At 46.9% G+C, this 57,671-nt stretch carries 54 protein-coding genes (1 of these 54 only partly in view); 34 read left to right on the plus strand and 20 right to left on the minus strand.

Features of this window, described 5'->3' with window-relative positions; genetic code table 11:
- The first annotated feature begins 361 nt into the window (after nucleotides 1-361).
- On the plus strand, nucleotides 362-835 hold the full coding sequence (locus QUB39_RS02165; protein WP_333207746.1) for a TspO/MBR family protein: 474 nt from the start codon (nucleotides 362-364) through the stop codon (nucleotides 833-835).
- 415 nt (nucleotides 836-1,250) lie between these two features.
- Here QUB39_RS02165 and QUB39_RS02170 read toward each other — a convergent pair whose 3' ends face one another.
- Together QUB39_RS02170 and hslO are read right to left on the minus strand one after the other, a co-directional pair.
- The gene (locus QUB39_RS02170) at nucleotides 1,251-3,329 is read right to left on the minus strand and encodes a hypothetical protein (protein ID WP_333207747.1); all 2,079 of its coding nucleotides are present in this window, start codon (nucleotides 3,327-3,329) and stop codon (nucleotides 1,251-1,253) included.
- Between the two features lie 246 nt (nucleotides 3,330-3,575).
- On the minus strand, nucleotides 3,576-4,475 hold the full coding sequence (gene hslO / locus QUB39_RS02175; protein ID WP_333052024.1) for an Hsp33 family molecular chaperone HslO: 900 nt from the start codon (nucleotides 4,473-4,475) through the stop codon (nucleotides 3,576-3,578).
- A gap of 705 nt (nucleotides 4,476-5,180) precedes the next feature.
- Here hslO and QUB39_RS02180 point away from each other — a divergent pair.
- Nucleotides 5,181-5,834 (plus strand): Crp/Fnr family transcriptional regulator, encoded by a 654-nt coding sequence (locus QUB39_RS02180; RefSeq protein WP_333460179.1) that lies wholly within the window; start codon nucleotides 5,181-5,183, stop codon nucleotides 5,832-5,834.
- A gap of 463 nt (nucleotides 5,835-6,297) precedes the next feature.
- Here QUB39_RS02180 and QUB39_RS02185 read toward each other — a convergent pair whose 3' ends face one another.
- Entirely contained in the window at nucleotides 6,298-7,518 is a 1,221-nt protein-coding gene (locus QUB39_RS02185) for an FtsW/RodA/SpoVE family cell cycle protein (protein ID WP_333484989.1), read from the minus strand.
- A gap of 36 nt (nucleotides 7,519-7,554) precedes the next feature.
- On the opposite strand from QUB39_RS02185, the gene QUB39_RS02190 reads away from it, so the two are divergent.
- Complete coding sequence (locus QUB39_RS02190; RefSeq protein WP_333052031.1) at nucleotides 7,555-7,977, plus strand: EamA family transporter; 423 nt, start codon at nucleotides 7,555-7,557, stop codon at nucleotides 7,975-7,977.
- Nucleotides 7,978-8,213: 236 nt separating this feature from the next.
- Here QUB39_RS02190 and QUB39_RS02195 read toward each other — a convergent pair whose 3' ends face one another.
- The 3 genes from QUB39_RS02195 to apcA form a co-directional block, all read right to left on the minus strand.
- The gene (locus QUB39_RS02195; RefSeq protein ID WP_006634929.1) at nucleotides 8,214-8,417 is read right to left on the minus strand and encodes a phycobilisome linker polypeptide; all 204 of its coding nucleotides are present in this window, start codon (nucleotides 8,415-8,417) and stop codon (nucleotides 8,214-8,216) included.
- Between the two features lie 340 nt (nucleotides 8,418-8,757).
- Nucleotides 8,758-9,243 (minus strand): allophycocyanin subunit beta, encoded by a 486-nt coding sequence (gene apcB, locus QUB39_RS02200; protein ID WP_006634930.1) that lies wholly within the window; start codon nucleotides 9,241-9,243, stop codon nucleotides 8,758-8,760.
- 176 nt (nucleotides 9,244-9,419) lie between these two features.
- Nucleotides 9,420-9,905: an allophycocyanin subunit alpha gene (gene apcA, locus QUB39_RS02205; protein WP_333036136.1), complete on the minus strand. Its 486-nt coding sequence runs from the start codon at nucleotides 9,903-9,905 to the stop codon at nucleotides 9,420-9,422.
- A 1,057-nt stretch (nucleotides 9,906-10,962) separates the two neighbouring features.
- Here apcA and QUB39_RS02210 point away from each other — a divergent pair.
- Entirely contained in the window at nucleotides 10,963-12,165 is a 1,203-nt protein-coding gene (locus tag QUB39_RS02210; RefSeq protein ID WP_333484990.1) for an FHA domain-containing protein, read from the plus strand.
- Here the strand turns inward: QUB39_RS02210 and QUB39_RS02215 are convergent, their stop codons facing one another.
- Together QUB39_RS02215 and QUB39_RS02220 are read right to left on the minus strand one after the other, a co-directional pair.
- Nucleotides 12,166-12,402 carry a hypothetical protein gene (locus tag QUB39_RS02215; RefSeq protein ID WP_333207750.1) on the minus strand — a complete coding sequence of 79 codons (237 nt, stop codon included), beginning with the start codon at nucleotides 12,400-12,402 and terminating at the stop codon, nucleotides 12,166-12,168.
- Nucleotides 12,403-12,424: 22 nt separating this feature from the next.
- Entirely contained in the window at nucleotides 12,425-13,009 is a 585-nt protein-coding gene (locus tag QUB39_RS02220; RefSeq protein WP_333052036.1) for an endonuclease dU, read from the minus strand.
- A 98-nt stretch (nucleotides 13,010-13,107) separates the two neighbouring features.
- Between QUB39_RS02220 and glpK the strand changes: the two genes are divergently transcribed.
- The 6 genes from glpK to rpmA all read left to right on the plus strand — a co-directional run bounded on the left by glpK (nucleotide 13,108) and on the right by rpmA (nucleotide 17,482).
- Entirely contained in the window at nucleotides 13,108-14,595 is a 1,488-nt protein-coding gene (gene glpK / locus QUB39_RS02225; protein WP_333484991.1) for a glycerol kinase GlpK, read from the plus strand.
- A gap of 78 nt (nucleotides 14,596-14,673) precedes the next feature.
- Nucleotides 14,674-15,045, plus strand: coding sequence for a c-type cytochrome (locus QUB39_RS02230; protein ID WP_333460178.1), 372 nt, complete (start codon nucleotides 14,674-14,676; stop codon nucleotides 15,043-15,045).
- Nucleotides 15,046-15,301: 256 nt separating this feature from the next.
- Nucleotides 15,302-15,799 (plus strand): DUF3122 domain-containing protein, encoded by a 498-nt coding sequence (locus QUB39_RS02235; RefSeq protein ID WP_333052043.1) that lies wholly within the window; start codon nucleotides 15,302-15,304, stop codon nucleotides 15,797-15,799.
- 324 nt (nucleotides 15,800-16,123) lie between these two features.
- On the plus strand, nucleotides 16,124-16,339 hold the full coding sequence (locus QUB39_RS02240) for a hypothetical protein (RefSeq protein WP_015176895.1): 216 nt from the start codon (nucleotides 16,124-16,126) through the stop codon (nucleotides 16,337-16,339).
- A 423-nt stretch (nucleotides 16,340-16,762) separates the two neighbouring features.
- A complete protein-coding gene (rplU, locus tag QUB39_RS02245) occupies nucleotides 16,763-17,155 on the plus strand; it encodes a 50S ribosomal protein L21 (RefSeq protein ID WP_333036112.1) in 393 nt (130 codons plus the stop codon).
- 27 nt (nucleotides 17,156-17,182) lie between these two features.
- Nucleotides 17,183-17,482 carry a 50S ribosomal protein L27 gene (gene rpmA, locus QUB39_RS02250; RefSeq protein WP_333052045.1) on the plus strand — a complete coding sequence of 100 codons (300 nt, stop codon included), beginning with the start codon at nucleotides 17,183-17,185 and terminating at the stop codon, nucleotides 17,480-17,482.
- A gap of 202 nt (nucleotides 17,483-17,684) precedes the next feature.
- On the opposite strand, the gene thiS is transcribed toward rpmA, so the two are convergent.
- Both thiS and QUB39_RS02260 read right to left on the minus strand, forming a co-directional pair.
- Nucleotides 17,685-17,897, minus strand: a complete 213-nt coding sequence (gene thiS / locus QUB39_RS02255; protein ID WP_333207754.1) for a sulfur carrier protein ThiS — start codon at nucleotides 17,895-17,897, stop codon at nucleotides 17,685-17,687.
- 100 nt (nucleotides 17,898-17,997) lie between these two features.
- Nucleotides 17,998-19,080: a thiamine phosphate synthase gene (locus QUB39_RS02260; RefSeq protein ID WP_333207755.1), complete on the minus strand. Its 1,083-nt coding sequence runs from the start codon at nucleotides 19,078-19,080 to the stop codon at nucleotides 17,998-18,000.
- 365 nt (nucleotides 19,081-19,445) lie between these two features.
- On the opposite strand from QUB39_RS02260, the gene QUB39_RS02265 reads away from it, so the two are divergent.
- Complete coding sequence (locus QUB39_RS02265) at nucleotides 19,446-21,320, plus strand: DUF1565 domain-containing protein (protein ID WP_333207756.1); 1,875 nt, start codon at nucleotides 19,446-19,448, stop codon at nucleotides 21,318-21,320.
- Nucleotides 21,321-22,096: 776 nt separating this feature from the next.
- On the opposite strand, the gene QUB39_RS02270 is transcribed toward QUB39_RS02265, so the two are convergent.
- Nucleotides 22,097-22,774 (minus strand): peptidoglycan-binding protein, encoded by a 678-nt coding sequence (locus QUB39_RS02270; protein ID WP_333052055.1) that lies wholly within the window; start codon nucleotides 22,772-22,774, stop codon nucleotides 22,097-22,099.
- Nucleotides 22,775-23,319: 545 nt separating this feature from the next.
- Between QUB39_RS02270 and QUB39_RS02275 the strand changes: the two genes are divergently transcribed.
- The 4 genes from QUB39_RS02275 (at nucleotide 23,320) to QUB39_RS02290 (ending at nucleotide 30,769) form a co-directional block, all read left to right on the plus strand.
- The gene (locus tag QUB39_RS02275) at nucleotides 23,320-24,531 is read left to right on the plus strand and encodes a transposase (protein WP_333052058.1); all 1,212 of its coding nucleotides are present in this window, start codon (nucleotides 23,320-23,322) and stop codon (nucleotides 24,529-24,531) included.
- 33 nt (nucleotides 24,532-24,564) lie between these two features.
- Nucleotides 24,565-26,553 carry an SdrD B-like domain-containing protein gene (locus tag QUB39_RS02280; protein WP_333207757.1) on the plus strand — a complete coding sequence of 663 codons (1,989 nt, stop codon included), beginning with the start codon at nucleotides 24,565-24,567 and terminating at the stop codon, nucleotides 26,551-26,553.
- A 545-nt stretch (nucleotides 26,554-27,098) separates the two neighbouring features.
- Nucleotides 27,099-29,510 carry an SdrD B-like domain-containing protein gene (locus QUB39_RS02285; protein ID WP_333207758.1) on the plus strand — a complete coding sequence of 804 codons (2,412 nt, stop codon included), beginning with the start codon at nucleotides 27,099-27,101 and terminating at the stop codon, nucleotides 29,508-29,510.
- Between the two features lie 398 nt (nucleotides 29,511-29,908).
- Nucleotides 29,909-30,769, plus strand: a complete 861-nt coding sequence (locus QUB39_RS02290) for an SDR family oxidoreductase (protein WP_333052065.1) — start codon at nucleotides 29,909-29,911, stop codon at nucleotides 30,767-30,769.
- Between the two features lie 456 nt (nucleotides 30,770-31,225).
- Here the strand turns inward: QUB39_RS02290 and QUB39_RS02295 are convergent, their stop codons facing one another.
- Nucleotides 31,226-32,254 carry a hemerythrin domain-containing protein gene (locus QUB39_RS02295; RefSeq protein ID WP_333207759.1) on the minus strand — a complete coding sequence of 343 codons (1,029 nt, stop codon included), beginning with the start codon at nucleotides 32,252-32,254 and terminating at the stop codon, nucleotides 31,226-31,228.
- 346 nt (nucleotides 32,255-32,600) lie between these two features.
- Here QUB39_RS02295 and QUB39_RS02300 point away from each other — a divergent pair, with 346 nt between their 5' ends.
- From QUB39_RS02300 to QUB39_RS02355, 12 genes are all read left to right on the plus strand, one after another.
- Entirely contained in the window at nucleotides 32,601-33,866 is a 1,266-nt protein-coding gene (locus QUB39_RS02300; RefSeq protein ID WP_333207760.1) for a pitrilysin family protein, read from the plus strand.
- Nucleotides 33,867-34,201: 335 nt separating this feature from the next.
- Complete coding sequence (locus QUB39_RS02305) at nucleotides 34,202-35,470, plus strand: pitrilysin family protein (protein ID WP_333052073.1); 1,269 nt, start codon at nucleotides 34,202-34,204, stop codon at nucleotides 35,468-35,470.
- Between the two features lie 287 nt (nucleotides 35,471-35,757).
- Nucleotides 35,758-36,384 carry a Uma2 family endonuclease gene (locus QUB39_RS02310; protein WP_333153649.1) on the plus strand — a complete coding sequence of 209 codons (627 nt, stop codon included), beginning with the start codon at nucleotides 35,758-35,760 and terminating at the stop codon, nucleotides 36,382-36,384.
- A 479-nt stretch (nucleotides 36,385-36,863) separates the two neighbouring features.
- Complete coding sequence (locus tag QUB39_RS02315) at nucleotides 36,864-38,684, plus strand: efflux RND transporter periplasmic adaptor subunit (RefSeq protein WP_333240415.1); 1,821 nt, start codon at nucleotides 36,864-36,866, stop codon at nucleotides 38,682-38,684.
- Between the two features lie 426 nt (nucleotides 38,685-39,110).
- Entirely contained in the window at nucleotides 39,111-40,376 is a 1,266-nt protein-coding gene (locus tag QUB39_RS02320; protein ID WP_333207763.1) for an ABC transporter permease, read from the plus strand.
- A 500-nt stretch (nucleotides 40,377-40,876) separates the two neighbouring features.
- Nucleotides 40,877-41,215, plus strand: coding sequence for an NADH-quinone oxidoreductase subunit K (locus QUB39_RS02325; protein WP_333052085.1), 339 nt, complete (start codon nucleotides 40,877-40,879; stop codon nucleotides 41,213-41,215).
- Nucleotides 41,212-42,642, plus strand: coding sequence for a cation:proton antiporter (locus tag QUB39_RS02330; RefSeq protein WP_333052089.1), 1,431 nt, complete (start codon nucleotides 41,212-41,214; stop codon nucleotides 42,640-42,642). Before QUB39_RS02325 ends, QUB39_RS02330 begins: the two co-directional genes overlap by 4 nt.
- Nucleotides 42,639-43,022, plus strand: a complete 384-nt coding sequence (locus QUB39_RS02335; RefSeq protein WP_333052092.1) for a Na+/H+ antiporter subunit E — start codon at nucleotides 42,639-42,641, stop codon at nucleotides 43,020-43,022. Before QUB39_RS02330 ends, QUB39_RS02335 begins: the two co-directional genes overlap by 4 nt.
- 458 nt (nucleotides 43,023-43,480) lie before the next feature.
- Complete coding sequence (locus tag QUB39_RS02340) at nucleotides 43,481-43,711, plus strand: hypothetical protein (RefSeq protein WP_333052300.1); 231 nt, start codon at nucleotides 43,481-43,483, stop codon at nucleotides 43,709-43,711.
- Entirely contained in the window at nucleotides 43,708-43,995 is a 288-nt protein-coding gene (locus QUB39_RS02345) for a monovalent cation/H(+) antiporter subunit G (protein WP_333052095.1), read from the plus strand. Before QUB39_RS02340 ends, QUB39_RS02345 begins: the two co-directional genes overlap by 4 nt.
- Complete coding sequence (locus tag QUB39_RS02350; protein ID WP_333052097.1) at nucleotides 43,985-44,572, plus strand: DUF4040 domain-containing protein; 588 nt, start codon at nucleotides 43,985-43,987, stop codon at nucleotides 44,570-44,572. The genes QUB39_RS02345 and QUB39_RS02350 overlap by 11 nt, the downstream gene beginning before the upstream one ends.
- Nucleotides 44,572-45,237, plus strand: a complete 666-nt coding sequence (locus tag QUB39_RS02355; RefSeq protein WP_333052098.1) for a Na(+)/H(+) antiporter subunit B — start codon at nucleotides 44,572-44,574, stop codon at nucleotides 45,235-45,237. The genes QUB39_RS02350 and QUB39_RS02355 overlap by 1 nt, the downstream gene beginning before the upstream one ends.
- Before the next feature lie 420 nt (nucleotides 45,238-45,657).
- On the opposite strand, the gene QUB39_RS02360 is transcribed toward QUB39_RS02355, so the two are convergent.
- From QUB39_RS02360 to ndhC, 6 genes are all read right to left on the minus strand, one after another.
- A complete protein-coding gene (locus QUB39_RS02360) occupies nucleotides 45,658-46,278 on the minus strand; it encodes a Uma2 family endonuclease (RefSeq protein ID WP_333052100.1) in 621 nt (206 codons plus the stop codon).
- A 50-nt stretch (nucleotides 46,279-46,328) separates the two neighbouring features.
- Nucleotides 46,329-47,792 carry a class I SAM-dependent methyltransferase gene (locus QUB39_RS02365; RefSeq protein WP_333207764.1) on the minus strand — a complete coding sequence of 488 codons (1,464 nt, stop codon included), beginning with the start codon at nucleotides 47,790-47,792 and terminating at the stop codon, nucleotides 46,329-46,331.
- A gap of 23 nt (nucleotides 47,793-47,815) precedes the next feature.
- Nucleotides 47,816-49,252: a hypothetical protein gene (locus QUB39_RS02370; RefSeq protein WP_333207765.1), complete on the minus strand. Its 1,437-nt coding sequence runs from the start codon at nucleotides 49,250-49,252 to the stop codon at nucleotides 47,816-47,818.
- A gap of 152 nt (nucleotides 49,253-49,404) precedes the next feature.
- Nucleotides 49,405-49,908 (minus strand): NAD(P)H-quinone oxidoreductase subunit J, encoded by a 504-nt coding sequence (locus tag QUB39_RS02375; protein ID WP_333207766.1) that lies wholly within the window; start codon nucleotides 49,906-49,908, stop codon nucleotides 49,405-49,407.
- A complete protein-coding gene (gene ndhK, locus QUB39_RS02380; protein ID WP_333207767.1) occupies nucleotides 49,901-50,626 on the minus strand; it encodes a photosynthetic/respiratory NAD(P)H-quinone oxidoreductase subunit K in 726 nt (241 codons plus the stop codon). Before ndhK ends, QUB39_RS02375 begins: the two co-directional genes overlap by 8 nt.
- Nucleotides 50,617-50,979, minus strand: coding sequence for a photosynthetic/respiratory NAD(P)H-quinone oxidoreductase subunit C (gene ndhC, locus QUB39_RS02385; RefSeq protein ID WP_006635500.1), 363 nt, complete (start codon nucleotides 50,977-50,979; stop codon nucleotides 50,617-50,619). Before ndhC ends, ndhK begins: the two co-directional genes overlap by 10 nt.
- A gap of 366 nt (nucleotides 50,980-51,345) precedes the next feature.
- Between ndhC and QUB39_RS02390 the strand changes: the two genes are divergently transcribed.
- The 7 genes from QUB39_RS02390 to QUB39_RS02420 all read left to right on the plus strand — a co-directional run bounded on the left by QUB39_RS02390 (nucleotide 51,346) and on the right by QUB39_RS02420 (nucleotide 56,216).
- Entirely contained in the window at nucleotides 51,346-51,681 is a 336-nt protein-coding gene (locus tag QUB39_RS02390) for a rubredoxin (protein ID WP_333052113.1), read from the plus strand.
- The gene (locus QUB39_RS02395) at nucleotides 51,668-52,681 is read left to right on the plus strand and encodes a photosynthesis system II assembly factor Ycf48 (protein WP_333052116.1); all 1,014 of its coding nucleotides are present in this window, start codon (nucleotides 51,668-51,670) and stop codon (nucleotides 52,679-52,681) included. Before QUB39_RS02390 ends, QUB39_RS02395 begins: the two co-directional genes overlap by 14 nt.
- Before the next feature lie 56 nt (nucleotides 52,682-52,737).
- Nucleotides 52,738-52,986: a cytochrome b559 subunit alpha gene (psbE, locus tag QUB39_RS02400; protein WP_006635503.1), complete on the plus strand. Its 249-nt coding sequence runs from the start codon at nucleotides 52,738-52,740 to the stop codon at nucleotides 52,984-52,986.
- 20 nt (nucleotides 52,987-53,006) lie between these two features.
- The gene (psbF, locus tag QUB39_RS02405) at nucleotides 53,007-53,144 is read left to right on the plus strand and encodes a cytochrome b559 subunit beta (RefSeq protein ID WP_006635504.1); all 138 of its coding nucleotides are present in this window, start codon (nucleotides 53,007-53,009) and stop codon (nucleotides 53,142-53,144) included.
- Between the two features lie 9 nt (nucleotides 53,145-53,153).
- Nucleotides 53,154-53,276 (plus strand): photosystem II reaction center protein L, encoded by a 123-nt coding sequence (locus tag QUB39_RS02410; RefSeq protein WP_015176850.1) that lies wholly within the window; start codon nucleotides 53,154-53,156, stop codon nucleotides 53,274-53,276.
- 69 nt (nucleotides 53,277-53,345) lie between these two features.
- On the plus strand, nucleotides 53,346-53,468 hold the full coding sequence (locus QUB39_RS02415; RefSeq protein ID WP_006635506.1) for a photosystem II reaction center protein J: 123 nt from the start codon (nucleotides 53,346-53,348) through the stop codon (nucleotides 53,466-53,468).
- A 495-nt stretch (nucleotides 53,469-53,963) separates the two neighbouring features.
- Nucleotides 53,964-56,216, plus strand: a complete 2,253-nt coding sequence (locus QUB39_RS02420; protein ID WP_333207768.1) for a transglycosylase domain-containing protein — start codon at nucleotides 53,964-53,966, stop codon at nucleotides 56,214-56,216.
- A gap of 283 nt (nucleotides 56,217-56,499) precedes the next feature.
- Here the strand turns inward: QUB39_RS02420 and cobA are convergent, their stop codons facing one another.
- A complete protein-coding gene (cobA, locus tag QUB39_RS02425) occupies nucleotides 56,500-57,309 on the minus strand; it encodes a uroporphyrinogen-III C-methyltransferase (protein WP_333484992.1) in 810 nt (269 codons plus the stop codon).
- Nucleotides 57,306-57,671, minus strand: partial view of a sirohydrochlorin chelatase gene (locus QUB39_RS02430; protein WP_333207770.1) — the 3' portion only. 369 nt of this gene lie beyond the right edge of the window; only the last 366 of its 735 coding nucleotides appear in the window; the start codon falls outside the window, past its right edge — the gene reads right to left on this strand; it ends in the stop codon at nucleotides 57,306-57,308. Before QUB39_RS02430 ends, cobA begins: the two co-directional genes overlap by 4 nt.

The following is a 57,671-nucleotide window of genomic DNA, read 5'->3' on the forward strand; positions in this document are numbered from 1 at the left end:
AGATTTTAGATTTTAGATTTTAGATTTTAGATTTTAGATTTTAGAATTGAGGCATTGACCCCACGGATAAATTCGGCGGCTCCTTTATCGGATACAGGTTTTTTGTTTCTGGGTCCTGAGTCTGCTTTCGGAATGAATCCGGGGGGTTTTATCCTGGATGCTTTCGGTCACATTTTTTATATTATTAAGGGGAATTGAAGAGAATAAATAGAGGTTTTCCTGAAGCCTAAATAACTTTTGAACTGATGTTGGTTTCGCGAATCAGCCCAACCTAATATAACTGAGGACAGATGGCGCGATCGCCAAAATTAGAGATAATATTTCCAGAATTGAACCTGTCAAACTTGCCCAAGGTAAAAAAATGATTAAATCCTGGATGGTAATTGGAGGCGTCGCCTTTGTAGTAGCACTAGCAGCTAACTTCATCCCGCCCAGCGACATCCAATGGTTCAACCGCTTGCAGCGTCCGAGATGGCTAGTATTTGAAAAAGCAATTCCCCTAATTTGGACAGTAATTTTTATTTGTGCAGCTTGGTCAGCAGTGATAGTGTGGGAAAAACAACCAGGAACTCAGGAGACTTGGCTGAGAATGGGTTTGTACCTGCTTTTAGAAATAGTAACTATGTCTTACACCTCGGTTATGTGCAAAGTTAGGAGCCTAAAAGTCGGCACAATAATCGGCGGAACGGGCGCTATTTTAAGCGTAATCCTAGCTTTAACAGTGTTGCCAGTTTCCGAGCCAGCCGCCCTGTTATTGCTGCCTTACATACTTTGGAGTCCGATCGGCACTTACACCACTTGGGCAATGATGCACCTAAATCCGGCGGATGTTTAATTGATCTAAAATTACAGGTAATTGGTAATTGATCATTGGGAAAAAGGTAATTGCTAAGATGTACCTCACCCAATAGAAAACTGCTATAGCAAGCCTCGTATCAATTGTGAAGTCTTTCTCTTGTCTCTCTTCTCTTCCTTTTCTTCCTACCCTACCCTTCGGGAACCCCTGCGGGGAACGGGAACGGCTTCGCCGAACGCGCCCTTTGCGTCTTCGCGGTTCGTTAAATAGAGATTCTCTGAGTTTTATCGCGTGGTGGGGGTGGCTTTATTTAATTTGTTGACAATGTGAGTATGATTCGTAAACCCACCCCTAGAAGTTGATTGAGAATGATGGTTGATTTGAGTTAAAACTCAAATCAAGCACTAATTCTCAGACTTTAAACCCCCGCCCAATGTCGGGCAAACCAGTTAACCTAGCGATTGCCAGAGCTGGTGGGAGGCTCAATTTCCGGCGGTTCGGGAGGGGGATATTCAGCATCGGGAGATTCAGGCTCAGGAGGGTTCAGCGACTCCTCCCAAACTTGGATTTGCGATCGAGCTTGCTCAAAAGCCCGAGTACCCGAAGGAATTTTCTTCAAAGTCGCGATCGCCCCAGCCAGATCCGACGACGACTCTTCGACACCAAGCGCCAAAATCCGCTGACTCCACTCATCAATCGCCTCACTCGCCTGCCACCGGAGCGAACTCGACTCCGGCACCTGACTTGCTAGCGCAATAGCCGTTTGCAAAGCGTCAGCAGTCCCGGATCGGGCCGTCTGACGGGCGTTCTGCAAATTTTGCTCGCCCTGAAATTGAGCCTCCCAAGTCCGAATGTTCGATCGAGCTTCCTGATAAAGCACCCGTCCCGATCGAATCCGGCGCGCCATCTCAATTGCCCCCGCCAAATTGCCGGCCGCCGCTAGCTGCTGAGCTCTATCCAAAAACGGCTGGTCAACAAGCCGCTGTCTCCTCTCGATCCAAGCTTGAATTTTGGCTTGAGCTTCCACGTAAAGCGCCCTACCTCTACCGATCCGAGAAGCTTGAGCAACGGCGGCTTCCAGAGCATTCGGATCGCCCATACTCGCCAAATCATTCGCTCTTTGCAAATACGGACTGTCTTCGAGCAGCTCGATTTGACGGCTCAAGGTGCTAATTTGACGGCGAGCTTCCGAAGCGCGGGGATTTGATTCCGGGACTGTTTGCAATTGCGCGATCGCAGCCCTCAAATCATTTACCCCACCAGGCGCCGCCAGCCTGCTTGCCAAATCCAAAACTTTGACATCAGCCATTTCTTGTTGCCAGCGGCCGACTAAATCTTGAGCTTGTTTGTACAAAGGGCGGCCCGAATTTAACTTTTGAGCAATCTCGATCGCCTTGGAGAAACCCTCAACAGAGCCAGTCAAAGCCTGAGAAGTAGCATTCGCCAACTCATTAAAATCCTGTACTTGTTCCCTTAAATTTGCCGACTCTGGAATCTTGTTAGCGATCGCCATCGCCTCCTGCCAATCCCCTGCTTGCAATCGTTTTTGGGCGATCTCCAGAATTTTCTTGCTAAATTCCGCGATCGCCTTATTGGCAGCTTGATACAAATAACTGTTTTGATCAATTCCCTGAGCCAGCTTAATCCCCGTCACCAGATTGTCGAGACCTCCCTCGGAGGCTGTATTTCGGGCTTTTAGCAACTTATTGCCCTCCGCCTTAGTCGTCTGAATTAGCTTAGTCAATTCCTCGTACTTAGCCGATTCCCAGAAAGTATTTCCCAAATCCAAAAGCAGAGTAGCTTGGCTGAAAGCCAGCGGCCACTCTTCCTGACGCAAGTGGTCTTCCGCCGTGCGGTAAATTTTCTCTGCATCGCTCCATATCGACTGCCACTTTTCAATCTGCTTTTCCATCTTCGGGTAAGCGGGAACGTTTTTAGGAACCTTACGAGCGAGGGCAATCGCCTCATCCAGCTTTCCTTCTTGGAAACTAGCATTTCCCAGCCTAATAATATCCTCCGACCACCGATCGATTTGAGTGTTAATTCTCGGCCGCAGCGGATGGTTTTGTGGCAAAGCATTCACTAATTCGATCGCCCTGAGCAAATCATCCGCCGTCCGCTTGCTTGCTGCTTCTTGAGCACAAAAAAAGCGATCGTTAGCAGAAGCCGTCGGCCAAAAAATCTTTGAGCAATTTGACTGCGAGGTGAGGTTGAGCAAAGACGCAATTGCCACAAACCCCATACCCACCGATAGCATCAAACTCAGCGCCAGCCAAAACTGCCACTTATTCGACCAGTTCCGCCAAAACGGATTTTGTTCCTCCGGCGGCTGCGAGTTTTCCCCAGACAAATTCGGCGGTAGTTCCAGATGCCCTCCCGGCAGTTTTCCCGAAGTAACCAACTCTCGGAGCTCTTTAAGTCGTTGGGCCCGGTTTTTCCTTGCTGGTAAGCGCACCAGCGACGAAGTATCCTTTGTTGACTCCAAGGATTCTGATGCAGACCAACGGCCTGGTATTTTGCGATCTTGACTCATATCCTCACCACAAACAGCAACCAGCCAGCGTTAGTTATTTAAAAACTGCGAGCGCTGCTATCAACTGCTCTATAAAATGTATTCATCACTTTTACATACTCCCGTCGGCCCCAGACTGCAAGAGCCGATCGCCAAACCGCCACAATCAAAATTTTGTGATTAGGTAATTGATAATGCGTAATTGGCAATTGGTCAAGGCCATCATCCCTAACTCGCACTCAATAGAGCCAATTACACATTATCGTCTCAAGAACCGGAGTTTGAGCGCAAATCGCCGATGAGTTCCGCAAGTTGGTCGCTATTAGCTTGGTAAACCTCGTTGCAGAAATGGCACGTAGCCTCAGCCCCCCCATCTTTTTCAATCATGTCTTGGAGTTCCGCTTCGCCCAACATTTTCAAAGCTCCCAAAACTCGATCGAACGAACAGCCACAGTCAAAGCGCACCATCTGAGTTTCCGGGAAAATTTCCAGGCCCATATCTCCCAGTAACTCTTCGAGAATCTGGTGCAGCGTTTTGCCCGATCGCAGCAGTGGCGTAAAGCCCGACAATTCAGCAACTCTAGATTCTAAAGTTTGCACCAATTTTTCGTCCGTTGCCGCCTTCGGCAGAACCTGCAACAGCACACCCCCAGACGCTTCTACCCCGCCCGCCCCCACAAACACCCCCAAAACCAGAGCCGAAGGCGTTTGCTCGGAGGTTGCCAAATAGTGAGTCAGATCGTCGCCAATTTCGCCGGAAACCAATTCCACCGTACTTGAATAAGGGAAGCCGTATCCAACGTCCCGCACCACGTACAAATACCCGTCACCTATTGCCCCGCCGACATCTAGTTTGCCTTTAGCATTGGGCGGCAGTTCCACTTCGGGATTATCCACATAACCTCGAACTGTTCCATCAAGTCCTGCATCAACCAGAAGCCCGCCCAGTGGCCCATCTCCTTTGATGCGAATGTTGACCCTCGATTCGGGCCGCTTCATGCTGGAGGCGAGTAACAGCCCTGCTGACATCGTGCGGCCGAGGGCGGCTGTAGCCACGTAGGAGAGCTTGTGCCGCTGTCTTGCTTCTTCGGTGAGGCGGGTGGAAATGACGGCTACAGCGCGAATTCCGCCCTCTGCGGCTGTAGCGCGAATTAATTGATCGGCCATGAAAAACCTTACTTTGTCTTTTGATACCTTCTCGAACTATTTTAGAAGTTCTTGAAGGTTGTGGCAGCACAGAGCAGCAGTTGACTCGGCCGGCCTGGATGTGCGATCGAGCTTCAGAACTCGCCTCTGTTTTCTTTTTTACCTTGATTAACCGACTATTTCTTAACAAATACTCGAAGGGATTATTCACGATCAATATTTATTTAAAAAGCCCCAAATAACGAGTGCCTTTATTTTTACAAAGCCACCTTATTCTAAGTCATTTTATAACAACTAACAAACAATCTTTGGAGCATTTAAACCACTAACGAGGCCAGTAGGGTGCGTCAGATCGATCGCTTCCCTCGGCAAGGGAAACGCTGCGGACTGACGCACCCTACAATACTATTTTAAATGCTCCACAGCTTAACCACTAATAACTAATAACTATAGTCCAGGACGCACTACGAACAAATAAACCTGGCTTTTTAACCTATCTAGAGGCTTTTAAGCCGATGTACTTAATCTCAACAACCCGGTTTCTGGCTACCGGTGCATAAGTCTTAAACTAATGACTAATGACTAACAACTAATGACTAATGACTAATGACTAATGACTAAAGCTTATCTTGCCGCTAACCTGACGATTACCAAACCTTTACCTTGGTCGGTTAGAGTCAGAGGCGTAGGTCTCAGACCAATGTTTTTTAGCTGGAAATAAAGGATATGCCACCAACATCCAAAGCACTTTTAGCGGAAATCCAGCATAACACAGGAGCGAGTCGAAACTTGCATTTTTATGCCAAGGGGGAAACCATTCCTATGATGTCGCAAGGCCTTTGGCGAGTGTGTCAAGGTCTAGCACAACTGAGTACGCTTTATCCAAGCGGGGAAGAAGGACTTTTGGGTTGGGTTGGGCCTTCGATGTGCTTCGGTTTGTGGTTGACAAGCTTGCAGACTTACCGAGCTACGGCGACATCAGATATTTATTTGATGTGGTATTCAATGGTGGAAATCGAAGCTTCTCCTCAATTGGCTCACGAGTTGCTACCTCAAATGGTACGGCGGCTGCGGCAAATGGAAGCAATTTTAGCGATCGCCGGACAGCGGCGAGTAGATGACCGTTTGTATCAGCTACTGCTATTATTGCAACAGGAATTCGGTCAGCCTGTGGTTGAGGGAACTCGTTTGAATATCCGCTTGACACATCAAGATATTGCTAATGCGATTTGCACGACGCGGGTAACAGTAACTCGAATGCTGGGAAAATTGCAGCAGCAAGGGTTAATTAGTCGAGATGGCGATCGGCATTTAATTCTTAACAAAGATGTTTTTGCGTCCACGTCGGATTTGTTTGGCTGCAACCCTCAATCTGTGTAGAACCGACACCAATTTGCCTTTCCACTTTTTTGCATCTACATAAAGTCTTCCAGTATTAGCTATCAAATCTCAGTGCATCAGAATTGTTTATCTGGCTCCTCCTCTCCCTATCTACAGCCATACGTTTGCAGTTGGAAAAGATATAATTAAGCGGTGCATCTATTTAGGACTAAACTCAATGGCTAACTCAACTCAAGAAACACCGCAACCAGACAAAAAAGAATTAACTGAGATCACAGCTAAACCTCAAGAACAACAAGAAGAACCGCCCAATAAAGGTGACGGGCGGAAATAGTCGATCGTTAGTTTTTATTTACAATTACTCGTTACCAGGATCTGCCTGGTAACGCAGATCCAGAGGAAGAGCCTCCAATTTGCCCCAGTAAGAATCGAGGCTCTTCCTCTGGCTATTTCCAGGCATAGCCTGGGAACCAGTTAATCGAGTGTGTTTACTATTGACAAATTATTCAGTTTGTGGTGTGGGGTTGTTCGATCGCAACTTCGGCTTTCCCGGCTTTCCACGGAGGCCGTTTAAAGAAACCACATCAGCCTCAGAACTCTCCCTCGCCACCCGAATCAGCAACCCCGACAACAACAAACTCGCCAACATCGAAGAACCCCCGTAACTAAAAAACGGCAGTGGCAAACCCGTAGTCGGCAAAACCCCCGTCGCCACCCCAATATTCAGCAGCGACTGTCCCACCATCACCACCATCACCCCAATCGCCACCAACTGAGACTCAATATTTCGAGCCTTCATCGCTACCCTCAAAGCCACAGTCGAGTAAGCCGCCAACATCAGCAACAGCGAGAAACCTCCCACCAAACCAAACTCCTCAGCAAACACAGCAAAAATAAAATCGCTGTACTGAATCGGCAAATAAAATAACTTTTGCTGCGACATCCCCAAACCCACACCCCAAATGCCCCCAGAACCCACAGCCAGGAGACTTTGAATCAACTGATAGCCGTCTTGCATCGGATCAGCCCAAGGATTGAGAAAAGACATAATCCGGCGGCGCTGATATTCCCTCAAACTAATACTTAAAACCGCTAAAAGCATTCCCCCCATAGCCGTTGCGCCCAACTGCAAGTAAGGTAAGCCCGCAGCCAAAGCCACCAACCACAAAGTCATCCCGCACAAAGCCGTGGTACTTAAATTTGGCTGCAACAAAATTCCCAAAAGCATTGCACCGAAAATTAACAGCCAAGTTAAGCGAACTTTATTTGTCAACCGGGGCCAGTTACCGAAAATGCGGGCGCTTTGGAGAACAAAAAACGGCTTGATTAACTCAGAAGGTTGAATAATCGGAACTGGGCCCAGAGATATCCAGCGAGTCGCCCCGTTGATGGTGGTTCCCACTCCCGGAACTAAGGTCAACCAGAGCAATCCCAGCAGCAATAAAACGCCTAACTGAGATGTTTTCATGATGTAGCGCAGTGGGGAGTACACTATCAAGTTAAAGCCGGCCAGCCCGATCGCCACTGCGATTAGCTGTCGTTTAAAATAATAAAGGCCGTCTCCAAGTTCATAATTTGCAATGGGATAGGAAGCCGAAAACAATGCTGTCAGCCCGACAAACAGCCACAGAAAAGTCAGCCACCTCAGCCACCGCGCCTCAGCGGCCCATTCAGAGGCGCTGGGGTCAAAAAAAGGAATCAAGCGTCGAATGTCATTAGCCATAGGATTTTAGAATGCTCTCAATAAACTCTAACAAAGATGGCTAAAGTACCAGATTGGTTAATTTACGCATTAATCTGTTCGCTATTATATGGTTTGTGGGGATTTTTTGGCAATTTAGCGACTAAATATATTGACTATAAAACTGCTTTTGTTTATGAAGCAATTGGCGCTATTTTAACTACTTTATTTATTATTATCAAAACTAATAATTTTAGTTTTGAGGGAGATGTTAGGGGAATTTTGTTTGCCATGTTAGTTGGCGTTGCTGGCACTGTGGCATCATTAGTATTTTTTATAGCCCTTGGCAAAGGTGAAGTTGCCAATGTAGTGAGTGTTACGTCTATCTACCCGCTGATTACTATATTATTATCGTCTTTATTCTTGAAAGAGGCTATTACATTACCACAAATGCTTGCTGTTTTGTTAGCGATAATCGCAGTTATACTGTCTTCTTATTGAAATATTTGTCAATGATGAGATTAACAACGCTGGACATTCTTCCTTCTACTAGAGGAATCCTAAATGATTCAGATAAATTTGTAGGGGTAGTGCTAAGAGTGCCTACCCCCTATCTATCGGGCAACCACGGGGGATTGCCCCTACAATAATTATGCAAATGATGCGAGGATTGCTATATAACAACAAAAAAGAGGTCATCGCGACCTCTTACCCCTCTACTAATCCAGCTTCGGCTCTTAAAGTAAACCTGTATTAGCTCCGGGCTTACCGGTAGCCAGTTGCACTTTAATAATTCTGCCGCCCATTTTCATAATTCTTTGCTGTTCCCGGAACCAGTTGTCGTAAGGAACGAGCTTAGTAAAATAGGTATTTTGCAATTCGCGCTGAGTGCGGATGCGAGTTTGACTTGGGACGCAAGCAGTCACCTTAAACATTCTCATGGGAAACTAACTCCTGAGTAGGTTTACAGATTATTAGATGGATTTTTTAAAGATTGAAGGCAGGGAGTTAGGAGTCAAAACTAGCTCGTTAAAACTCGTCGGGCTTTCTCGACAAGCCTTTGACGGTCTAGCAATCACTCTCAACTTCCCTGACCTCTTTTCAAAGTCAAAGGTAAAAAGTCCAAAGTAAAAAGTAAAAAGTTAAAAGAGGCAAGAAATAAATCTTCTTCCTTCTTCCGACTTCCATCGGACTGAAATCCGTTACATCCGTTACATCCGTTACATCCGTTACAGAATCCGTTGCCGAACTTCCTTCTTCCTTCTTCCTTCTTCCTGAGTCTTAGCTCAAGCCAGAGCAGATGTAGTCGAAATAGACGCCCATTTCTTTACCAGCGTCAGAACCAACCAAACCGGCGGTGACTTCTTTCATTGCTTGGATTGCTTGTACGGTAGAACCGATGGGCACGCCCAAGGAGTTGTAGGTTTCTTTCAAACCGTTGAGCACGCGCTCATCGAGGATGGAAGGGTCGCCAGCTAGCATAGCGTAGGTGGCATAGCGCAGGTAGTAGTCCAAGTCGCGGATGCAAGCTGCATAACGACGAGTGGTGTACATATTGCCGCCGGGACGAGTTACATCAGAGTACAACAGAGACTTAGCAACTGCTTCTTTGACGATTGTGGCTGCATTAGCGCTGATGGCGGTAGCGGCGCGGACGCGCAGTTCGCCAGAAGCAAAGTAGTTCTTGAGCTTGTCTAGAGCGCTGATGTCGAGGTACTTACCTTGAACGTCAGAGGAATTGATAACGGCGGTAATTGCGTCTTGCATGGTTGTCTTGTTTCCTAGAAAGTGGCTGAGTCAGTCCAATTTTGGAGCTAGAATTTGGAATTTGGGATTTGGGATTTAAGATTTTTAAGTGGCTGGTTATTTGCAATAGCTTTTAACTTGTTGCCGGCAACCCCCAATTTTTCAATCTAAAATCGAAAACCTAAAATCAAAATTCCTTACTGCATCGCACCGATAACGTAGTCGAAGTAGGAGGAAGCTTCGGAAGCATCTTCTCCAGACAGCAGCGAGCTTGCTGCATTTTTCATAGCGCGAACGCCTTCGGCGACGGCTTCAATCGGGGTGCCGAGAGATTTGTACATTTCGCGGACGCCGACAATACCGATTTCTTCGATCGGAGTAATGTCGCCAGCTACGATTCCGTAGGTAATCAAACGCAGGTAGTAGTCCATGTCGCGCAAGCAAGTTGCGGTCATTTCTTCGCCGTAAGCGTTGCCGCCGGGAGAAACAATATCAGGGCGCTTTTGGAAAAGTTGGTCGCCTGCTTGCTTGACGATGCGTTCGCGGGATTCGCTCAAAATTTGGGCGATGCGGACGCGGCGTTCACCAGAGGTGACGAAGCTTTTGATCCGATCTAATTCACCTGGGCTCAAGTAGCGAGCTTCGGCGTCTGCGTTGACGATTGATTTGGTGACGATACTCATCTTGTGTGTACCCGCTGGATATTTTGCTATATGAACTGCTCTGCGCTGAGCTAGCGAAGGCGGGCGCTTGTGTCCCGTATCTTTCCTGCTCAGGCAGGAGCTTTGACGGGGAAGGCTGGACTTTCCACACTCAGCAACTGTTGAAGTTGTTGGCGGGTGACTGCCTTCGGTGCTTAACGGCGCTGGTTCTTCACGCCGGTGCGCTTGTGAGTGCTCGCACTAAGCCTGTCGCTTACAATACCATAAATGACTGATGCGATCTTTAATTTATGATCGAGATTGCAGCAGGCCACTTAGTGGCGATCGAGTGACTGTCGGGCAGTTAGTAAGGATATTGCTTCTCTGACACAACTACCTCTCGCAAGTATTTTGAGGCATTATGTTCACATTCTGAGTGTTACTGTAATAGTTTGTAACATTCCTTTTCATATTTGGGCCCTCGCTGGGGTCTGAGGAGTTAAAATTTCATAGTTAAAAAATTGCTAAAATTATCTGGCAGCAAGGGTTACAGGCGATAGAGCATTGAGCGGGAATTGTGACGGGCGAGGGCGCGAGGTTCAAAGGCTTGGCCCTGAGATGGAGGGAAGCGGGAGATGGGGGCAGACAGCGCGGAGACAGGGGCCAGATGTGCGATCGTCTCACATCTTGCACCATTCTCAATCAGTCTTGGACGGGCGGGCTCTCTTGCCCAAGGCGTGTCAACTTAAGGTAAAACCGATAGTCCGTCAGGGGTTGAAACCCCTGCCTCAAAGCGAAAGTCCTCTAAAAGAGGACTAATGAATGATTCAGTCCTCTTTTAGAGGACTTTCGCTATTAGACAGGGAATTCATTCCCTGGCGGGCTGCCGGGTGAGCGGGAGGACTGGCGGACTAAAAGCTTAAGTTGACACCAATGTTTCCTACCCAACCCCTACTACCCACAAGAACACTCACTCTTTGTGTTTGTGGAACAGGCCGGAAAGCCTGTTCTCGATAATAGTGCCAGATATAAGATAATCGGAAATCCTAACTTTCGAGCTTGTAGCTAGATTTGACTCTCACTTTAAATCTGGTGCGCCGTGAAAAGAAATCTATCAGCCCTTAAAAAAGCTTTACAGTTTGGCATTAGCGGTGCTGTCGGCGGTTTCGTCGGCAATCTCATCACCGAACCTTTCATGCAGGGGATCACTGGTTCGGAATCTGTTTTTGACAGTGTATTGTCCACAGCTCGGTGGTTTGGATTGGTAGGCGGTGGTATTGCTACGGCTATCATGTTCGGCTATTATTACTATATCAAAGGCAAGCCTCAAATTAAACAGGCTTTAAAAAATGGCGGATTGTTTGGTTTAATTGCAGGAGCCATTTCTGGGGCGATCGCCGAAGGTATTTACAGCGGAATTGGCGACGGAAACAACGAATTATTGCGAGTAATTTGCTGGGGAATAGCTGGCAGTTTGTTAGGACTGGGACTGGCACAGCGGATTCCTAATTTGGGGGCGCTTCGCGGCCTGGGAGGCGGCGGTGTTGGGGGTGTGTTGGGCGGCTGTTTGTTTATTCTATTTGCTTACAATCTCTCCGGTACGGCGGGCCGTTTAGCTGGCTGTGCTGCGATCGGTTTTTGGATTGGAATTATGCTAGTTGTAGCTGAAACTTTGTTCAACAAAGCTTGGCTAGTAATTAGTTACGATACGGGAGCAAATCGCACTCTCACTCTGGGTGCGGAACCAGTGACTTTTGGCAGTGATGAAAATTTGTCCATTATCTGCATTCCTAATGTTTCGCCCCTAGCAATGCGGTTTCAATTGGAAGCAGGTCAAATTGTTTGCGAGAATCTTGATAGCGGGGCGGTGAGTTATTTGCGATCGGGCGACCAAAAGAGAATCGGCAACTGTACAATTACAGTAGGAAACTCTGACTTGCCAGCCCCAACACCGACAAATATTCCGCCTACCTTTATATCAGATCAGCCCGCAGTAAATTCTTTTACCAGCGGTCAATTTTCTCTGAAATTAGGAAGTCGAGTTATTCCTCTGAGTGCGGGAACTCAACTATTCACCTCTGACATACCGAGTTTAACAGCCGCAGCATCTAACGGGCTTGTAGCTATAGTCACTTCTCGATCGAGAAACGAGCTTTCGTTAGGATTGACCAATTTGTGCGATCGCGCTTGGTGGGTTACAAACATTCAAGGTGATATAAAAATGGTAGAACCTGAAACTACCCTCACTTTGGCGTTGGGAACTCAAATCGAATTCGGTGAATTAGAGGGCGAAATTGTGTAATTAAGCGAGTAGAAACTGAGATATTGCACCATTGTCAATAAACTTTTCATGGCCGGGCAGGATGCCCAGCCCACAATAAAATTTCCTCTTTGTGGAACGGGCATCTTGCCCGTTCTTAACAGGATATCCGGCCCAGCCCACAATAAAATTTCCTCTTTGTGGAACGGGCATCTTGCCCGTTCTTAACAGGATATCCGATCCACCCACAATAAAATTTCCTCTTTGTGGAACAGGCATCTTGCCTGTTCTTAATCATAATTCAAGCAGAACTGCTGCTAACTCCATTAATTACAGCCGCACCAATCAAATGAGCCAAACGCAAAGCTTCAGGAACTTTACCAGTGTCTGTCAAACGCTGAAGCACCCTCGCTATTACTTCCGGTTGTTCGCCACAAACTTGAAAAAAGAAAGGTTCAAAAGCGTGAATTTTCCCGGCGCGGCGCAACAATTCTAAACGGTATTCCGAGTCTGGTAAATGGCGGAGGGCTTTTTCAACAGCAGCTAAATCTGGTTGGCGGCGCATGACAGCAACACAAGGAATTTGCAGCCGCGATGCTAACTCAGGAAGGTCAATAATATTGAAGCCTCCGAAAGCAATTCCGTCAAGCAAAACGAGATGCAATTGCGGCAGAAATTTGCCTCCGAGGAGTAGCCCAGAAATAGCATCCGTGGCATCTAATCCGTCTGGGAGGACTTGTCCCCACACCATTCCTTCAAATCGAGTTACCCCGCAGACTATGCCCGCGATCGACACCAGGCTGCCGCTTCTACGAGAAAACGGAGCGTCGTCAAAGCCAATAACCTTAATTGTGCGATCGAGCCTCAGCAAATCTGCCAGTTTCAACTTGTGGAGTTCCCTAAACTAAAGTTTTTGAGATTAGCTTGTGTTTTACATAGTATCATATACGTTAAATAGCTCATTACTAAAAAGGTTTTAGACAATTGGTAAAAAAATACGTAGCAGCGATCGACCAAGGAACTACCAGCACCCGATTTATCATATTCGATCGCCTGGGACAGATAATTTGCAGCAACCAACAAGAACATCAGCAAATCTATCCGCAACCAGGATGGGTTGAACACAATCCCGATGAAATTTGGCAGCGCACCCAAAGCGTGATTAAAAATGCCTTCGAAATCGGCAATATCGAACCCACAGATATTGCTGCACTCGGTATTACCAACCAGCGCGAGACTACAATTATTTGGGACAGAAAAACTGGCAAATCTTACGGCAATGCCATTGTTTGGCAAGATACCCGCACTCACCAAATTTGCGAAAAGTTAGCTGAAGTTGAGGGCAAAGATCGATTTCAAAAACGATGCGGTTTGCCGCTGGCTACTTATTTCAGCGGGCCGAAAATTAAGTGGATGCTGGACAATATTGCAGGATTGCGGGAAGCAGCAGATCGAGGGGATGCGATTTTTGGGAATGTCGATACTTTTCTGATTTGGCACCTGACTGGCGGCGCGCACATTACCGATGTTACCAACGCCAGCCGCACGATGCTGATGGATTTGCAAACCCTCGATTGGGATGCCGAAACTTTGGAAATAATGGCAATTCCCCGCCAGATGCTGCCAGAAATTCGCCCTTCGAGTCAAGTTTTTGGAATTGCAAAAGGATTGCTTGCAGGTGTTCCGATTGCTGCTGCTTTGGGAGATCAGCAAGCCGCCCTCGTCGGGCAAACTTGTTTCAGTCTGGGGGAGGCGAAAAATACTTACGGTACGGGCTGTTTTATGCTGCTGAATACCGGTGAGACGATCGTCCCTTCAAAGCAAGGATTACTAACAACAGTCGCCTACAAGATGGGGGAATCGCCCGCTGTGTATGCTTTGGAAGGCAGTATTGCGATCGCCGGAGCTCTAGTGCAGTGGCTGCGGGACAATTTGGGCATCATCAACACATCTGCGGAAGTAGAAACATTAGCAAATACAGTCGAAGATAGTGGGGGAGTTTACGTTGTCCCGGCATTTTCTGGACTCTACGCCCCCTATTGGAAAGACAGCGCGCGGGGAGTAATTGCAGGTTTAACTCGCTACGTGACTAAGGCACACATTGCCCGCGCAGCATTGGAAGCTACAGCGTGGCAAACGCGGGAAATATTGGACGCGATGAATCAGGATTCTGCTGTGCAGCTTTTGTCTTTAAAAGTAGACGGAGGTATGGTGGGAAATCACACGCTGATGCAGTTTCAGAGCGATGTTTTGGGAGTGCCTGTGGTGCGGCCTGTGGTAGCAGAAACTACTGCACTCGGTGCCGCTTATGCGGCAGGTTTGGCGGTGGGTTTTTGGAGTCAGCTAGCGGAATTGCGGGACAATTGGGCGGTGGATTGTACTTGGGAACCGAAAATGCCGATCGCACTTCGCGAGCAAAAATATCGCTTTTGGAAAAAAGCAGTTTCCCGCACCTTCGATTGGGAAGAATAAATCGCTGAGTTAACCCCCAAAATGCGTACTTAGTGATATTATTAAATTCAGCACTATTTTTCAAATGGCAAATACAAAATGATTTCGCTAAAGAACTTAAAAAAAATTCTCACCGCCTTTCTATTGATACTGACACTGGGATTTGTAGAAATCGCCACTAATTCCCAAATTGCGATCGCAGATACAGCTACAAATCCCACAACCGCAGCCGAAGTCTTCACCACCAACTGTGCAGGGTGTCACATCAACGGCAGCAACATTATCAGGCGCGGCAAAAACTTGAAACAAAAAGCCTTAAAAAAATACGGCATGGATTCCATCGCCAACATTTCCAACTTAGTAACCAACGGCAAAGGTATTATGCCCGCTTACAAAGATCGTTTGTCGGAACAACAAATTATCGATGTTTCAGCTTACGTGCTATCGCAAGCTGAAACCGATTGGAAATAGAACATCGGTTGATTATTTAGGACTTACGCAATCGTGTCTCATCAACCCGGTTCCTTCCTGTAGTACAAAGAAACCGGGTTTCTTCAACAGAATCAGTAATGATGCGAGAACTGTAAAGAAACCCGGTTTCTGGGGTGTACGTCATAAACCTCGAATAGGCTGTATTATTATGCCGAATTCCTATCAATAGAAAGTCGGCGTTTTTTTAGGCTTTATTGTATGGTAAAATAAAGGAAAATTATCGGAGGATGGAAAGTTGAGAATACATTATTGGCGTCAAGCTTTAACTATTATTAGCTTGTGCTTGTATCTAATTTTAGCAGTTAGCCCGCCCGCTTTGGCTTCGATTCACAAATATCCCGAAACTGCTGAGACAGTAATGTTCCGATCCGTACAAAGCCTGCGTGATACAGACGATAAAGCATGGCAAGTTGTTTTGTACAAGCGCGTAAAGTCGGGAGTAGTAAAGTCTTTAAATCTGAGATTAGTAGGATTTCCCGGAACAGAATTGCAGCATCCTGTTTCGCTGAAAGTTGCGGCGGGCAAGCGGGAAATTGGCAATGCTAATGATATTTGGAGCGAGTCGAATTTGCCAATTAATGTCGGAGAATACGATTTTAAATCAATAATTACACAATTGGAAAGCAATCGACCTTTGCTGTTGAGTTTGCCCGTGAAAAATCAAAAAGGAACAGAATTGCTGGTTCCTCCTTTTGCTGTGAGAGAATGGCGGCTGTTGTCTGACAAAAACTAAAGATACCAATTTAAGCGCACTCTACATTTAAAAGCCATACAATTTCCCATGTCACAAATCGCTATGTTTAAATATGCCTTAAGGTAGATTTAACGTATTTGAAGAATAATGTGGTCTGGCAAAAACTAAAGATACCAATTTAATAGCACTCTACATTTAAAATCGCTACGATTTCATCAATGTATCAAAAATAACTTTATTTACATAGACCTTAAGGTAGATTTAACCTATTTTAAGGGTAATTATGAAACAAACTAAAAACTGAGTTAGTCAGGTGACAAAACTTCAGTGTTTTAACGTAGGTGTATTCAGGGTAAATCTACTATGACTTTAATCAGTAAAATTGTCCGAAAAGCTTTGGCAACAGGTTACTTAACGGTTGAGGCCGAAGAACAGTTGCGACAGCAGTTGCAGATGACCAAGTATGGTTTAGAAGATTTTGAGGCTTTTATTAATTTGCAGAAAGAGGTTATGGAGGGTAGGGTGAAACAGCAAGCTTTGGAATTGTTACGATCGCGCAAATGTTCTGCGACTGCTTGAATCGAGTTCGATCGACCTTTTGGAGAAATGGGATAAAAAAGTTAAAGCATCTTCTATATTTTATCCCTAACAGGGCTTACGCATTAAGACCGAAGAAACCGGGTTTTTTACCTAATCTCTGGCTGAAAACGAAGAATTTTCGTAAAAACACCCGGTTTCTGACCACCCGTGCGTAAGTCTTACCTAATTAGAACTTTCCAGCGCGATCGAACTTGACAAAAATACCAAAATCGCGAATAATGGTAGATTGTCTGTCTAAATCCGGCTCGGATCAGGTTAAGACATTCCAAAAGCTGAAAGAAAACTGTCATCCGTCAAAAGTCGCCAGTCAAAAGTTCACAACAACGGACAACGGACAACGGACAACGGACAACGGACAACGGACAACTCAGCTACCTGTACGGCAATCTCAACAACCATCCCATGACTTACGCAATCATTGAAACCGGCGGCAAACAATTTCGGGTAGAACCAGGCCGCTTCTACGACATCGAACTGCTTCACGTTGAAGCTGAATCCAAAGTCACCATAGACAAAGTATTTCTGATCCAGCACGAAGGCGAGGTTCATATCGGCCAGCCTCTACTAGAAAATGCCACTGTAGAAGGAACGGTTCTCCGGCATTTCCGGGGCCGCAAAGTCCTCGTCTACAAGATGAAGCCGAAAAAGAAAACTCGGAAGAAAAAAGGGCACCGTCAAGAAACAACTCGCTTTATGATTGACTCGATTAGCGTCAACGGTACAGTCTTGGCCGCCAGAGACTTAACTCAAGCAGTTGTTGAAACTCCCCAAACCGCCGAAACTGATTCAGAATAAAACATAGTAAATACAGTTGAGGATATTATGGCCCACAAGAAAGGTACAGGCAGTACACGTAACGGACGCGATTCTAATTCTCAGCGTCTGGGTGTCAAAAAGTACGGCGGTCAGGTTGTCAAAGCTGGCAACATTTTGATCCGTCAACGCGGCACTAAAGTTCACCCTGGTAATAATGTTGGTATCGGCAGAGATGATACTTTGTTTGCCATGATTGACGGTGTGGTGACTTTTGAAAGAAAAGGCAAAACTCGCAAGAAAGTCAGCATTTATCCTGTTGTAGCAGCACCTGTGGCTGAAGCTGTGGCTGAAGCTGTCGCAGTTTAATTCTACGTTCCTAGGTTCGGCTGATTCCTGATAACTTAACGTAGAACCGATAGTCCGACAGGGGTTGAAACCCCTGCCTCAAAGCTAAAGTCCTCGCTATGAGGACCGAAGAACTCATTAGTCCTCTTGAGAGGACTTTAGCTATTAGCCAGGGAATTCATTCCCTGGCGGAATAGAGGTTTAATTTGTCACCAATTTGTGGCTAGCCTCCTCCGACAATTGTGACAACTTCTAAGATGTCGCCCTCTTGCATTTGTGTAGTTTCCCAAAATTGTTTGTGCAGAATTTCCCCGTTGTACTCCACAGCCACCAAGCGCGGGTTTAATCCCAATTGTTCTAGTAATTCTGGTAACGGTGTGTCGATCGCACAATTGCGGGTTTCTCCGTTAACTTGCAGCGCAATTTGATTTATCATAAGTAAAAAAATATCAGTTTTCAGGGCGGGTTTGGTAACAAAATTATATTTTATGCACAGATTTCCTGTGCTAAACCCGCCCTACAAATCCCCAATCAACCTAGCTTTTCCCGTGCAAAGCTTTCTGAGCTTTCAGATTCTGCATCCGAATCAACTGCGAGATGAAAAACTGCGTCACTAAAGTAGGCTGTTCTGCTTCCATAATCGCGCGTACTATGGCAACCCTTTGAGCTCCGGCATTCAATACTTCATCGAGGTTGTTGATATCAATTCCGCCGATCGCAAACCACGGAATCGGTGACTTAGTAGCAGCATACCGCACATAGTCCAAACCTGCGGCCTGTTTATCAGGTTTAGTAGGAGTGGAGTAGACCGGCCCAACTCCAATATAATCTGCTCCCGCATCAACCGCTCGCTGCATTTCCTCGCCATTCGTAGTCGAACAACCGATGATCCGTCCCGGGCCGAGCAACTTGCGCGCTTCCGCCACAGGCAAATCTTGCTGTCCTAAGTGTACGCCGTCGGCATCCGCTGCGATCGCAAAATCCACGCGATCGTTCACAATCAGCAAAGCATCGTAGCGGTGACAAAGTTCGCAAAGCTTACGCGCGTTGGCCAGCTTTGCGCCGTCGTCTGAGGTTTTGTCGCGGTACTGCACCAAAGTCAGTCCCCCTTGCAAAGCAGCTTCCACGACTCCCATCAAGTTGTCTCTCGGCGAAGTTACAAGGTATAACTGCGATCGAAGTAACTGCTGGTAGCGCCGGTAAGCCAGCAAATCGCTTTCGAGAGTATAAACCCGATAGCGCATCTGCTTAAAAGCCGCGCCCATATTCCGATCGTAAATTTTGCCATACTCTTCGAGTACCCGCAAAGCTTCTTCCACCCGACAGAAATTCGCCTCCAGTAGCTGCTGAATGCTCGAACGCTGCTCTTCCTGCGGGTGAGTCAACTCCGTACCCGGATCGGCCGGCGTATCCCTAGCACTTCGCAATTCTGCGACGTGCCAAGCAGCCAATTCTTGACGCAGTTGCTTGCACTCCCCAGCTAAATCGGCGCTGTTGAGACCAAACCTGCACCATTCTTCAATAATTCTCAACCCTTCGCGCGATCGATCTAAATTTGCATCTAAAATCCGGCAGAGGGCTGGCTGTGCCGGTAAAGTTCTGTTTTGTTTGTCGGTCATTCACAACCACCCTAATTATAATTAATCCTACCAGTCAAACCGCTATATTCTCCCACGCCGTCATTCGATTTTAGATTTTAGATTTTGGATTTTGGATTGACTTGCGCGAGATAAATTCGGGGGACGCAAGGATTTTAGATTTGAGATGCTTTCGATTGATTCCACGGATCGAGAGGGGGGGCTTGTACCACCTTTGAAATTCTTGGTCAAGATCGTAGCAAAGCGATCGGCCTAATTTTTACCTCAACCGATTTAATTTAGACAAATTTTTAAGTTTTATTGAATTTGAGAAAAACGAAGCATAATAGATCAAACTTGATGAGAGTGAAATCGTTAAGCTGCATACCACACTTGGGAGGAGAGCCGTGAGGTTAGCAGAACAACACAAAAGATTAAGGGAGAACAACCCAAGCAGGCGGGCGTCTTTAAATTTCGATCGCGAAAACCCGACACGAAACACCGGAGGCGAAACTCGGATCACAGATAAGTTGCGTTTGTTTATGCTGATTTACTTACAACAGACCTGGTGCAAAGAAAAGCGATCGCAAAAATCTTGTTTGAGTTCTTGCCTTCTACTCGTCTTTGCGATGACCGCCCTTGGCAACCATCAACCGTCAGTTATCGCTGCCGGGATACCCGGAGTGCAGCTACTTTCTCAGACCCTAGAGAGCGAGATTAACATACTGTACGTCAGCTCGATCGGGGGCAGCGACACAGGAGGCAACGGCAGCGATCGAGCTCCGTTTAAAACCCTTACCTACGCCTTAAGCGTGGCCCCGCCCAAAACAGCTATTTTGCTAGCGCCCGGTACTTACAGCGAGCAAACCGGCGAAAAATTTCCATTAATGCTCAGGCCCAGCGTAACAGTTCAGGGAAATCCCAACACTCGCGGTCAGAATATTGTCATCAAAGGCGGAGGATACTTTATCAGTCCGACTTCGGCGGGTCAAAATATTGCGATTTTAGGCGCAGACGGGGCGGGACTCAGCGGGGTGACGGTGACGAATACCAACTCTCGCGGTTACGCTTTGTGGATCGAATCGAGTTCTCCGACAGTTGTCAACAATACTTTTTCTGGGAGCACTCACGACGGAATTTCGGTAGTGGGTACTTCCAGGCCGACGATTGGCGGGAATGTTTTCTCGAAAAATGGAGCTAACGGCATCACGATTTTTGGCAGTTCCCAGCCGGAAGTTCGAGATAATGTGTTTGAAAACACGGGATTTGGGGTAAATGTAGCGCAGAACGCTTCGCCTCTGCTGATTGGGAACAAAATTACTCGCAATAAGGACGGCGTAGTGGTGCAAGCTAATGCTAGACCGGTGCTGCGTAACAATTATATCGAGAGTAATCGGCGGGACGGAATTGTGGCGATATCGAGTTCTCTGCCGGATTTGGGAACAGCAGCCGAACCAGGGGGCAATGTCATTCGCAACAACGGCCAGTACGATGTGAACAATGCGGCCAAAGGTCAAGTAATCCCAGCTTACGGCAATCAATTGTCGAGCAGCCGGACGACGGGATCGGTTGATGTGGCGGGAACTTTTACCCCAGGGCCAATGGGGGGAAGTGCTTTGCAGCGTATAGCCGATCGACCTCCCAGCATCGGTGGCCCCGACACTTCTCTCCCTGTTTACACTCCTGGACGGCTAAGTCCCAGAGTTGAAAGAGCGCCACTTCCCCCGCCTGCGCCCGTTTCCAGGCGACCGGTGCAAAATCGACCCGCACCGCGAAGCGCCCAGCGCCAAGAGCTTTCTGGGAGGAATGTCGGTGCTTCATCGGTAGTCCCAGGGACAATCGCAATTCCTGTGCCCGATCCGAATTATCGATCTGTTTCAGAAATTTCGGTACAGCAATCAATGATTCCTCCCAATTTTGATAGTTCGAGTTCGGTTTCTTCCGAGGGGAGATTGCCGGTTCCGGGCCGCAACATTCCGATCGGAAGGGGCGGCTATGTACCTGCTGCTTTAGGGGGGAATTCTTGGCCTGATGCCGCGGATAATTCGCCGTCATTCGATCGAGCCAGAGCTTTGGGTTTCCGGTATCGAGTTGTGGTGGATGCCAACAGTTGGGGCGATCGACAAAAAATGCAATCCCTCGTTCCCGGTGCTTTTCGCTCTTTTTCCAGCGGACGACCGGTGATCCAAGCCGGTGCTTTTCGGGAACGCGAAAAAGCTGAGGAATTGCTAGAAATGCTCAGCGCTAACGGTTTGAATGCTCAAATTGAAGAAATTAAATAGTTATTGGGCATTGGGAATTGGGCATTGGGAATTGGGCATTGGGCATTGGGAATTGGGCATTGGGAATATCCTTTCCGGCTAAGCTGTTCGGCATTTAAAGGAGGTTAACCAATAACCAATAACCAATAACCAACAACAAAATTTTAGGGCCTAGCATATCGGATGCCAGACCCTAAAAACTTTGTAAATTAAGTTGATTCAAGTGGGATTTTAGCTCTACTGAGTTTCAGCAAACTACAACTAAGGTGGACTTTTTTGCAACTACTCTGGAGACGAGCTAGCTATCAGCGGAGTCTATTCAGACTTCTGTGTTTGACTGTGCGATCGCAACTTTTGATTCATGCAATAGCCTCAAGCTATCTAACCAATACGAATCGCAATATCAACCTTTCTTTGCTAATAAGCTACACGGTTCAGGCGTTGCCTGCGGACTAGAGCCGATCGGGACAAATACTCTAATTCCAAATTTTTTATCCAAGTTTTTTGTGCTTCTTGGTTTTGCCCCTCATGTTTTTAAGTTAACACCAACTCCGCCCATAAAAACACTTTGTTTACCAAACTTGACACTTTTTGATGTGATGAAATACTTCCCAAATCGATTATTAACAATTTGTAAAATTAGTAGGTCGCACAATGTGCAGTTTGCTAATAAAATCTCGACTTTGGGGATATCAGAAACCGGGTTTTTTTACAAAAATACGGCGTTACATCCAGAGTTATAGGTAAAAAAGCCGGTTTCTTGAGTCTTGCTGCGTCCAAGACTCTACACCTTGCTGTCAACGCAGCAGAGCTTCCCAAGTTGCGCGACCGACAATGCCGTCTGCTGGCAATTGGTATTGTCGCTGAGCCGCCTTGACAGCAGCTTGAGTTTCCGGGCCAAACACGCCGTCAGCACTCACCCGCAAAAATCCCTTGGCCCGCAGCCGCTCTTGCAAATCTCTGACTGCCGGCCCCCGCATTCGTCTTCTCAAAACTGGAAAATTGGTTGGCTGCGCTTCGGGGCTAATCTCTGAGTTGTCGCCAGTTACAGGATCGTTGGCGATCGGGTTTTCGATCGCGCTCGGAGTCGCAGGAAACAGCCGATTCCAAGTATCTTGACCGACTATGGCGTCGGGAGGCAAGCCTGCTGCTTCCTGAAACTGAGACACAGCTCTAGCGGTGCTTTGTGAGAAAATCCCGTCTACAGAGCCAGTATAAAAGCCCAACAATTGAAGAGCAGCTTGGAGTTCGATCACTTCCGAGCCGCGGCTGCCCAATTTGATTGCGGGGCGGACGATCGCACCTGTTTGAGCGATCCGGCTGTTGCTGTTAACTTGTTCGGAGGTAGGTAGCTGTGCGACAGCAGGAGTAGGGGCGATCGAGCCTATTGCCAATAAACCGCACAAACTCCAGCCAAAGAGCAAACTCGGAACCTCGCGGGCGTCATTCCAGCTTGCTGTCAAGTTTTGGGACATTGGGAATTCGACCTCTGCAAAACTGGTAGCGATCGTACATCAAATCTGGAAAAAATTGGGAATTTCGGCAACGAGCAATCTACGGGATGTAACCGATGGATGTTAAGCCAATAAGTCAAGCGTGAAGTTCGGCAACGCATTGGCAAGGGAGAATTTAACGGATGGATGTTAAGCCAACAAGTCAAGCGTGAAGATTTTTCCCAATCTCCCCCTCTCCCCCTCTCCCAATCTCCCCCTCTCCCCATCTCCCCCTCTCCCCATCTTCCCCTCTCCCAATCTCCCCCTCTCCCAATCTCCCCCTCTCCCCCTCTCCCCCTCTCCCCCTCTCCCCTTCCCTTTCCTAAAAAAAATTTATAAATAATATCCTGAAAACCCCGCGACTTTAGTCCGGGGATGAAAGGGGCAAGGAGGCTTTAGCCTCCCAGTCTATTTTCTTAGATTTCAGGATGGCGCTGTAGAGTAAAGCTATGTAAATCTTTGTGAACCCTCAGAGTAAGGTTAAGCCAATGCTGCTAGCATAAGACTATCGTGATCAGGTCGAAGTCATGTTAGTTTTCGAGTTCAAAGCATACGGTAAAAAGCAGCAATTTGACGCTGTAAACGAAGCAATTAGAACGGTGCAGTTCATCCGAAACAAAGCATTGCGGTTTTGGATGGAAAACGAAAATGTCGATAAATACGCATTGAACAAGTATAGCGCTGTTTTAGCTAAGGAATGGACGTTTTGCGATGACTTGAATAGCATGGCTCGACAATCTAGCTCAGAAAGAGCGTGGTCGGCGATCTCCCGATTCTACGACAACTGTAAAAAGAAAGTCCCAGGAAAAAAAGGATTCCCGCAATTCCAGAAAGACAACCGATCCGTCGAGTACAAGACTACGGGATGGCGCTTGGCAGACGACCGAAAATCCATCACTTTTACCGACAAGCAAGGAATCGGGAAGCTCAAATTAAAAGGAACACGCGACTTACATTTCTATCAGCGTAGTCAAATTAAGCGAGTACGTTTGGTGAGACGGGCAGACGGATATTATGTCCAGTTTTGCATTCAAGTTAACCGTTCTGAAAAGACTGAAGTCACAGGTAACGCCATCGGGTTAGACGTAGGAATTAAAGAGTTCTACACAGACTCAAATGGGGTTGCAATTGAGAACCCGCGTTTCCTCCGCAAGGGAGAACGCAGGTTGAAAAAATCCCAAAGACGAGTCTCAAAGCGAGTCAAGGGTTCACAAAACAGAAAAAAAGCTAGAGCGATTCTAGGGAAGCGCCACCTCAAAATAAGTAGACAGCGTAAAGATTTTGCCGTGAAGTTAGCAAGATGCGTCATCCAGTCTAACGACTGTGTAGCCTACGAAGACTTGAGGATCAAAAATATGGTGAAGAATCACTCTTTAGCAAAATCGATTAACGACGCATCTTGGTATATGTTCCGAATTTGGTTGGAGTATTTCGGCAAAGTATTCGGAAGAATTACGATTGCCGTACCAGCTAACGGAACAAGTCAAGAATGCTCTAGCTGCGGAACAATTGTTAAGAAAAGTCTATCAACACGAACCCACGCTTGTCGGTGTGGATGCGTATTAGATCGTGACTGGAACGCAGCTAAAAACATCCTAAGTCGGGGATTAAGTACGACGGGGCACGTCGGAACTAGGATCTTAGATCCGAACGCTTGTGGAGAATTGACCGCTACCGATGTTGAAGTAATTCTGCATCGGCAAGTTGATTCTGCGAATCAAGAATCCCCTCGGCTTTAGCCAGGGGAGTGTCAACCCCTGAAATAGCTGCAATTGGCAAAAAAACTGCTAGATTGCCCTACAGAAAACATTGAACCGCGTTCATTGGGCCCCAGCAACACCATGTCCGAATTCAGAACCGCCAGCCAAATAGACATCGGCAACGTCAACATCGGGAACTTCCAAGTCGGCAGCATCAGCGGCACTAAATACAACGATTTTAACGCCAACGGCCTCCCAGATCCCGGAGAAGTCCCCATTCCCAACTGGCAAATCTACCTCGACCTCAACAACAACGGCCAGCTTGAGTTTAACGAACCTTCCACCCTCACAAACCCGCAAGGCAACTACATCTTCGCCAACCTGCCACCGGGCACTTACCAAGTTAGGGAAGTCCAGCAGCCGAACTTTCGCCAAACTACCCCAAATCCCGCACCCATCACAATTACCAGTGGCACAAACGCTGGCAATATCAATTTTGGCAACAACTTCAACGCAGGGACGATCGCAGGCACAAAATTCAACGACATCAACAACAACAGCAGCCGAGATCCTGGGGAACAAGGGCTAGCTAACTGGCAAATTTACCTCGACCTCAACCGCAACAACAGGCTAGACGGCGACGAACCTTTTACCTTTACAAACGTTGAAGGCAATTACGCTTTTGTCAATATTCCCGCAGATACATATTTGGTGAGAGAAGTCCAGCAACCGGGTTTTCTTCAAACCACGCCTGACCCCGGCCCGGTTAACGTTACTTCCAACGCCACTGTCAACAACATCAATTTTGGCAATGTCTTTTTTGTCGGCAGCATCAGCGGTGTCAAGTTCAACGACCTCAATGCCAACAGCGTCCGAGATGCGACAGACCCGCCTCTGACCAACTGGCAAATTTACCTCGACCTCAACGGCAACGGCAGCTTTGATCCGGGCGAACCCAACACCATCACCAACCCGCAAGGGAACTACACTTTTGCCAATGTTTCTCCCGGCAGATATTTGGTCAGGGAAATCCAGCAACCAGGATGGGTACAGACTACGCCAAATCCAGGCCCGATCGACATCACCGGCAATACCAACGCAGTCGGCGTCAATTTCGGCAACAATTTTCCCACCGGCAGCATCAGCGGCTTCAAGTTCAACGACCTCAACGCTAACGGTATCAACGAACCGACGGAACCGAGAGTTGCCAACTGGCCGATTTACGTTGATTTCAACAACAACGGCAGTTTAGATCCGGGCGAACCTTCGACTTTAACCAACCCCGAAGGTAATTTCTCTTTTATCAATTTGCCTCCAGGAACCTATGTCGTGAGGGAAGTCCCGCAGCCCGGTTTTCAACAAACCACGCCAAATCCGACTCCGATTAGCGTGGGCAACGGCACAAATGCCACTAATCTCAGCTTTGGCAATGTATTGGTGACTGGCACGATCAGCGGTGTGAAATTTAACGATTTTAACGCCAACGGCCGCCTAGATCCTGGGGAACCGCCGATCGCCAATACTCAAATTTACATCGACCTCAACAACAACAGCAGTTTAGATCCGGGTGAAGCGAGTACCTTAAGCGACCTTGAGGGCAATTACAGTTTCCGTAACGTTCCGGTAGGTAGTTATGTTGTCAGGGAAGTTCCGCCCCCCGGTTTTATTCAAACTACTCCGCCTGCGGTGGTTGTTGTCTCGGCAGAGATTCGGGCCAGCAGCATCGATTTGGTAACGGGAGAGGCTGAGGGTAGGGCGGCTAAATCCTGGAAGGGCGACCCGCTGACGGATGCCAACAGCTATACCGGACCCGAACCTGCAGGTAATATGAGGGCCGATAGCTTGCTTTTGAGCCAGGGTCATGATAGCGATCGAATTAGTAAATTTTTGAGTGATGGATTTTTTGCAAATTTAGGCAATATTCCTAACTTTGGGCAACAGAATTTAGGTTTGAATCATAATGCACAAATCGGTAAATTTGTCAATAGAAATGAATTAATTAATGGGGCGATCGCTCACTCGTTTGTGCAGATGGGCGCGAGAGATTTCTCGGTTATGTAGGGTGACACAAAAGTCGATCGCCCCACATCCCAAACCGCAGATAAAAATTAGGAAGAGGTTAAAGGGCGATCGCGTGATACCCTATTGTTGGCAACCTCCAACGCATAGCCAGAGTTCCGGGAAGCCCAAAGCTGGCTTGTATATGAGGAGCAAGATTCAGAGGTAGTATCATACCTGTTTTTAGGAATTATCAGACAATTCCCCAAGTGCGATCGCCCTCGTGGCATGGTCGCTCAATTCACCGAGGTTCAGTGAATCTTAACGTTGTTCCAGCTCTAAACAGCAAGTGTCCACGGGCAGAAGAACTCAGGGCGCAAATCTTGAAGATATTGCGCTCAAATTGCCACAGCTATTCAAAACCTGATATAATCTCGTGCGACAAAGCTGGAGTAAGCCTGATGTTAGATGAGGAACCTTCGAGCAACGTAGACGTATGTATGATTGAGTAGCGATCGTCAGTCGCTAGCAGCAGCTAACTGCTGATTGACAAAGTGATACAGTAGCCTGTAGCTTACGTAGATTTAGGTGTGAAGGAAAAGAAAATCATGGCAGAAGAAAGAATAGCTAGTCAGGTACTTCCTGTATTACCCCCAATAGTGCTACCGCCAACCATCAATTTTGGCAACGCTCCTGCGGGTATCCAGGGTACCAAGTTCAATGACCTCAACGGCAACGGCATTCGAGAGCCAGGCGAACCGGGGCTCCGCGACGTCCAAATCTTTATTGACACCAATAACAACACCACTGTCGATCCAGGTGAACCCTCGACGCTGACAAACGCCAGCGGAAACTTCGTATTTCCAGGCTTGCTTCCAGGCACCTATACAGTCAGGGAAATCTCGCCACAGGGTTTCAGCCCGACAACTCCCAACCCAGTCGTCGTCACCCTCACGGGAACTAATGCCACAGTGTTGTTCGGCAATGCTCCCGTCCCGGCCGGTCAGATTATTGGCTGCAAATACCTCGACGTAGACAACGACGGCTTTCGAGACGGGAGTGAACCCCCGATGGAAAACGTCAGAATCTATATCGATTCCAACAACAACGGTCAGCTAGATGACGGGGAAGCCACTACCTTAACTGATAGCAACGGCGAGTTCCGATTCACCGGTTTGCCCGCAGGGCTATACCGGATTCGGGAAGAGCGCGCCAACGGGCCAGGTACTGAACCTTTAGAAAGAGATTTTCCCCAAAGCACCCCCCCCGGCAGCACCCCCCTGCTTGACGTGAACCTCGGCCCTGGCGAAATCTGGACCAGCGCTCAAGTGGGCAACACTCCCCTCTACGAAATCCCGATCTTCAAATTCCGGGACGACAACGCCAACGGCATACAAGATGGAGGCGAAGTTCCCCTCGAAGGCATCCCGTTCATCCTTGATTTGAACCGGAACGGCCGGACAGACGCGGGCGAACCGCAGGTCTTCACTGGCGCTGATGGTAGGGCTACCTTCAGAGATTTGAAAGCTGGCAGTTACTCGGTATTGGAAACCTTTGAAACCTTCATACCCAACCAGCCGCCAATTAACACTACCCAGAACCCGGTAGAAGTTACAGCCCCTGGCGCCCTATCGCGGCAGCAGGGAACGCTGCCTTTCATAGTGGCCGATCCCATAGTTCTCGGTAACCAGCGGGTCATTTCGGCGAACTTCCCGCCCCCGTTCCCGCCTGTCAACCCGGAACCCGCAGTCTTTTTCACCCCGATTTTGGTAAATCCAGGTAGCGGTGCTGTCGGGAATACGCGCCCTAACATCACGATCTTCAAATACAACGATCAGAACGCTAACGGTCGTTACGAACCGGCCAACATTCCACTAGAATTAGGAATTCGCGGCGTCACGGTCTACCTTGATGCCAACGACAACGGCGTCCTCGACCCAGAGGAACAGTCGCTAGTAACTGATGCCAACGGGCGCGGTGCTTTCACCAACCTGGAACCGGGCAATTATGTGGTTCGGGAAGTGCCACAGGTGGGTTTTAGTCCTACTACTCCGGAGCGGGTGCAGTTCAACCTCAGCACTCAAGATGCCAACGTCGTCTTTGGCAACACCCCCAACAGCCGGATCACTGGGACCAAATTCCAAGACTTGAACGGCAACGGCTACCGAGACGGCTTTGAAACGCCGATCGCAGGAGTCACAATCTTCCTCGACACCAACGGTAACGACGCCCTTGATGACGGAGAAGCAAGTACCGTCAGCGATCAGTTCGGTCGCTGGGAGTTTGGCAATTTGACCCCCGGTATTTACCGAGTCCGGGAAGTGGTGCCTTCCAATTCTTTCCAAACTACTCAACCACTAGACATCGTTCTGGGCGCAAACCAAACCTTTACTTGTGCTTTGGTGGGCAACGGCCAGTTCTTTAACTTGATAGTTCCCAAATTCCGGGACGACAACCGCAACGGCCTGCAAGATCAGGGTGAGCCTCCTTTGGAGGGCATCCCATTCACTTTGGATTTGAACCGGAACGGCCGCTACGATGCTGCTACCGAGCCTCTGGTAAGGAGTGATGCGACTGGTACTGCCCTGTTCACCAATTTAGCTCCGGGCAACTACTCGGTATTGGAAGTTTTCAACGATCCGAATGTTCCCAACCAGTTCCCGATTCCGACAGGGCCTAACCCTGTTACGTTCTCTGTGCCGGGGCCAAATACTTTTGTAACGCCGATCGTGCCGGCGCCAGTACCGACGGAACAAGGAATAGCTATTCGGAGCATCGATCCGCTGACTGGCGACACGGGTGTGATTGATACTCCAGATAGTCTGACTAACGTCAGTGGCTCAGTCGCTCCACAAGTCAGCTTTGACAACTCGATCGTACTTGAGAATGCTGGTGCGGCTAATATTATTGGCAAGAAGTTGGAAGAGGGGGCACAGGCTGCGATCCTACCGTTTTTAGCAGCTCAGCGTGATGAATCATTGTTCGTCGGTGCTCCTGAGCCTACGAATTTGCTGTTTTAATCTTAAGTTAGGTTTCTAGTTCGAGACTCAGCAATTAGCAACTAGCTTCTTTAAAAAGCACGTCAAATGATGTTTTGACGTGCTTTTTGCTGTTTTGACAATAATTAGAGGCTCGCGGGGCGGGTTTATCGATTTCTTTAATTACCGGAAATATTTTTCGTGAAACCCGCCTCTACAACAAATATATCCCGATGCTCGTAGGGGCGCGTTTTACCGACAATCTTTGAGGAAAACTCACAATTTATATAAACCAGCCCGCCACAATCATGGGATCGGCTGACGGGTTTATTTATCTCTTTAATTACTGTCTTTAGTCGTAGAGCGCGATCAGCAAAAAGAGCGATTCCCTAGTGACAGAAAACCTTTATTTATAGAGGTAGAACTTAGAGGAATTTTTTATGCCAACCGAACAGAAGATTAATCCGGCTCAACATCAAGAACAACAACCCGGTATTGAATCCGAGATGACTCCACAACCTCAATCCTTCGCGGAGGGATATCGTGGTAGCGACAAATTGCGCGACAAAGTAGCCTTAATTACCGGCGGAGACAGTGGGATCGGGCGCGCCGTGGCGATCGCCTTTGCCAAGGAAGGCGCTAACGTGGTCATCAGCTATCTTAACGAAGATGATGATGCTAAAAAGACCAAAGAGGCGATCGAACAACAAGGCCAGCGCTGTATGGCGATCGCCGGCGACATCGGCGATGAAAGCGTCTGCCAAAACCTTGTAGAACAAACAGTTAAAGAATTTGGCCATCTCGACATCCTCGTCAACAACGCCGCCGAACAGCATCCCCAAGAAAGCATCGAAAACATCACCGCCGAACAATTAGAGCGCACCTTCCGCACCAACATTTTCTCGATGTTTTATCTCACCAAAGCCGCTCTCAAACACCTCAAAGAAGGAAGTGCAATTATCAACACTACCTCTGTCACCGCTTACAAAGGCAATCAACAATTGTTAGATTACTCCTCCACCAAAGGAGCAATTGTTGCCTTTACTCGCTCCTTGTCTCAAAGTTTAGCTGAGAAAGGAATTCGCGTCAACGGAGTCGCCCCCGGCCCGATTTGGACGCCTCTAATTCCTGCAACTTTCCCTGAAGAAAAAGTGGAAAAATTTGGTGCAGATACGGCCTTGGGACGCGCCGGTCAACCCGATGAAGTTGCCCCCAGCTACGTGTTTTTAGCTTCAAAAGATTCGTCTTACATGACTGGTCAAATTTTGCATCCCAACGGCGGTTCTGTGATTAATGGCTAAAATCTTCTTGCTCCCAATCCTCGTAGGGGCGGGTTTCACCGAAAATCTTTGATGTAATTCATAATCTAAATAAACCCGCCCTCCAAAACTAGGGGAGCGGGTTTATTTAGATTATGAATTTCCCAAAATACAGCATATTCGGTGGTTCATGAAGTACAGTATCCGCCTTAATTGTTGGTACATTGTTATGTAGGGTGCGGATCTGCTCATGTTTAATGAAACTTGCAGATTGACTGGTGGCGACGCACCGATGCTTACGACAAGATTGTGTTTACCGCATATACATGGAATATGCTGTATCTTTCGTGAAACCCGCCCCTACAAATAAATAATATATTTATTTTTTTAACTTGTCTTTCAAAAAACAGTAATCCCGCCACGTTGGTAGCGGGATTGATAGGTTGCAGTTTAGCTAGTTTTTAGCTCAGCTAGAGCTACAATTAGCTCGCTGCTAAATTATTTCAGGTTAGCCATTTCTTGCTGCATTGTGCTTTTGGCTGCTTTGAATTGAGTAGCCATTTGTTCCATTTGCGCTTCGCTCAAGTTGCGGCGAATTTGAGCGAACATATCGCTTTCTTCTTCTTTAACGTGCTCCTGAACTGCTGTTTGGAGCTGTTTGATTTGGGCTTTGAAATCAGAAGAACTGGGGTTCATTGACTTAATCTTGGCGAGCATTTGCTTCATTTCTGCTTGCTCGTTGTACAGTTCTTGAGTGTTGCTGTAGTAGCTGCGAATTGCTGGGTAAACAATTTGTTCTTCTGCTTCTGCGTGGACGCTTAAATCTTTGTACAACTGACCGAAGAATTCTTGCAGTTTTTTCGGATCGTCGGTGCTTGCGATTTCCATAAAGAGGGTATCGGCTTTCCGGTGATCCATGGTGAGGATTTCGGTGATGTTCATCTCATCTTTGCTGCGGGTAACTGCACCGCCGATGATGCCGGTCATGGCTGCCATTGCATCTTGCACGCGAGCCCAAACGCCTTGGTCGGGGTCTTTGCCTGTCAGTTCGCGGACGCCTAAAATTTCGAGAACTCCTTTGAGTTGTTCTTGGTGAGCGCGGTTCTCAAAGTTAACTGTGTTGAGCGGGGTAATGGCAGCTTCGATGTCGGCGCCGACTACTTGAGCGGCTTTGTGAATTAACAAACCTGCCATTGTTTGTTTGTGTTTGAGCAGTTCGTGCTGCGTGACTTTTTCAAACAATGTCAGTTCAGAACCTTGCATGAGTTTCTGAACTTCTTCAATCATTTTTGTGCTGGTTTCTTTGGGTTCGGCTTGAATGCCGTATTGCACGATCGTAGTTTCTAATACGCCCAAGTTTTTGCGATCGTCTTCGAGCATATCCCGGAAGCGCTGGGCTAGTTCGGAGTCGTTACAGGAATTGATGAATAATTGCTCGTTGGCGATCAACAGGTTTTGCAGCGCTTTCATGTCTGCTAATTTAGTTGCGATCGCTTGGCGCTTGGTATCTTCTAAGGTAGCTACCATCTGTCGTTTCTCCTCTCAATGTCTTTAGTGTTCTTACATCTCTTAATTTATTGAAATATTCTGATAACATCCTCTTTCTCCCGACTGATTCATTAATATCCCGCGCAACCTATTGACTTTTGAGCAAAAAAATGGTAATTAATTAAGGCTAAGGTCGTTTTAAAAAAAAGCAAAAATTACCCTTAATAACAACTGACAACAGTCAACTGACAACAGTCAACTGACAACAGTCAACTGACAACGGCCAACTGACAACTGACTTTTGTATCAATTAATCCCGATCGCATAGCTGGAAGGCGCTACCATAGTTGCAGCCGAAGTTAACTAAAGTTTAAGAATAACTAGCTTGTCTCAACTGCTCACTGCTTTAGAGTTCCCAGCCAATGTCTGGAAGCTGAATAATGGGTTAACGGTCATTCACCAGCGGATTTCGGCCACACCGGTGGTCGCGCTAGACGTGTGGGTGAGGGCTGGCGCTACGCTGGAGCCGGATTCTTGGTCTGGAATGGCTCATTTTCTAGAACACATGATATTTAAAGGGACGGATTCGATCGCCCCTGGAGAATTTGACCAGGTAATCGAAAATCGCGGCGGTGTCGCCAATGCAGCTACAAGTCACGACTACGCCCATTTTTTCGTCAACGCTGCGGCCGATTATTTAGCAGAAACAGCGCAGCCGCTGGCAGAATTGCTACTGCGCGCTTCGATTCCCGATCAGGAATTCGATCGCGAGCGAGATGTGGTGCTCGAAGAAATCCGTCAAGCTCAAGACAATCCCGATTGGCTGGGTTTCCAAGCCATGATGGAAACAGTTTACCAGCGGCATCCCTACAGGCGATCGGTATTGGGCACGGAAGAGTTGCTGATGTCGCGAACTCCCCACGAAATGCGCTGTTTCCATCGATCGCACTATCAGCCGGAAAATATGACTGTGGTGGTAGTCGGGGGAATTGATGAAGAACAGGCTAGGGATGTCACGGGGAAAGCATTCGAGCAGTTTTCCGAGCGGTGGGATTGTCCCAAATTAACCGCAGAAGCGGAACCGCCACTGATAGAAATTCGCCGTCAGGAACTCTGTCTCCCCCGATTGGAACAAGCGCGGCTGATGATGGCCTGGACGGGGCCGGGAGTTGAACAGTTGCAAAGTGCTTGCGGCTTGGATTTGCTGTCGGTGTTGCTCGCAGACGGGCGGACTTCGCGTTTAGTCAGGGAACTGCGGGAAGAATTACAATTGGTAGAGGCGATCGACAGCACTTTCTCGTTGCAACGGGAATCGAGTTTATTTACTATCAGTGCAGTCTTGGAGGCGAAGGATATCGAACAGGTGGAATCTCGGATTTGCGATCGGCTTTGGGAATTGCAGTCTGAGCCGGTTTCCGAGGTAGAATTGCTTCGCTGTCAGCGTTTGCTGTGCAACGATTTTGCTTTCTCGCTCGAAACGCCGGGACAGCTAGCAGGTCTTTACGGATATTACAATACGATCGCCACTGCGGAATTAGCGCTTAGCTATCCCACGAGGATTAAAGCATTTGGGCCCTTAGACCTTCAGCGCCTAGCTCAACAATATCTTTCTCCCCGCCGCTACACGGCTGTGGTGCTAAAACCAATCTAATTGGTAAACGGGTAAAAATACATATATTTTTAGTACCGGAGAGATGTTCGGCATTTGTCCGGGGTTCTTTGTGCTTGTGGCGCACCCTAGGGGATAGAGGTTCGGCGTTTGTCCAGGGTTCTTTGTGCTTGTGGCACACCTTACAGGATAGATGTTGTTACATTTAGATGTTGTGCGTCAGGCCCTGCCCGGTATGACATCATACAAGATGCAAATGGAAAATAGAAAAATGGCAATCAAGTAATTACCAATTACCCATTACCAATTACCCCTTACCCATTTTCAATTACCAATACTTCAGCTACTCTCAGTACAAGTTCCCAACTAAATTAACCATGAAAAATGAAATCCAGCGCACGGTTTTAGACAACGGTATTGTTGTCTTAGCAGCAGAAAATCCAGCAGCAGATATTATTGCAGCTAGGATATTCCTGCGGGCCGGCAGTCGCTACGTGCAGCCGGAACAAGCAGGATTGTGTCACTTGCTGTCGGCGGTAATGACTAAGGGAACCGATCGACTGTCTTCGCTGGAAATTGCCGAGCGTGTAGAATCGGTGGGAGCGAGGTTGAGTGCCGACTCTACTACAGACTATTTTTTAGTGAGTTTGAAGACGGTTTCTGCAGATTTTGAGGAGATTTTGGAGTTGGCGGCGCAATTGACGCGATCGCCGAATTTCCCGGAAGCTGAAGTCGAACTTGAACGCCGTATTGCCATATCAGCAATTCGATCGCAACAAGAACAGCCATTTGCGATCGCCTTCGAGCAATTGCGGCACGCGATGTACCAAGAACACCCCTATGCTTTCTCTCCCTTGGGCACGGAAGCTACTATGTCAAAGCTCACCAGAAACGAGCTTGAACAGTTCCACAAAACCTATTTCCGTCCCGATAATGTAGTTATTTCGGTAGCCGGCAGAATCTCGACCGAAGATGCGATCGCCCTAATCGATCGAACTTTTGGGGACTGGAAAGCGCCTTTAACACCCCTGCCAACTTTAAGCGTCCCCCCCCTGTCACCCTCCCCTCAATCGGTCGTTACCGCGCAAGATACGCAGCAATCAGTGATTATGCTGGGCTACCTCGCACCCTCTGTCAAAAATCCCGACTACGCAGCGATTAAATTGCTGAATACTTATTTGGGTAACGGTTTGTCGAGCCGATTGTTTGTGGAATTGCGGGAAAAGCGGGGCTTGGCTTACGACGTTTCTGCGCTGTACGCGACGCGCTTGGACACGGCTCAGTTTGTCGTGTACATGGGTACGGCGCCGGAAAATACAACTACGGCTTTTGAAGGATTGCGTACAGAAGTCGATCGACTCGCCAACATCGAACTAAGCGAGGAAGAATTGCAAGCTTGCAAGAATAAAATGCTCGGTCAATATGCTTTAGGAAAACAAACTAATTCGCAAATTGCCCAAGTTTTAGGTTGGTACGAAATTTTGGGATTGGGAATTAAATTTGACCAGCAGTTTCAAGAAGAAATTGCACAGGTGACAGCTTCACAAGCGCGGGATGCTGCTAAGAAATATTTTGTAGAACCGTATATTTCTTTGGTGGGCCCGGAGGCGGCGATTACAGAGTTGGGTGTAGTGGCTGTTTGTTAAGTAGGAAATTGGCGATCGAACTTTTCAAAAGTTCGATCGATGCGATCGGTATTTCTAGGAATGTAAAATGAATGTTTCGCGTTGGGGCGTAAGAGATGAAAATGGGGCATAGGGCATAGGGCATAGGGTAATGGGGCATCGGTAACGGTTTGATCCGTCACACATCGCGTATTCAATCTGATAGACATCTCCCATAATTCTTGTGGAACAGGCAGGATGCCTGTTCAAAACAGGCTTTTTAGGAGATGTCTGATATACTAAAAGAATTGATTGGGCTAAGTTGAGCTATGACCATTGCGATCGACCAACCAATACAACAGAAGCCACTCAGCTTTGACGAGTTTATCGCCCGTTATGGTGGCGATAACCGCTATGAACTGATCGATGGAGAAGTATTCGACTTGGAACCAACAGGCCCTCATGAGGAGGTTGCAGCCTTCATTACCACAAAAATCTGTGTCCAGATCGATGGAACAGGCTTACCTTGGTTTGTCCTTCAGCGGGGACTATTGCGCCCTTCAAATATTGGTATGACAGCATTTCGACCTGATGTTGCAGTTGTCGATCGAGATGAACTTACCAAAGAACTGTTTTGGTCTGACGAGTCGATCCTGACACTGGGTAGTTCGATTAAATTTGTGGCAGAAGTTGTTAGTAGCAACTGGCAAAATGATTATTCCCGTAAGGTCGAAGACTACGCAGTTTTAGGTATTCCTGAATATTGGATTGCAGACTACGCAGGATTAGGTGGTACTCAACACATTGGGAAGCCCAAACAACCCACCCTCTCTATCTGCACTTTAGTGAATGGGGAATATCAAATTCAGCAGATTCGGGGCAATCAGACCATCGTCTCTCTAACTTTCCCAGATTTAAAACTGACTGCTGAACAGGTGTTGATGGCTGGCAGGTAAAATCACTACAACACGTAGGATATATTAGGATATATTCTTCAGATAAAAATAGGTTTAGCCACAAGGTTTCAGTAGACCGTTCGCGATCAATCTAATTCCTTTGCAACGTAGGGTTATGCTGAGTGCTGAGTTTTATTATTCTCTATATATTGGCGTAAAACGTTATTAATTAAAGTTTTATACTGTGAGTCTTGAGCCTCACACCACTGCTTCACATCTGGATCGAGCGGAACTAAGGATCGCGAATTAAATAACTTACAATTTTAATTGTTATTGTGGGATGGGCTCTTATAGCCCGTCCAAAAAAGACGGGCTATAAGAGCCCATCCCACTTTCAAGAGTGGAAGTTATTTAATTCTCATTCCTTATTATCCGAAGATACCTGCGCTACAACCGAAAAAACCTAGTGAGACTTCAATTGAACCTTTTGTGTTCCCGATCGGTCTAAATTGAACAGACGCCCGATATGTCTAATTTATATGTACTTAGTAAAGCACTTTCAGATTAAAAAAGAGCTGAGTCCGTGGGTTAGCGGACTCCTCGCCACTTCCCTGCTTGCAGGAGTAGGCTACACAGCTTACAGCCAACTCACAGTCAAATCCAGCCGCGAAACCAGGCGCCAGGAAAAAACCGTTGCTGTCGAAAGGGTGAACCTGCCGATTACAATTTCGGCAAACGGCACAATTGTGCCCGAACGTTCCGTTAACGTCAGCCCCAAAACTTCAGGAATGCTCAAAAGTTTGCTTGTCAAGGAAGGAGATAGGGTTGAACAAGGGCAGATTCTCGCCTACATGGACGACTCCAACCTTCAGGGGCAACTTACCCAAACTCGCGGACAACTCGCAGCCGCAGAAGCAAACCTGGAAAAATTGGTCAACGGCACTCGAACCCAGGACATTGCCGTGGCTAAGGCAGTGTTAGCAGAACAACAAGCAAGTCTGGAAAAATTGCTCAACGGCAATCGAAGCCAGGATATTGCCGTAGCTGAGGCAGCGTTAGCTGAACAACAAGCAAGTCTGGAAAAATTGCTCAACGGCAATCGAAGCCAGGATATTGCCGTAGCTGAGGCAGCGTTAGCTGAACAACAGGCAAATTTACAAAAATTGCTTAAGGGCAATCGCCCTGAAGACATCGCCCAAGCAGTCGCCCAACTCAGAGATGCCGAATACGCCAAAAACCAAGCAGAGGAAGACTTTCAGAGAAATCAGGAACTCTACAATGCCGGAGCCATTGCTTTGCAAATTGTCAACAACTCCCGCACCGCGCGCGATCGAGCTCAAACGCAAGTCAGACAAGCCGAACAAGCTGTAGCTTTGCTGCAAGCGGGTGCTCGCCCCGAAGAAATCGCTTCAGCGCGGGCTGCTGTCGAGCAAAAACGGCAAGCTTTGACCCTAGCCCGATCGGGCTCACGCCCGGAAGACATCGCTGCGGGGCGGGCCGCTGTGGAGCAAAAACGGCAAGCTTTGGCCCTAGCGCGATCGGGCGCACGCCCGGAAGAAATCGCAGCAGCCCAGGCCGCCGTCGAGCAAAAACAGCAAGCTTTAGCGCTGCTAGAAGCCGGTTCCCGCCCCGAAGACATCGCCCAAGCCCGCGCCCAAGTTCTCGCCGCTAGAGGCAGCCTGCAAAGCGTTCAAGCGCTGATCGACGACACTGTGCTACGGGCTCCTTTCACCGGCACTGTCACCCGCAAGTACGCAGATCCGGGCGCTTTTGTGACTCCCACGACGGCAGGTAGTGCGGTTTCTTCGGCGACTTCTTCTTCGATTTTGTCCTTAGCTTCAAAAAATCAATTAGTAGCAAACGTAGCAGAAACTAATATTGCTCAGATTCAGATCGGCCAGGCTGCGTCTATTCAAGCCGATGCTTTTGCGGGAAAGACTTTTGCAGGTAAAATCACTCAAATTTCGCCTCAGTCGATCGTGCAGCAAAATGTGACAAGTTTTGAGGTAAAAGCGGCAATTATTAATGATGATAAACAAATGCTGCGATCGGGCATGAATGTGAATGTTGAGTTTAAGGCTGGTGAACTCAAAAATGTTTTGGTAGTTCCGACTGCGGCAATTGTCCGCCAACAAAGGGAAACGGGGGTTTATGTTCCCGGTGGAGAAGATGGTAAACCTGCTTTTATGCCGATTAAGACTGGTATGACGGTGGATGACAAGACGGAAGTGCGATCGGGTTTGAAAGGAAATGAAAAAGTGCTGCTTAGTTTACCCCCCGGATTGCGGCCTCGATCCCAAAATCCATCGTCGGGTGGAATTCCAGGTTTGCAACCGGGTGGGGGAAGGCGCTTGCGTTAGTAGTCAGTCCGCGCAGTAGGGGCTAGTTGGTTCGTCGCAGAGTCCGCTAGTTCGTCGCAGAGTCCGCCAGGGATTGAAATCCCTGTCTCATAGCGAAAGTCCTCTGAAAGAGGACTGAAGAGTTAGTTGATGTAGATCGGTTTTAGACGAATTTTCAGTCGGTTTCAACCGACTTTAGCTATGAGACGGGGGTTTCAACCCCCGGCGGATCGTGCCACAAATCATATCGTTTCCGGCTGCATCATCAGACGAATTTTCAGTCGGTTTCAACCGACTTTAACTATGAGACGGGGGTTTCAATCCCCGGCGGTTTGTGCCATAAATCATATGGTTTCCGGTTGCATCGTCAGGTGATAAATTAGGGACCAATTTAGGCAGAATCCTTAGAAGTTGCCACCAAATAACAAATAACTAATAACTAATAACATGAAATTACAGACTCGCCCCCGCACCAACAAAATCTCTAACGTTCAAATCGCGTTCATGGCGACAGAGGCGCTGTGGAATAATAAGTTGCGTACCAGTTTAACTATGCTGGGGGTAATTATTGGGATATCTTCGGTAATTGCTATTACTTCGGTGGGACAGGGAGTACAAAAATCAACTGAAGAACAGTTAAAGGCTTTGGGTACAAATGTGCTGTTGGTTTTATCCGGCGCTTCGCGATCGGGCGGTGTCAGTCAGGGAAGCGGTTCTGCTACTACCCTGACTTGGGATGACGCTAGGGCGATCGGCAAACAAGCTCCTGCTGTTAAGGCGATTTCGGCTTATTTGCAGCGCCAAGTGCAAGTCGTTTATGGCGGACAAAATTCATTTACTTCGATTTTGGGAACGGATTTAAACTATCCAGATGTGAAGAACATTCAACCCCAAGAAGGACGGTTTTTTAACGAGGATGAATTGAATGCTGCTGAGCCAGTAGTTGTCCTCGGTTCTAAGGTGCGGGACGAACTTTTTGGAGCCGGAGTTAATGCGCTATCCTCTGATATTCGCATTCAGGGAAACCGCTACAAGGTCATTGGAGTGATGGAAAGCAAGGGGTCTGTAGGGGGAACCGATCAGGACGATCGAGTGTATATTCCCCTCAAAAATATGTCTTCGCGGATTGTGGGGAGAAATTCTTTAGCGGGGATTGCAATATCGGGTTTTTGGTTGGAAACTGCCGACGAAGCGGATTTGGCGGATGCTCAATTTCAAGTGGAAAATATCATGCGCTTGCGCCACAATATTTATCCGCCACAACCGGATGATTTTAGAGTTGTAAATCAAGCTGAGATAGTTAATACTTTCAGCAATGTGATAGGTTTATTTACGGTGATGGTGGGTTCGATCGCCGGAATTTCTTTGGTGGTTGGCGGCATCGGTATTGCTAATATTATGTTGGTGTCTGTTGTGGAACGGACTAAGGAAATCGGGATTCGCAAAGCCGTAGGCGCTACTAATGCAGCAATTCTCATTCAATTTATGGCGGAATCTATTTTAGTTTCCACGGTGGGGGGAACGGCGGGTATTGGGTTGGGAGTTGCGATCGCCTTTGGGGCCTCGACAGCATTCAAATTTCCGTTTGTGGTTTCTGTATGGTCGATCGCGGCTGGTTTTGGGCTATCCTTTACTGTAGGCTTATTGGCTGGAGTGTTACCGGCTCGGAATGCGGCTCGCTTAGATCCGATCGCAGCTTTGCGGAATGATTGAACTTAGTGAGGTTCGCTCCAGTGAAATTGAACACTCTTGGACGCACGAGTGCTCTGAAACCGGGTTTGATGGACGATCGGACTTCGTTGTCGGCCACAGATTCGCTAACGAGACTTAGACAAAAGTCACGTCCAAAATGGCTGCAAACAGCGACAGGTAAAGGGTTTGAGGTTGAATTGGGTACAGTCCAGAACTGGCAAGGGTTTGGGATCTGACCAAAAATTTCTTCATGTGGTACCCGCCACGTGATTTATCTCGCGCAAATCAATCCCAAATCGAAAATCGAAAATCACTTATTGCCCCCGCATTTATCTCGCGCAAGTAAATCTAAAATCTAAAATCTAAAATCTAAAATCGATTGACGGAGCCGAAAACTCTTTCCCTTACCTAGAGTGCGTTTCAGCTAGTTTAGGGGCTAGAAAATTTCTAAGTCCCATTAGAAATAATATACGCCAATTCAAATATAATAACAAAAACCCCTTATCCAACACGCAATTTCCATGTTAGAAGCATTGGTATTGGCAACAGTATTTTGCGGATTTTTTGGTATCATCTTTAAAAAGAACCTGCTCATGAAAATCGTCTGTATGGATGTCATGAGTACAGGGGTTATCGCCTATTACGTGGTGGTGGCATCGCGAGAAGGCTTGCTGACACCAATTATTTCAAAGGGGAAAAATGTTGTCGCTTACGCCGATCCGGTTCCCCAGGCGGTGATCTTAACGGCGATCGTGATCGGCTTTTCGATTCAGGCTTTAATGCTGGTAAGTGTGATGAAGCTGGCACGAGATAATCCGACATTAGAAAGTAACGAAATCGAGATGAATAATACCCCATGAATACCCTGACGCTAGCCTGGATTGGACTCCCGTTTTTTGTCGGGTTTAGTATTTATTTGATTCCGAAGTTTGCCAAGTATCTGGCAATATTCGGAGCGCTCGCGTCCGCTGCCTATGCGTTCCAGCTTTTTGCTATGCCGTCAGCGGTGACGCTGCAGTTACTGGATAATTTCAGTGTCACGTTGTTAGTCGATCGCTTGAGCGGCTATTTCATCTTAACCAATGCCTTAGTCACGGCAGCGGTGATTATCTACTGTTGGCCCACAGAGAAGACGGCATTTTTTTATGCACAAATTCTGATGGTACACGGCAGCCTGAATGCGGCCTTTGCCTCTAGTGACTTTATCAGTTTATATGTGGGGTTAGAGGTCAGCGGGATTGCGGCGTTTCTCTTGATTGCCTATCCTCGCACCGATCGCTCGATTTGGGTAGCTTTGCGCTATCTATTTATTAGCAACACGGCAATGCTGTTTTATCTAGTCGGTGCCGTGCTGGTTTATAAGGCAAGTAATTCGTTTAGTTTTGCCGGCTTGGGTGCAGCGCCCCCAGAGGCGACAGCTCTGATCTTTATGGCACTCTTGGTTAAGGGAGGTGTGTTTGTATCGGGGCTATGGCTACCGCTAACTCACTCGGAATCAGAAACGCCAGTGTCGGCTTTGCTGTCAGGGATTGTGGTTAAAGCGGGGGTATATCCCCTCGTGCGGTGCGCGCTGATGGTGGAGGAGGTGGCACCCATCGTCCAAATTTTCGGAGTGGGGGCGGCGTTGATGGGCGTCTTCTATGGCCTCTTTGAAAAGGATACCAAGCGGCTGCTGGCGTTCAGCACGGTTTCGCAGTTAGGTTGGATTCTCGTAGCCCCGGAAGCGGCAGGCTTTTATGCCCTCGCCCACGGCTTGGTCAAATCGGCGCTATTCCTGATTGCGGGCTCTTTACCCAGCCGCGACTTTAAGGTATTGCGACAAAAGCAGATTAATACTAAGCTCTGGATTGCCTTAGTCGTGGGTAGCCTTTCGATCTCAGGCTTTCCTTTTTTGGTTGGCTTTGGGGCAAAGATGTTGACTTTGAAGAATTTGACACCCCCTTATGCGATCGCCATGAATGTGGCAGCAGTAGGAACTGCTATCCTATTTGCTAAATTCATCTTTCTGCCCCGTGGTGGAGAAGCAAAATCAAAACCCGGTTTTTGGCCTGCAGTGTTGCTGTTGCTAGGTGGGCTGATTGCAGCCAATGCTTTTGATGTTCAGGCTTATACGCTGGAAAATATGCTTAAGGCGATAGCCATCATCGGTGTTGGTTGGTTAGCCTATTTTCTAATTTTTCAACGCACGGCAATCAAACTGCCACGTATGCTTGAACAATTCGATCATTTGGTCGGTTTTATGAGCTTGATTTCGCTCCTACTATTCTGGATGGCATTACCACAATGATTGGACAGCTAATATTAAGACTGACGATCTGGTTTCTACTTACTGCCGATTTTAGTTTGGCAAATATTGCGATCGGCATCATCATTGCTTTCCTGTTGCCGCGCAGCTACACACCCCCGGAACCTTTGAGGGAATGGTTGGGGGTGTTTGGTAAAATCTTCATGGCGATTCCGATAGCTTATATAGAAGCTTTTGAACTCATCTTCCGTCCCCACAGACACGAAGATGTGATCATGGAAAAAGTGCCAAACCATCGATCGCCCTTGCTGATATTCCTAGATGTCTTCGTGATCACTTTTACTCCCAAGACGATTGTTGTGAAATATCACGAAGAGGGTTTTTACGAAGTACACCGAGTGCGGCGGACTTCGAGTAATTAGCTGAAGTTTTTTCGGAATTATTTAACCGCAGAGAACTCAGAGAAGGCAGAGAAGGGAGAAATAAATAAGTAGAACGGCGATAAAATAGGTAAGTATGTCCGCAGTTAGTAAAAGTGCTCTATCGCAGGGGTTACGATACTTTACATTTTCTGACATATCCGAGTTTATTTACACGCTCGATATTGGATAATTCTCAAGAATCTGTAGGGGCGGGTTCACCAATAGCTTTAAAGATTGCAGACAGGTTAAATAAACCCGCCCCGACCCGCGAAACAGCCCGTCAAGAACAGGCAGGAACCCTGTTCCACAATGATGGCAGAGGTCTATTAAGTTGCACTATTCTCAAGAGTTTCTTGTGGGGTGTAAGGGGTTGGGGACGCGAGCCCGCCCCAATATTAAGTAAGAAAAATCAGGAGTACACACAATTGAACAACTTGAACAACTTGATTCTAATTGCGATGATTTTGGCTCTGCTCATACCCATGTATGAGGTATGGAAAGATCATGATATCTGGCAGACAATGTTGGCGTTTGCCAGTATTTCGACCAAGGCGGCAATCATCGCTCTCGTCATATCCGTCTGGCGCGATGATTGGATGATCGGTGTGGTGGCGGCGATTATCCTCAGTGTGGGTAATGCTGGCTTGATGTTGTTGGCACAAATAATCAAACGTATCAGTGAAGCATGATCGTAATAGATGTATTGAGCTATACCTGCATCGGTATAGGGATTTTTTTCTGGTTTTGGGGTACTTCTTACCTACTTGGGAAGCGATCGGTTTTATATAAACTGCACAGTCTTTCGGTAGCAGATACGCTGGGTTCGATCGCGATAGTCGTCGGATTGCTGCTGCAAATACCCAGTAAATGGCCCCTGCTGATTCTGGCGATCATTTGCTTAGCAACCTGGAACACAATGCTGGGATATGTGTTGGCCTATTGTTCCAAAACAGGGACTAACTATGAACGATAATAGCTACATTTATGTCCTCGTCGCTCTGCTACCCTTAGCTGCTGGTATGGTGGTATTTCAGGTCAATCCATACCACGCATTGCTGCTGCGGGGGGTATTGGGAGCGATCGCCGCCTTGGTGTATACAATTCTAGGGGCGGGAGATGTGGGCTTGACCGAAGCCTTGATGGGTACTCTACTCGCGATTACACTTTATGCAGTGACGGTGCGTTCATCCTTCGTGCTGCGTCTGGGTGTAATCGAAGAGGGGACAGAGGGCGAGGCTATACCAAACGACAAAACCGCAGGTGATTTTAAGCAACTGATAGATGACATCCGCACAGTTTTTGAGAAACGCCATATGCGCCTGGAACTCGTTCCCTATGCGAGTGCACAGGCATTGCAGCGGGCGCTGAGGGAAAAAGAAGTTCATGCAGCTTGTGCGCCACAAAGCCAATTGGAACACAGCGGCGAAGCGCAACTTTATAACACCGCAACCAGAGTTCGGCGTGTCTACGACATCATGCAAACCGAACTTTCATCACCGGGGACAACCCTAACCTATGTAAATACACCTGACGCAGAGGACAAGCATTGATGAAGTGGGTTTACTTTTTATCCGGGATAGCGCTGTTTATCAAAATGCTGCTAATCGCCAATCCCACAATGGAGTTATCGCAGCAAAGTTCGATCGTCGAATTGGTTGTTCAAGATAGTGGAGTATCCAATGCGGTTTCCGGTATCATTTTGCGAAATCGGCTGTACGACACGATCTTTGAAGTCGTAGTATTTACGATCGCCATCTTGGGTGCAAGTTTTATGCTAGCCAATGAACAGCCGTCCTGCGCCATATATCAGTTTACCGATCAACCATCGATTATTTTGGCGCGATTGGGAGCGACGATTGCCGCGTTGGTGGGTGTCGAACTAGCAATTCGCGGCCATTTAAGTCCAGGCGGTGGTTTTGCAGCGGGTGTAGCGGGGGGAACTGCGATCGGCTTGGTGGCGATTACCTCATCACCGCAGTGGATGCAAGAAATCTACAAGCAGTGGCACGCCGCGACTTTGGAGAAGGTTTCGGTACTTGTTTTCATTGTATTGTCCGTTATCACTCTGTCAGGATATGAGTTACCCCACGGAGAGTTAGGCACACTTTTCAGCGGTGGCATTCTCCCCTTGCTTAATATCCTGGTTGCAGTCAAAGTCGCATTAGGATCGTGGGCGGTGCTTTTGGTGTTTATTCGCTATCGCGGATTGCTATGAAAAATGTTCCGATCTCAAATCCATTGGCATCGAAATTATTCATCTCTCTCAATCTCTGACTACGAATTTCTTGAGGGTACAAGCCCCCGGATTTATCCGTGGAATCAATCCACAATCGAAAATCGAAAATCCTCAAGCCCCCGCATTTATCTCGCGCAAGTCAATCGAAAATCTAAAATCTAAAATCTAAAATCTAAAATCGATTGACTCTGTGTCCTCCGTCTTCTCTGCCGTTTAATCATTCAGCCTTATAAACGATATTTTACGTTTATAAGGCTGAGGCACGAGTAGTCAGAAACCGGGTTCTTTGCGAAATCAAAAACCCGGTTTCTTTGCTTTTGATAAGTAATTCCTGTGTACTCATCTGCGTTTATCTGCGTGCATCAGCGGTTAAAAAATCCAAATTTACGAGAGATCCGCTTACACTAAACCAGCTTGAAAAATCTGATTTGCTGTGAGGTTCAAATCAGGAAAAGTTTGCGACACAATGCGATCGTTCTCTCGAAACTTGAGGACTTGATATTCACCATCAACCAAGTTACACACAGAAATTGTCGGTTGTTTGGGATTGCCAATAAAATTGCGTCCACCCAACGCAGCATAATCCACAATCCAATATTCAGGGATACCCATCTCCTCATAATCAGCATATTTCAAATAGTAATCATCGCGCCAATTACTTGACACAACCTCAATTACCAACGGTATCGATGCACCAAAACTGAGGATAGATTGTTTTTGCCACAAAGTTTCTTGTGCCAAATTTGCGCGATTCAGCACCAACACATCGGGGAAATAACCAGAATCTTTTTCAGGAGGTCTAACTATCACTTGGTTGGGGATACTGTAGGGCAATCCCAGACGATCGATTGCAACGGAAACTTTGATTGTAAGAAAGCCTTTAACTTCCTCATGTTCGCCTACTGGTTGTGCCATCTCAACAATATCTCCATTATGCAGTTCGTAGCGTACCGCCGAGTTTTCAGGCAGCCACTCCACAAATTCCTCGAAGTTTACGAGTTTGGGTAAAGCTTGAGTCATAGGTTTTCAGAATTACCGATAATAGAAATTATATCTCTATCCATCTGCGTTTATCTGCGTGCATCAGCGGTTACAAATTCCAACTCTGCCAGCCTTGCTAGATTCAGACAATTTAAAATGCTGGATTTAATCGGGCGCTTTTCATCCCAAAATACGAGTGCTGAATAAAAGTTAATTGCCGTCGGTGAATTCAAAAGCTCAAAAGTTTGACGTGCAACTCTCTCGCTGTCAAAGCTGAGAAAGTAAACAGTATCATCGAAAATTGCAGGTTTATTAGCTATTTCACCGATTAACCTAAAATCCAATTTTTTATAAAGCCCGCAAATCGCAATTTTCCAAGGTTGGAAGCTATAATCGCCTACTCCAAAAATCGAAAAGCGAGGGTTATTTTGGTAAATTTTGCTTTTGCGATTATCTAGATATTGCCCGCACTTCTCTAGATAACGTCCGGTTTTAGGGGCTATAGTTTTGATATTTTCGGTTGATTCACCGATAAATTTTTGAGTAACTAAGATATATCGATCTGTAGCATTAATGCGATTTTGAGCAACATCCGATCCTTTAAGTAGCGGAAATAGATAAGTTTCCTCAAGCTCGACAGATTCCCCAAATCCATTGACAAACAAATTATCAATTTTCCGAAACTCCATCACATTCGAGCAGTCATGCTTGACGCCCGATCGCCATTTCGTTCCTGAATTTACAGCATATAAATTAATCAATTTATTGAAAGAGTCTATATCCTTAACCAGGAGAGTGTTGTGATATCCAATGCGGTGACAGCCTGAACTTTCTAAACTGCTAAATACATCGCAGAAGTAGTTTTGCGAATGAGCGTCAAACTTGCAGTATAACAAACAGGCATCCACATTTGCACCAAAATACTTTTTAGCATCTATTTTGTAAGTTGCACAGCTAGCGAGATTAAGTTTTTTTGAATGAATGTAACTCAATAACTTTCTCGCCACGGAAGTCTTGCAAAGCATTGCCAGAGTGGCATCACGATTTTGCAACCATTGTATCGCATGGATCAGCATCCATTCTGAGATATCAAAGTTACTTTTACCTGTTAGTGCATCTAAGCCAGTGTGCTTTTGAAAATTACTTTTTTTGGGCAAGTTTTCACTAGCAATAGTTCCTTGTTGTGAGTTTGTTACCCAAGGAAAGTTGCCAAGTACCAGCACCCTATGGTTAAATTGGCTGATTAATGATGTCCAGTCAAACTCAAAAAAATCTCCGTGATTAACCTCACATCTTTCATCCTGTAATAATTCATGCTTAGCTTTTAATTCTATTAAATAACTTTGATTGATTTCAACCCCGATAATCTTGCTGGCGGATGGAAACGAATTTGCAGCAGCTTTAATGAAATTACCTATGCCGCAAGTTGGCTCAATGATGACTTTGGGGTTAACATCAAGTTCTATCAATTTCCGACACACCATCTCGGCTAATTCCAGCGGTGTCTGAAAATCCCCATATTCTAGTTTTGTTTGGCGATCGTTGGAACTCATCGGTTAGATTTATAAACTCTTAATTACAACTTACTATTGAAGAAATAACTTAGTTCCGACCACATTTCGCCATTACTCCAAAACAAAAATTTACCGGGATAGCTAAACCTATCAGCTAAAGCCACAGCAATATATTCCTTATAAACGGGATGTAATTTATATTCCAAGGATCGAATTTTAGTTACGAGTATCGTATCGATAAAACAAAGTCTACTGATAAGTTCTATGTAAAACTCTTCCGTTTTTTCCCAATCATTTAATTTCTCTATTCCTGAAGCTCCTAAAGATGTTTGAACGAAATAAACTAAATTATTATAATATTTTAATAAATTTATTTCATCATGATGACCCTCTCGTAGTCTTTTTATTATCTCCTTTAGTTGATCTATTTTTGCAAGCAGCAGATTAATTTCCTCATCCCGATTTTCAATTTGCAAACTATTAATTTTTTCCTCAAGAAGTGCAACTTTGTTTCTCTCGTTCTTAAGCTGTAGCTCTAAACTTATTTTGGCTTTTTCTAGCTCTATGGCATTACCTTCTAGTTGCTTAACTTTTGTTTCTAATTGAGGTGAATTGGAGTTTAATGAATTTAACTCATAAACCTTTCTTTCTAGCTGTAGCTCTAAACTTATTTTGGCTTTTTCTAGCTCTATGGCATTCTCTTCTAGTTGCTTAACTTTTGTTTCTAATTGACGTGAATTGGAGTTTAATGAATTTAACTCATAAAGCTTTCTTTCTAATTGGGTTTTTTCTTGCTCTAGCTGGTTATTATCTATCTCTAAAGGTTGAACTCGGTCTAATTCTCGTCTTATTTCTGACTCTAAAGAGTTTTGGCTAGCTCGGAGTTGTAGATTATCTTGTGTCAATCTAGTATTATTATCTTTAACTTGATTTAACTCTCTTCTCAGAACGTCTATTTCTTGCTGTAAATCCGTATTTGTTTTAATGAGGGATTGATTTAGGGCTATGACTTCATTAAGCTGTCTAGTAACCTCTTTAACTTTCTCGATTAAAAATTCCCAGGTTATAAACTCTATATCTTGACTGCTGAGAGAACCACCCAATTCTTGAATAAGAACTTTTTTATGAGCTTCTAGTTCTTCAATTTTTTGTTCAAAGTAAATATTTTCAATACGAAGATTTGTTGAAATTTTCCTTACTTCATCTCTTTCGATCTCAACGCTTGCTAACTGTTGTTGTAGCTTTTGAACCGTCTGCTTCAAAGAATTGTTCTCAGTAGTAGCTGCCTTGAGTTCTGCCTCTGTTTGCTTAAATCTTGCAAGGATTTGAACTATAAAGGCGGTAAATAGGTTATTTGCTTGTTGTAACTGCATTTGCCTCAGCTCAACTTTCTGCACTTCGAGCTGGTTATCATTCGGTTTGTTCTTACCCCTGCGAAGTTGCAGGTAAATTATTACGATACTTAGTAAAGCTATTAAACCAGCAGTTTCGTAAACCATACTAATACTTTTTTGAAAATAGCGTTTTTGGACATCGGTTACCAGGCAGAGCCTAGGAAGCAGTTAATCAAAAAAATAGAGGGCGAGTTTCGCATAAAACTCAACTTTAAAAGCCCAATTTTATGCTCTAAACCCGCCCTCGCAAAACTCCCTTAATAAGCGTCTTGCAATTCGTAGAAATCAGGGGAAATGTAATCTTTCCGCAGCGGCCAGCCTACCCAATCTTCGTTCATCAAAATCCGTTTCAGATTCGGATGTCCTTCATAGACTATGCCGTACATATCGTAGGATTCCCGCTCTTGAAAGTCGGCTGCTTTCCAAATCCAGTAGACTGATGGCACTCTGGGATCTTCGCGGGGAATGAATACTTTGACGCGGACTTCTTCGGGATGGGAAGCATTATCTGTCAGCTTAGCCAAGTGGTAGACGCTGACTAAATCTTCTCCCGGCCCTTGGTCGTAGGCGCACTGGCACTGCATATAATTAAACCCGTAGGCATACAGTGCTGTTGACATCGGAATTAAGAAGTCTCGATCGACCTTTAATATCTCCACGCCCAAATTATCGGCCGCTAAAGCTTCGTGTTCAAAGCCATTTTGAGTCAACCACTGGGAAACCTTCCCGGCTTCAACAATTGCAGATTCTGTCTCAGCCACGGTTTACCTCCTGTTTTTGTCCTGCAAGCAAAGCCGGTGGTACTGGCATTCCCATTGCTTCGGTCAATTCTTTCGGTGGCGCCATCCGGCCTGGAACTGACAAATATTTGCCATCTAAAATGTCGGCTACTACTTTCATCTTGTGGGGTCTGGTGTAGTAGCGGTGGGTTGGTAGCAAATTGGCCCGTTCTTGCATGGAATCGTTGGCGATTTTTTTCCGCAGTTTGATAATTGCGTCAATAATCGCTTCTGGGCGGGGGGGACAGCCGGGGATGTACACGTCTACAGGAATCAGTTTGTCAACGCCTCTGACTGCTGTGGTGGAGTCTACGCTGAACATTCCGCCGGTGATGGTGCAAGCGCCCATCGCGATGACGTATTTGGGTTCGGGCATTTGTTCGTACAGCCGCACCAAGATGGGGGCGTACTTCATGGTAATTGTGCCGGCGGTGATGATCAAGTCGGCTTGTCGGGGACTCGATCGGGGTACTAAGCCGAATCTGTCGAAGTCGAAGCGCGATCCGATCAAAGCTGCAAATTCGATGAAGCAGCAAGCGGTACCGTAAAGCAGGGGCCACAGGCTCGAAAGTCTCGCCCAATTGTAGAGGTCATCAACCGTAGTTAGGATGACGTTCTCTGATAATTCGGATGTGACTTCAGGGCGAATAGCGGGGTTGACAATTAGAGGTTTTTGTGATTTGTCAGAACTTAAGACCATTCCAAGGCTCCTTTGCGCCATGCATAGACAAGAGCAATAACGAGGATCGTGATAAAAAACAAGGCTTCGATGAAAGCCAACAGTCCTAGCTGGTTGAAAGCAACCGCCCAAGGATAGAGGAAGACGGTCTCTACGTCGAAGATGACGAAGACCAGGGCGAACATATAATATCGGATGTTGAACTGAATCCAGGCTCCGCCGATCGGCTCGACGCCGGATTCGTAGGTAGTGCGTCGGTCGTAGGGACGACTTTTGGGCCGCAGTACCTTAGACGCCGTGAGGGCGAGGATAGGGACTAGGCTGGAAATTAACAGGAAGCCTAAGAAATACTCGTAGCCGCTGAGTGCAAACACGATGAATAATTACTGCCTAGGTGAAAGGGTTCTGTAACTTGTCTGTTACATTATATAGATTTTGGGTAGCTAAAATTACGAGTTAGTTGAGATTAATCCTCCATCTTCTGCAATAATTTTTAATGTATATTTTAATATTGTAACTGCCTGTGGAAGACGGGCGGCTGCCTGTGGACGCTAAGTAAGACCATCCTCGACTTAAGTGTCGAACACCCAAGTGGTGTCCCTAACGTGGCATCGGCGGTTGAGACGGGAAACCTCGAAGACGAATAAGACCGTCCTCATATGAGTTTTAGTTGGAAGCCCCAACTCGAACGAAGTTTAGTTGAGGTACTTCACGATTAGCTGACCCATAATTTTGGATTTATGAGCGATCGAGCCACGGAGACTAATACCCTCGATCGGCACGAGTGCCGAGCCTGCGGCTACGTCTACAATCCTAAAAAAGGCGATCCTAAAAATGCAATTGCCCCTGGCACTGCTTTTACAGATGTCACCCCGACTTGGGTGTGTCCCGTTTGCGGGGCGCGCAAATCGATGTTTCAAAATCTCGGTCAGATGGAAGGGGTATCGGGATTTAAGGCAAATCAGCGCTACGGTGTCGGTGTCAACGGCATGACCGAAGGTCAGAAAAGTTTGCTGATTTTTGGCGGCTTGGTCGTTGGTTTCTTGTTGTTACTTAGTATGTATGGTTTGCAGTAAAACGATTGTGAGATTTTGGCAACGAATTGTAATGTTATTGGCCGCTGCGCTCATCTGTACGAGTTGCAGCACCATCGGTTCTGTGAGTTACAACCCCTGGCAAGTGATTTCCTTGCCGACGTCCGCTAATTTGCAGGATATTGCCTTTACGGGCAATCCTCAGCACGGCTGGGTTGTGGGTTCTGAGGCGACTCTGCTCGAAACGCTGGACGGCGGTACTAGCTGGAAGTCTATAGCACTGGATATCGACGATCCGAGGTCGCGTTTTGCGTCGGTGAGTTTTTCCGGTTCCGAAGGCTGGATTGTCGGCCAGCCTTCAGTTTTGCTCCACACGAACGATGAGGGCAAGTCTTGGACGCGGATTGCTTTGAGCTCTCAGTTGCCCGGTTCTCCGAGTACGATCGCAGCTTTGGGCCCGAATTCCGCCGAGATGACGACCGATGTCGGGGCGATTTACCGGACTTCCGACGGCGGCAAAAATTGGAAAGCTGTTGTGCAGGATTCTTTTGGGGTAGTTCGCAATATCAACCGTTCTGAAGACGGGCAGTATGTTGCAGTTTCCTCGAAGGGCAATTTCTACTCGGTGTGGAAACCCGGACAAGAAGCTTGGGAACCTCACAACCGCAATAGTTCTCGCCGCCTGCAAAATATGGGCTTTACCAAGGACGGGCGTTTGTGGATGCTTGCCCGCGGCGGTCAGATTCAGTTTAGCGACCCGTCCAATCCTGAAGGTTGGGGAAAACCGTTTTTTCCCGATCGCAAGGCGAGTTGGGGTTTGCTGGACATGGCTTACCGGACTGATAATGAAGTTTGGGTAGCCGGCGGCGGAGGCAATTTGCTGTGCAGTTTGGACGGCGGGAAAACTTGGCTAAAAGACCGCGAAGTTGAAGATGTTCCGGCTAATTTTTACAGGATTGTCTTTATGGGCCCCGATCGCGGATTTGTGATCGGCGCGAGCGGTACTCTACTTAAATATCAAGGTTCAGCGCAAGCTGCTTGATAGTAGAATAGTAAGAGAGATTGTCTGTCAATTTGTTGTTGAAAGGAGGATTCTAAATGGCTGGTACAACTGGAGAACGTCCGTTTGGGGACATTATTACAAGTATCCGTTATTGGGTAATTCACAGCATCACCATTCCGGCTTTGTTTATTGCTGGATGGCTGTTTGTGCAAACGGGTTTGGCTTACGATGCTTTCGGAACTCCTCGCCCTAACCAATATTTCACACCGCAGCGGGAAGAAGTGCCGATTATCTCGGATCGCTTTGAAGCTAAGAAACAAGTAGATCAGTTCATTGCCAAGTAATTTAACAAGGATTTGGAAAAATGACGAGTAGAACCCCCAATAATGAGCCAATTTCGTATCCGATTTTTACGGTGCGCTGGTTGGCCGTTCATACTTTAGGTGTCCCAACAATTTTCTTTTTGGGCGCGATCGCAGCAATGCAATTTATTCAACGATAGGAGTTTACAATGCCTGAGCGCGTTCCTAATCCCAACGAGCAGCCTGTTGAGTTAAACCGGACTTCTTTGTATTTGGGTTTGTTGCTGATTTTTGTTTTGGGTATTTTGTTCTCCAGTTATTTCTTTAATTAACTGGTGTCTGAGTTGGCTTTCGATAGTTCCATCGAATTTGTTGAGCTGTAAATTAGTGAGGTGATGGCTATGTTTAGTGAAAGTGGCAGAATTCCTTTGTGGCTGGTAGCTACTGTTGCAGGCCTCGGTGTTCTCAGCATTGTGAGTCTTTTCTTCTACGGTGCTTATGCCGGTTTGGGTTCTTCGATGTAAGTAGAATCAAGCTGATTTTCGGCTGTTAACCCCCCTTGAAAAAGGGGGGTTTTAATTATGCGAATTGTGTTGGTAAATCTGGTATAGCCTTTCTCAGGAATGAAAATTAAATAACTTCCACAATAACAATTAAAATTGTAAGTTATTTAATTCGCGATCCTCAGTAACATGAGGTGCTCTCGCGGGCCTAGGGCATAGGGCATAGGACTCACCCCATACCTCACCACGCTTGAGAACCGCTATAAATGTTATCGAAAGTATTAATTTTGGGGCAAGTTTATGATAATTTAATTTCCTGGTGAGATCGGGATTTGTTGTGGCTGGGTGGAGATTTGCTCAAGGAAATGCTCGCCTTGCGGGTTCACCAATCACCCCAAAATCGATCGCCATTAGCCGACGATCGCTAAGAGAGTGTGAGCCGATCGTGAAATTAGCCAAAAGTTGCGAGTAGAATGGTGCAAGAGCCGATCGCTCGATCGTAGTCTACAGCGAAATATGACCCCACCGCAGCCGCCCCGCAAACCTCAAACCGTCTTGGGTGCTATTACCCAAGCAGTCCAGACTATTGCCAAGGTTAATTTTAACCAGCTAGCGCTGAAACCGAACGCCAAAGTACCCGAACTGTGGGTGCAGGATGCAGGTGCAGCTAAAGCAGAGGTTTATCCGCTGTTGGGCGATCGATATCTGTTAGGTCGATCGTCCAAATCTTCAGATATTGTAGTTCGCAATCCCGTTGTCAGTCACGTGCACTTATCCCTGTCGCGCGATACTCGGCGACGGACTCCTTTTGTCATCAAAGATGAAGACTCCACAAACGGCATTTACAATGGCAAAAGGCGAGTTAAAAGTATGTCCCTGCGTCACGGAGACGTGTTTACTTTAGGGCCGCCGGAACTAGCCGCCGCTGTCAGAATTCAATTCGTATATCCGCCGCCTTGGTATTTGCAACTTCTGCGTTACAGCTTTTATGGCGTAAGCGGAATCACCGCTTTGATTGCCGTGTTGGTAGGGATGGAATCCACAAAGTTTCAAGTGCGGCCTCTGCCGAGAAGTATCAATGGCCCCGTGATTGTTTACGCCCGCGATGGGCAAACTCCGCTGCGTCCTCCTCAGAATAACGCTCACTTAGAATTAAAGCAATTGCAGGATTTTTCGCCTTATTTATCCAAGGCGGTACTTGCTTCGGAAGACAGCCGCTACAATTGGCATTTGGGGGTAGATCCGATCGGAGTTTTGCGCGCGCTTTTGACTAATGTTCGCGGGGGAGGAATTCGCGAAGGCGGCAGCACTGTGACGCAGCAGTTAGCTAGGAGTTTGTTTCGAGATTATGTGGGAACTCAAGATTCGGCAGGACGCAAGTTACGGGAAGCTGTAGTTGCCTTGAAACTGGAGAATTATTACAGCAAAGACGAGCTGTTGCTGACTTATTTGAATCGCGTGTTTTTGGGAATTGATCTTTACGGTTTTGAGGATGCGGCTCGGTTTTATTTTGGGAAGTCTGCGAAGGATTTAACTTTGTCAGAGGCGGCAACTTTGGCTGGCATTTTGCCGGCTCCAAACAGTTTTAATCCGATTCAAAATTATCAGTTGGCGGTACAGTATCGCGATCGAGTGATCGAACGGATGCGGGCCCTGGGGACGATTTCTCAGGAAGAAGCCGATCGCGCGAGGCGATCGCGAATTGAGATCAATCCTAAAGCCCGCCAATATCTGCAAAGTACGATCGCTCCTTATTTCTACAGTTATGTATTTGACGAATTGGAGTTTTTGCTGGGGGAGCAGTTAGCCAGAGAAGGCAATTTTATTGTAGAAACAGGTTTGAATCCCGGCCTGCAAAAGTTGGCGGAAACTTCCCTCAGAAATGCTGTTGAAAATGCGGGAGCCAGTGCAGGTTTTTCTCAAGGAGCCGTGGTAACTCTCAATAGTACAACCGGGGAAGTCTTAGCTTTAGTTGGGGGCGTAGATTACTTAAAAAGTCAGTTTAATCGGGCTACCCAAGCTTTGAGACAGCCCGGTTCTACATTTAAGATTTTCAGCTATGCAGCCGCCCTGGAACAGGGAATCTCACCCGATAAAACTTATTCTTGCGCCCCCCTTTCTTGGGGCGGACAAAGTTACAGCGGCTGCGAAAGAACCAGCGGTAATGCTGATATGTATCGGGGTTTAGCACAGTCGGAAAATGCAGTTGCTTTGAGAATTGCACAAGATGTCGGTTTAGACAATGTAGTGGGAATGGCCAGACGTTTGGGAATTACTTCGGAACTGCGTTCTAACCCTGGTTTAGTATTAGGTGAAAGTGAAGTTAATGTGTTGCAATTAACGGGTGCATTCGGGGTTTTGGCCAATCGGGGTTTGGGCAATCGTCCCCACGTAATCAAGCGAATTATTGACAGCAGCGATTGCAAAGATCGAAATGATTTTAACAGTTGCCGGGTGATTTATGAGTATCAAAAAGATGGCATTGCCAATCGGCAGTTAGTTTCGGAGGCCGTAGCGGATACGATGACTGATATGCTGCAAGGTGTGGTGCGGGGAGGTACGGGTAGCAGTGCTGCTTTGGGGTTGGGAGAAGCTGGAAAAACAGGCACGACTAATGATAATAGAGATTTGTGGTTTGTCGGTTATATTCCGAGTCAGCAACTGGTGACTGGAGTTTGGTTGGGAAATGATGATAATTCTCCGACTGGGGGAGGTAGTTCAAATGCCGCTCAGTTGTGGGGGGAATATATGCGGCAGGTGGCGCGTTGAGTCATTAGTCATTAGTCATTAGTCATTAGTCATTAGTCATTAGTTAGTGGTTGGTTGTTAGGAATGAGAATTAAATAACTTCCACTCTTGAAAGTTGGATGGGCGTCCCGCCCGTCCTTTTTGGACGGGCGAGACGCCCATCCCACAATAACAATTAAAATTGTAAGTTATTTAATTCGCGATCCTTAGTTGTTGGCGAGCATAACTAATCGCCAAAAATAGATTTAGCAGTAAGGTGCGCGGCCCGGCGCACCCTACGAGGATTTAGGGGCAATTTCCCCGCTTATTCTACAGTCTGAGAAACAGGCCGACAGCCCGACAATATCGAGTGCAAATTGACGACGTTTCCGATGACCGCGATCGCAGGTGCTGCAAATCCGATCGCCTCAACTTGCTCTACAATTGTACCCAAAGTCCCGATCAATTCTTCTTGTTCCGGCCGCGTTCCCCAGCGCACTAACGCTATGGGCGTTTCTGCACTTAATTCTGCTGCTGTTAACTGGCCGATAATGTAAGGCAAATTGTGGATTCCCATGTATACTACAATGGTTTCGGAGCCACGGGCGATCGCCTGCCAATTTACCTCCGGCCGATATTTTCCCGCTGATTCGTGGCCGGTGACAAAGGTGACAGAGGAACTGTACGATCGATGTGTTAAAGGAATGCCCGCATAAGCAGGGGCCGCAATCCCAGAAGTTACACCGGGCACGACTTCTACTGACACTCCAGCTTTTACCAACTCTTCCATTTCTTCGCCACCGCGACCGAAGATAAACGGATCGCCGCCTTTGAGACGAACTACGATCGCATTATCTCCAGCTTTTTCTATCATTAACTGAGTGGTTTCGTCCTGCATTAACGAGTGACGCCCTTTGCGTTTTCCGGCATCAATTCGTTCTGCTTGGGGGTTGATTGCTGCCAAAATTTGAGGGCTGACTAAAGCGTCGTAAATCACCACATCCGCACACTCTAACAAAGCTTTTCCCTTCAAGGTCATCAAACCCGGATCTCCGGGCCCCGCACCTACTAAATACACTTTTCCTAAAGACATCTTTCTTGCTTCCTTTACCTCTTCTGTGCCTCTGGGGTTCATTTTTGAATTAAATTCCCAATTAAGTCTGCTAATTGTACACTTGCGCCTAGAGGATTCGCGAGATGAAGTTCCGCCGCAGGAAATTGCTGCTTTAGCTGTGCGACATTTTTGGCGATCGCATCTGTAATTCCTCCATTAAATAAGAAGTATGGCACAATCCCTATTTGCTGCTGTCCACCACGAACCAAACTCTCAATTTGCTCTGACAAACTCGGCTTTACCGACCAATAAGCTGTCAGCGCACCGAGTTGGCTGGCGATTTCCTCAACAATCGAGTTACCTCCGGGGCGACGGCTGCCGTGAGATAATAAAATCCATTTTGGCAATAGCAGATTGGGGAGAAAAGTCACCTCTTCCATCTG

The sequence above is a fragment of the Microcoleus sp. AT8-B5 genome, assembly GCF_036705565.1.
Classification (GTDB): domain Bacteria; phylum Cyanobacteriota; class Cyanobacteriia; order Cyanobacteriales; family Microcoleaceae; genus Microcoleus.

Excerpts from the sequence above, each read along its gene's own strand:
- QUB39_RS02230 (WP_333460178.1), top strand. The coding sequence starts at position 14,674 with ATGATTTCGCTAAAGAACTTAAAAAAAATTCTCACCGCCTTTCTATTG.
- rplU (WP_333036112.1), top strand. The coding sequence starts at position 16,763 with ATGACTTACGCAATCATTGAAACCGGCGGCAAACAATTTCGGGTAGAA.
- QUB39_RS02270 (WP_333052055.1), bottom strand. The coding sequence starts at position 22,774 with ATGTCCCAAAACTTGACAGCAAGCTGGAATGACGCCCGCGAGGTTCCG.
- QUB39_RS02240 (WP_015176895.1), top strand. The coding sequence starts at position 16,124 with ATGACTTTAATCAGTAAAATTGTCCGAAAAGCTTTGGCAACAGGTTAC.
- thiS (WP_333207754.1), bottom strand. The coding sequence starts at position 17,897 with ATGATAAATCAAATTGCGCTGCAAGTTAACGGAGAAACCCGCAATTGT.
- QUB39_RS02260 (WP_333207755.1), bottom strand. The coding sequence starts at position 19,080 with ATGACCGACAAACAAAACAGAACTTTACCGGCACAGCCAGCCCTCTGC.
- rpmA (WP_333052045.1), top strand. The coding sequence starts at position 17,183 with ATGGCCCACAAGAAAGGTACAGGCAGTACACGTAACGGACGCGATTCT.
- QUB39_RS02310 (WP_333153649.1), top strand. The coding sequence starts at position 35,758 with ATGACCATTGCGATCGACCAACCAATACAACAGAAGCCACTCAGCTTT.
- QUB39_RS02290 (WP_333052065.1), top strand. The coding sequence starts at position 29,909 with ATGCCAACCGAACAGAAGATTAATCCGGCTCAACATCAAGAACAACAA.
- QUB39_RS02285 (WP_333207758.1), top strand. The coding sequence starts at position 27,099 with ATGGCAGAAGAAAGAATAGCTAGTCAGGTACTTCCTGTATTACCCCCA.
- QUB39_RS02170 (WP_333207747.1), bottom strand. The coding sequence starts at position 3,329 with ATGAGTCAAGATCGCAAAATACCAGGCCGTTGGTCTGCATCAGAATCC.
- ndhK (WP_333207767.1), bottom strand. The coding sequence starts at position 50,626 with ATGGTCTTAAGTTCTGACAAATCACAAAAACCTCTAATTGTCAACCCC.
- QUB39_RS02390 (WP_333052113.1), top strand. The coding sequence starts at position 51,346 with ATGAGCGATCGAGCCACGGAGACTAATACCCTCGATCGGCACGAGTGC.
- QUB39_RS02295 (WP_333207759.1), bottom strand. The coding sequence starts at position 32,254 with ATGGTAGCTACCTTAGAAGATACCAAGCGCCAAGCGATCGCAACTAAA.
- QUB39_RS02320 (WP_333207763.1), top strand. The coding sequence starts at position 39,111 with ATGAAATTACAGACTCGCCCCCGCACCAACAAAATCTCTAACGTTCAA.
- QUB39_RS02395 (WP_333052116.1), top strand. The coding sequence starts at position 51,668 with ATGGTTTGCAGTAAAACGATTGTGAGATTTTGGCAACGAATTGTAATG.
- QUB39_RS02180 (WP_333460179.1), top strand. The coding sequence starts at position 5,181 with ATGCCACCAACATCCAAAGCACTTTTAGCGGAAATCCAGCATAACACA.
- QUB39_RS02420 (WP_333207768.1), top strand. The coding sequence starts at position 53,964 with ATGACCCCACCGCAGCCGCCCCGCAAACCTCAAACCGTCTTGGGTGCT.
- QUB39_RS02275 (WP_333052058.1), top strand. The coding sequence starts at position 23,320 with ATGTTAGTTTTCGAGTTCAAAGCATACGGTAAAAAGCAGCAATTTGAC.
- apcB (WP_006634930.1), bottom strand. The coding sequence starts at position 9,243 with ATGCAAGACGCAATTACCGCCGTTATCAATTCCTCTGACGTTCAAGGT.
- QUB39_RS02315 (WP_333240415.1), top strand. The coding sequence starts at position 36,864 with ATGTACTTAGTAAAGCACTTTCAGATTAAAAAAGAGCTGAGTCCGTGG.
- cobA (WP_333484992.1), bottom strand. The coding sequence starts at position 57,309 with ATGAACCCCAGAGGCACAGAAGAGGTAAAGGAAGCAAGAAAGATGTCT.
- QUB39_RS02365 (WP_333207764.1), bottom strand. The coding sequence starts at position 47,792 with ATGAGTTCCAACGATCGCCAAACAAAACTAGAATATGGGGATTTTCAG.
- QUB39_RS02330 (WP_333052089.1), top strand. The coding sequence starts at position 41,212 with ATGAATACCCTGACGCTAGCCTGGATTGGACTCCCGTTTTTTGTCGGG.
- QUB39_RS02165 (WP_333207746.1), top strand. The coding sequence starts at position 362 with ATGATTAAATCCTGGATGGTAATTGGAGGCGTCGCCTTTGTAGTAGCA.
- QUB39_RS02195 (WP_006634929.1), bottom strand. The coding sequence starts at position 8,417 with ATGAGAATGTTTAAGGTGACTGCTTGCGTCCCAAGTCAAACTCGCATC.
- hslO (WP_333052024.1), bottom strand. The coding sequence starts at position 4,475 with ATGGCCGATCAATTAATTCGCGCTACAGCCGCAGAGGGCGGAATTCGC.
- QUB39_RS02185 (WP_333484989.1), bottom strand. The coding sequence starts at position 7,518 with ATGGCTAATGACATTCGACGCTTGATTCCTTTTTTTGACCCCAGCGCC.
- apcA (WP_333036136.1), bottom strand. The coding sequence starts at position 9,905 with ATGAGTATCGTCACCAAATCAATCGTCAACGCAGACGCCGAAGCTCGC.
- psbE (WP_006635503.1), top strand. The coding sequence starts at position 52,738 with ATGGCTGGTACAACTGGAGAACGTCCGTTTGGGGACATTATTACAAGT.
- QUB39_RS02410 (WP_015176850.1), top strand. The coding sequence starts at position 53,154 with ATGCCTGAGCGCGTTCCTAATCCCAACGAGCAGCCTGTTGAGTTAAAC.
- QUB39_RS02325 (WP_333052085.1), top strand. The coding sequence starts at position 40,877 with ATGTTAGAAGCATTGGTATTGGCAACAGTATTTTGCGGATTTTTTGGT.
- psbF (WP_006635504.1), top strand. The coding sequence starts at position 53,007 with ATGACGAGTAGAACCCCCAATAATGAGCCAATTTCGTATCCGATTTTT.
- QUB39_RS02415 (WP_006635506.1), top strand. The coding sequence starts at position 53,346 with ATGTTTAGTGAAAGTGGCAGAATTCCTTTGTGGCTGGTAGCTACTGTT.
- QUB39_RS02335 (WP_333052092.1), top strand. The coding sequence starts at position 42,639 with ATGATTGGACAGCTAATATTAAGACTGACGATCTGGTTTCTACTTACT.
- QUB39_RS02350 (WP_333052097.1), top strand. The coding sequence starts at position 43,985 with ATGAACGATAATAGCTACATTTATGTCCTCGTCGCTCTGCTACCCTTA.
- QUB39_RS02340 (WP_333052300.1), top strand. The coding sequence starts at position 43,481 with ATGATTTTGGCTCTGCTCATACCCATGTATGAGGTATGGAAAGATCAT.
- QUB39_RS02215 (WP_333207750.1), bottom strand. The coding sequence starts at position 12,402 with ATGCCTGTTCCACAAAGAGGAAATTTTATTGTGGGTGGATCGGATATC.
- QUB39_RS02190 (WP_333052031.1), top strand. The coding sequence starts at position 7,555 with ATGGCTAAAGTACCAGATTGGTTAATTTACGCATTAATCTGTTCGCTA.
- QUB39_RS02305 (WP_333052073.1), top strand. The coding sequence starts at position 34,202 with ATGAAAAATGAAATCCAGCGCACGGTTTTAGACAACGGTATTGTTGTC.
- QUB39_RS02355 (WP_333052098.1), top strand. The coding sequence starts at position 44,572 with ATGAAGTGGGTTTACTTTTTATCCGGGATAGCGCTGTTTATCAAAATG.
- QUB39_RS02360 (WP_333052100.1), bottom strand. The coding sequence starts at position 46,278 with ATGACTCAAGCTTTACCCAAACTCGTAAACTTCGAGGAATTTGTGGAG.
- QUB39_RS02370 (WP_333207765.1), bottom strand. The coding sequence starts at position 49,252 with ATGGTTTACGAAACTGCTGGTTTAATAGCTTTACTAAGTATCGTAATA.
- QUB39_RS02345 (WP_333052095.1), top strand. The coding sequence starts at position 43,708 with ATGATCGTAATAGATGTATTGAGCTATACCTGCATCGGTATAGGGATT.